Source organism: Mycobacterium sp. NPDC003449, from assembly GCF_053588415.1.
On record NZ_JBSFPX010000002.1, the window covers coordinates 55,515 to 109,618 of the forward strand.

Here is a 54,104-nt window from a genome sequence, read left to right on the forward strand (position 1 = left end):
AGCAGGCGGGCGAGGTAGTCGTCGAGCAGGCTGGCACCCCGGAATCGGATCCACCCCTCTGGCGCCAGGTCTTGCAGCCGCAGGGCGGCTCCGTCGGAGAGAAGCGGGTGCCCCTTCGGTAAGACGGCGACGTAGGCTTCCTCGCCCAGCCGGTGAACGTCGAACGTACACCCGACCGGGATACGGTGCACCAGAACCATATCCAGGGTTCCCTGACGGACCAGTCGCTCCATATCGGCGGGATCGGGCTCCTCGTGAAGGGTCACCTGTAGCTTCGGGTGGCGATTACGCAGCTGTCCCAATGCCTGGGGTAGTTGGCGTGCTCCCAGGCCCATGTGGACGGCGACGATGAGTTCGCCTGCCAGTTCCCCGTCGGCGGCGCGGGCGGCCGCGACGGCACGCCGGGATGCGGTCGTCGCGATCTTCGCCTCGGCGAGAAAAGCCCGCCCGGCCACGGTCACCGTCACCCCGTTCGGGGTGCGGGTGAACAGCTGGACCCCGAGGTGCTTCTCCAGGGCGCCGATCTGCTGCGACAGCGAGGGCTGGGTGACCCGCAGACGTTCTGCCGCCGCAGTCATGGAGCCCTCGTCGGCGACCGCCAGGGCGTACTCGTACTGGCGCAGGTTCATTCGAATCCACCTTCGAGGTGACATAGACATTGTCAATACAGAGCATACATTGCCACTATTTGCGTCTATATCTAGCTGGTTCTACCGTGGTCCACACCGGCGCCGATCGACGCCGAACGCGACCGGAACGCCCCAATCATCAACGGCGCCAACAAGAAGAGATGAGACACCAGATGAGTCGACCCCTACGCATCGGCGTGCAACTGTGGCCCGGCGGGGCACCGGACTACCAGACCTGGCGCAGCGCGGTCTTGCACGCCGAGGACCTCGGCACCGACGTGATCCTCGGCTACGACCACTTCCACAGACCCACGTTCACCGAGATCGTCGGCGGGATGCCCGTGCTCGACGAGGTCCAACCCGATGTGAACAACTTCGAGGGATGGACGGCGCTGGCCACGTGGGGTGAAATCACCAGCCGCGCCGAGATCGGGCTTCTGGTCAGCGGTATCGCGTACCGCAATCCTGACCTGCTGGCCGACATGGCCCGCACCGTCGATCACATCGGCGGCGGGCGACTGATCCTCGGGCTCGGCGCCGGCTGGTACGAAAAGGACTACGCCACATACGGTTACGACTTCGGCACGTTGAAGACCCGTTTCGACCTCTTCGACGCCGGATTGGACCGCATTGCGGCGCGTCTCGCGGTCCTCAAGCCCGCCCCGGTACGCAAGATCCCCATCCTGATCGGCGGATCCGGTTTCAAGCGCACGCTGCCCGCGGTAGCCCGACACGCCGACATCTGGCACACCTACATCGGTCTCGACAAGTTCCACGAAGCCAGCGCGCGCCTCGACGACCTCGCCGCCGCCGCAGGCCGCGCCGGCGCCGACATCGAGCGGTCGGTGGGGTGGGAAGATGCCATCAGCGCCAACGCCTTCCGCGATGCCGGTGCGACGATGTTCACCACCGAAATCCACCCTACCGATGAGGGCTACGACTTCTCCGTCCTCAACGAGATGCTCGCCTGGCGCAACGCGCAGCAATGATCGCGGTCACATCAACTCAAGGAGAAAGCATGCGTCTGGCGAACAAGGTTGCCCTCGTGACCGGTGGGAGTGCGGGGCTCGGTCTGGCGATCGCCCAGAGATTCGGGCGCGAAGGCGCCCACGTCTACATCACGGGGCGACGGAAGGAGGCGCTCGATAACGCGCAGGCATCCATTGCGGGACACGTCACCGCGGTCACCGCGGACGCCACGGTGTCGGGTGATCTCGACAATGTGGTCGAGGCCATCCGTCAGGACAGCGGGCATCTCGATGTGATCGTCGCGAACGCCGGAAGCATTGAGCGGGTGAACTTCGGGGACGTGACCGAGGAACACTTCGACCGCACCTTCGACCTCAACGCCCGCGGCACGCTGTTCACCGTGCAGAAGGCGCTGCCGCTGCTGCGACCGGGCGGCTCCATCGTGCTGTTGGGCTCGGTCACGGCAGTCAAGGGACTTGCCGGGTCGGGGACCTACAGCGCGGCCAAGGCTGCGGTGCGCTCCTATGCGCGGACCTGGGCGGCCGAGTTCGGTGATCGCGGTCTTCGGGTCAACGTGCTGAGCCCGGGACCGATCGACACACCCATCATCGACGGACAGGCCGAGTACTTCGGTCAAGATCCGGCAGCTGTCCGGACCCAGATGAGTACCCTGGTCCCGTTGGGCCGCCTTGGACTTCCCGAGGAGATCGCCAATGGCGCACTGTTTCTCGCCTCCGACGAAAGTAGCTTCATGACAGGCGCAGAACTCTGCATCGACGGCGGTATGGCTCAGGTATAGCCGCACGAAGTGGATGCCCGGACCGTCGGCCGTGTCGCGTTCAGTCGTGTTTGGCCCCGTAACGCAGCAGGACCGTGCCGCCCGGGAAGGTACGGTTCTCCAGCAGTCGCAGCGAGATCCATGACGGCAGTGTCGGAAAGAACGGTGTGCCGCCGCCAACGGCGGTGGGCGTGACCACGAGTCGGTACTCATCCACCAGCCCGGCCTGCACGATCGGTGCGGCCAGCGTCGCGCCGGCCACCTCGAGCGTGCCGTCGGTCTCGGCTTTCAGCTTCGTCACCACCTCGACCGGGTCGCCGCGTTCCAGGCGGGAGTTCCAGTCGACGGACTCCAGCGTCCGCGAGAACACGACCTTGGGCATATCGCGCCAGATGCTGGCGAAGTCCACGATCAACGGCGTGGCCTCGGGGGCCGTGTCGGCGGTCGGCCAGTAGGCGGACATCAGTTGGTAGAGCCGCCGCCCGTACAACGACAGTGCGGTCTGCCGCTCGAAGTCGTTCCAGTACTGATGTAGTTCTTCGCTCGGATCGGACCAGTCGATACTGCCTTGCGCGTCGGCGATGTAGCCGTCCACCGACACGTTGAAGCCATAGATGAGTTTGCCCATGCAGATCAGACTGCACCGACGGGCAAGATTCATCGCGACACGACCCGCAACGCCATTCACTCGTCGGAGCTAAGGCGTGAGGACGATGCGCCCGAATACCCGGCCCAGGTCCATCTGGCGGTGCGCTTCGGCGGCCAGTGCCAGGGGCAGGACCTCATGCACGACGGCATGCAGTTCGCCGCGCACGGCCGCGGCGAACTGCTCAGCCCGAACCGCAGCGGTGGCGGAGGCCGGGACCGTGTCGAGGCTGAACGTGGCGACCGAGCGGGACTGCTGGAACGAGGCCAGCCCGATGAGCCGCATGCCGAAGTCTGCCGGGGGGAGCCCGCCCACCACGCCGGCGAGGACCAGGCGCCCGTTCGGCGCGAGTCGATCGATGAACGTGGGCATGCCCGTCCCACCGACGATGTCGATGATCACGTCGAAGGACTTCGGTGCAGCAGGATCGCCGTCTCCGGCGCGGTCGAGCACGTGCGTCGCTCCCAGGTCGCGAAGTCGTGCGCCGCGCTCCGGCGATGACGTCGTCACCGCGACCGCGCTCGCCCCTCCGCGCGCCGCGAGTTCCACCGTCGCGATCCCGATGCTGCCCGCCGCGCCGCGCACGAGCACGGACTCACCAGGCGCGAAGTGCGCATGGGCCAGGGCGAAGTGCGCCACGGTCGCCGAACTGCCCAGCGTCACCGCATCTTCCGGCGATAAGCCGACCGGCAGCGCAACGATGTCGTCGATGCTCGCAACCGCCTGCTCGACGTAGCCGCCACCGGTACCGGTGAACGCCCACACGTGCCGGCCCAGCCACGACTGGTCGCCGCCGGGACCGACCGCTGTGACGACGCCCGCCACCTCGCTGCCGGGGATCAGTCCCTTGGCGAACCCGTAGCCGCCGAGCGTCCCGCGGCGGATCACGGCGTCGACGCCGCCGACTCCGATCGCCGCGGTCCTGATGACGACCTGCCCGGCTGCCGGTACGGGAGACGGTGCCTCGATCACCGCCATGCCGCTCGGGTCGCCGAATTCCCGGATCACCACTGCTCGCACCATCGCCTCCGTCTCGCCCCGTGTTGCTCGCGGTACCGTTGCGACGTTAACGGACGCCCGCGTCCACTTCCGCGAAGTGAGAACCATGACCGATCGAATGCCTCACATGCTCCGTTCCGACGCGCAGGACAACCGCGGCCGGATACTCAAGGTCGCTCGACAACTGTTCGCGGAGCGCGGAATGGACATCACCATGCGCGAGGTCGCGACCCGTGCCGGAGTCGGCCCCGCAACCCTGTATCGACGGTTCCCGACGAAGCAGATCTTGATCGACGCGGCATTCGCGGACGAAATGCGAACGTGTCAGGACATCGTGGACAACGGCTGCGCCGATCCTGACCCGTGGCGAGGGTTCTGCTCGGTGATCGAACGGATCAGCGTCCTCAACAGCCGGAACCAGGGCTTCGTCGATGCCTTCATGTCGACCAACCCGCAGATCGCCACGTTGGCCGCCCACCGCGCGTCGCTACTGCGGATGCTTGCACAGCTGGCCGAACGCGCCAAGGCGGCCGGCCAGCTGCGGCACGACTTCGTCATCGACGACCTCGTGCTGGTCCTGCTGGCCGGGCGCGGAGTGGCCTCGACGCCACGTTCTGACCGAGAGGCCGCGGCCCGGCGCTTCGCGGCCCTTGCCGTCGACGCATTCCGGCGGTCCGGCGCGGCCCGCGAATTGCCACCTTCCCCGGCGCTGATTTCGTTCGGGGTACGGGGATTTGGCTTCGCAGACCGTCCGCAGGGCCGCTGACACGCCGATGACCGAACTGTGAGAAGGGTTGCGCACCCGCTCAGGTCAGAGTGACGACGATCTTGCCGGCGCCGCTCTCGGCCAATCCGTGTGCCTCCCGAATCGAGGCAAGGGGCAAGACCCGGTCGACCCGAGGGGCGTACCGGCCGCGCCCACCAAGGCCGGCTGCGCGTTCGAGGAGCGCGGAATCATTGACGGCGTTCACGGTGCGGGCACCCAGGCGCCCGGCTCCCTCGGCGTCGACGACGGTCACCACGCGAGAGGCGTCGCCGACGATGCCCACCAGATCCGGTAGCGACGGGGACGGCGCCGCATGGAAGGCGGCATCGACGCCGTCGGGCGCCAGCGCGTTGACGCGTTCGGTCAGCCTCGGTCCGTAGGTCGTCGCCACGGCTCCGAGGTCGGTGAGGTACTGATGGTTCGCGGGTCGGGCCGTGCCGATCACCCGAGCCCCGGCGGCCAGTGCGAAAGATGCTGCGGCGGTTCCGACGGCGCCTGCAGCACCTTCGATCAACAGTGTCCGACCGGTCAGATCACCGAGCGCGTCGATCGCGCCTGCCGCAGTCGCGGAGGCAAGCCCCGCGGCGGCGGCCTGCTCTATGGACCACGTGGGAGGCACGGCGCTCCATGCCGTCAGCACCGCGAATTCCGCCGTGGTGTCACTGACGCCTCCGAGGCCGAACACCAGGTCGCCGACTCTCGCGTTCGACACACCCGGGCCGACTTCATCGATGACTCCGGCGGCGTCGCGTCCGGGTATCGCCGGGAGCTCCAGTGGAAGCACCTCCTGCAGGGCGCCGCCACGCAGTAGGTAGTCGATGGGGTTCACACTTGCCGCCCGCACCGTGATGCGAACTGAGTTCGCCGCGGCGTGAGGTTCGGCATCCTCCTCGACGATCAGCACGTCAGGGTCTCCGTATCGATGAAAGCGCGCAGCCCGCATCAGCACCTCCAGTCTCGTTGCGCACGGTATTGCCTTGCTGCGAAGGAACAGCGGCGGGCTTCATGCCTCACCCGTTGTCCCGCCAGGTGATCACCTGCTTGAGAGACGCGAGGTCGTAGCCGTTGTCGGCGGTGAGTTCGGTCTGGAACAACGTGACGCCCGCCTCGCGGAAGGCATCGGCGCTCTCGGCGTTCTCCCAGAGCGTCGAGCGTTCGATATCGGCCCCGTTGCGGCCAAATCCAGCTGCGAGCTCGTCGACCAGATCACTGGACTTGCGGAACGCGTCGAGGTCGGTGAACGCGTGCCAGATGTCGGCGTGCCGGGCAACGGCGGGAAGCGAGCGCTTGGGCCCTGTGCCGCCGATGAGGATCGGTAGCTTGCGCACCGGCGGCGGAATCAGTGTAGCGAGCCGGTTCTCGATGCGGAGCAGGCTCTCGTCGAACAGGTCGAAGCGGGAGCCGAAGGTGCCGAAGTCGTAACCGTAGGTGGTGTAGTCCTTTTCGTACCAGCCCGCGCCGAGGCCGAGGATCAGTCGGCCGCCGCTGATGTGGTCGACGGTGCGCGCCATGTCAGCGAGCAGGTCGGCGTTGCGGTAACCGACGCCGGTGACCAGGAGCCCGATCTCGGCGTGCGAGGTGATCTCGCCCCACGACGCGAGGGCGGTCCAGCCCTCGAAGTTGGCGACGTCGGGCTGCTCATCTAAAAGGATCGGCTTGCCGTCGACGATGGCCTCCACCGCCGGGCGGTGGAAGTGGTCGTAGCCGAGGATCACGTCGACGCCGAGGTCGTCTGCGGCGAGAACGGCGTCGCGCCACGTACGGTAGTCGGGCGTGCCGCCGGGCTGGATTTGTACGGCGACGCGGACGGGACGGGTCATGGCTGCTCCTGAGTCGGGAAAAGGGCGACCCTTGAGCCAAGTTCACCGGGGCCGGAGTTTATTCCGGATCGACACGTCGGTAGACGCAGATTAGGAACGGCAGGTTCTGAGGTAACTGAGGAACGAGGCCTGTAGGCCGGTGACGTGCGTTTCGTGCAGAATCTCGCTGGTGACCGCGTCGCCGCGTGAGGTGAGGCGGTGAAGAACGGTGGCCGCGTTCATCGCGAGGCTCTGGTAGACGGCCAGGTCTCCGAGAAGCTCTCGGTCGTTGAAGGTCAGGTGAAGCCTGCCGGCACGCCGGGCGTCACCCAGCCCGTCGAGCCGGGCGAATATCTGGCTGTCGGCGGCGATGACGCCGGGGCTGCCCGCTCCGATAGTCGCGAGCGGGCAGCCGGTGAGCCAGGCGTAGAGGCTGAAAAGTCCGCCGTAGGAGTAGCCGAAAAGGCCGTGACCGCTTGCGGCTGTGCCATATTGGCGTTCGATCCGTGGGTGCAGTTCGGCGGTAAGGAAGCTCAGGAATGCATCGGCGTGGGTGTCGCGCAGTTCGGCGAGGTAGGCGTCGGCTTCCTCGCGTGTCCTCGCGCCCGCTTCCAGTCCCATCTCCAGGGCATCGATGAGCTCCTTGGCGATGGGCTCGCCGGGCGGCACGAAGTCTCTGTTACGCAGTCGGTCCCAGTCCTGTGCCGCCTCGCCCGCGTAGCCAACGCTGACTTGGATGTAGGGCTGGATCGGTTGCATGGGGTCCATCTGGGTGACGATGAGCGGGGCTGTCAGGCCCACAGCCCAGTTTCCGTCGAGCACATACACGACGGGTGCCTGCGTCGTGGCGCGGTGGTAGCCCGGTGGCGTGGTAACCCAGACGCCGTAGTCGTGCCCACCGTGGGAACGCATCTCGAAATAGTCGGTGTCGGCGAGACAGCCCTGCCACATGGAGTTCATCGAAGGTCCTTCACAACTCGGCAGGCCGCACAGCACGGTGCCTCGGCGGTTCTTATCCATTGGATAATTGTTATCCAATGGATAAACTGCAGCAGTGATGTTGTCAAGCGCGGAACGCGGAGGCGACGCACGCGACCGTCTTCTCGCTCGGCTGTGCGACGCCTTCGAGGAGGGCATTCCCTCGCCGGAGGTATCGCTGCGTGAGGTCGCCGCCCGGGCCGGGACCAGCCACGCCCTGCTGCGGTACCACTTCGGGTCACTCTCGGGCGTCTTGGCGGCCGTGCTCACCGAGCAGCGATCTCGTGACAACGAGGCGCTTTTCGAGACCGCCCTACAGGGCAGCTTTGACGACCTCGCCCTGGCGATCTGGCGGACCTACACCCGCCCGGGGCAGCTGTCGCGTGTCCGCGGCTTCTTTCACGTCGTAGGACTCGCCGCCTACAGCCCGGGGGAGTTTCCTGAGTTCATCGACTCACTCGACGACCTGACCGCGATGCTGGTCTCGCTCGCCGAACGCGAAGGGCGCGACCCCAAGCAAGCGCAGAGCATGGCTACCGTCGCCATTGCCGCGATTCGCGGCCTGCTCCTGCAGGAAGTTCTGACTCCAGCAGGCCACTCGGAGGACGCGGTCGCCTTGATTCTGGGCGTGAGCAACGGCCGATCCGTTCCACGCGCACATCCGGAGCCTTGAGCTTTCGGGGTTCGGTCGCCACCTGCGGCTATCGCAGGATCGCCCGCGCCACGCGCTCGGCGATCAGCATGACCGGCGCGTTGGTGTTCCCGGAAGTGATGGTCGGCATCGCCGAAGCATCGGAGACGCGAAGCCCGGCGACCCGGTACACGCGACAGTCGGTGTCGAGCACCGTGGCGGCCGACTGCGGAAGACCCCGTGTGTCAAAGGCTCCCATCGCGCAGGTGCCGACCGGATGAAAGATGGTGGTACCGAGTTCACGGGCCGCCTGCTGTAGGTCCTCGTCGCTCACCACTTGCGGGCCGGGAAGCATTTCTTCCGGGCGGTAGCGGGCCAGCGACGGCGCCGCCATGATCTGGCGGGTCATCCGGAGGCCGCGCACGGCAGCTTGACGATCGGCATCGGTGGACAGGTAATTGCAGGAGATCTTCGGGTAGGTCAACGGATCCCCGCCGGCTATGCGCACATGACCGCGCGAGCTCGGTCGCAGATTGCAGACCGAGGGAGTGATCGCTCCGAAAGGGTGCAGCGGTTCGCCGAACTTGGGCAAAGACAGGGGCTGCACATGCCACTCCAAATCGGGACTGGCCAGCGCGGGGTCGCTCTTGGCGAAAGCTCCCAGCGTGGAGGGCGGCATGGTCATGGGTCCTGAGCGCAGCAGCAGGTACTGCAGGCCCATGCCTGCGCGGGTGATCCAATTCCGGTACAGCGAGTTGACGGTCCGGGCGCCCTGAATGCGGTAGACAGTTCGCAGCTGCAGGTGGTCCTGGAGGTTTTCACCCACGCCCGGCAGATCGACGGCCACCGGCACCTGATGCTGGGCGAGCAGTCCGGCCGGGCCCAGACCCGAGGCCTGCATCAGATGCGGCGACCCGATCGCGCCGGCGCTCAGGATCACCTCCCTGCGGGCTTGGACATCGACGATCTGGCCATCCTTGAGCAACCGCACACCGGTGACGCGGTGCGCAGCCGTCGTCCAGGCCCCGCGACGCTGACCCTCCTGGACCTGGTTGTCCAACAGCAGCCGTAAGGCCTGGGTCCGGGTGTATACGGTGAGATTGGGTCGGTGCGCGACAGGATGCAGGAAGGCATCGGCCATCGACCACCGGCGGCCACGCCGTTGGTTGACGTGAAAGTAGGCGCTGCCGGAGTTGTCGCCCCGGTTGAACTCGTCGATCGGGGAGATGCCGACTTGGGCAGCGGCGGTCTGCCAGGCGTCCAGGATCTTCCAGCGAACCCGCGGCCGCTCGACGCGGATCTCTCCGCCGGCGCCGTGCCAATCGTCGGGCCCACCGAAGTAGTCTTCCAACGCTTTGTAGATCGCCAGTGTCTCGCCAGGACCGTCCGGGCCACCCCACAGCCAGCGATCGTCACCGATGGCCCGTGCCCACAGGTCGTAATCGCTTGACTGTCCGCGCATGTGGATCATGGCGTTGATCGACGAGCAGCCGCCGACCACGCGGCCCCGCGCGTAGTGGATGCTGCGGCCGGCCAGACCTGGATCGGCCTCGGTCGTGAAGCACCAGTCGGTGCGGGGGTTGGCAATTGTGTACAGATAGCCCACCGGCACCTTGATCCAGAACCAGTTGTCCTCGCCGCCGGCCTCGATCAAGAGCACACGGTGATCAGGGTTGGCGCTCAGTCGATTGGCGAGCAGGCAGCCCGCACTCCCGGCGCCCACGATGATGAAGTCGAACTCGGCGACGGGACTCATCCCGGCATCATTCCTTCCATGGCTCGGTCGCGTGTCCCAGTGTGCTCGATGACCGCCCGGTAACCGCACGTTCCCGTGTTCATCGTGTCGTATCCGCCGGCAGAGACTATGGCTTCGTGGCGCGTAGTGCTCGCGAATTTGGACGCGTGATCGGCAAGCTCACAACTGGTCTTGTTGTCTCACGCCAGAAAGGACTGTGCGATATGAAGTACACGAATTCGATCGAGATCGCTCTGCCGCGGGGGAAGGTGGCCCAGTTGCTGGCCGACCCGGCACATTTACCCGAGTGGCTGCGAGGCATGGTGCTGCACGAGCCGGTGAGCGGGATACATGGGCAGCTCGGAACCAAATCGCGGGTTGTGATGCGGTCAGGGAAGCGGGAGATCGAGTGCACTGAGACGATCACGCGCCGGGATCCGGCAGATCTGAACGACATACCCAGAGAAGTCGTCGTTCACTTCGACCGAGAGGTCGTCGGCGCGGGCATGTCGAGCGTCGTGCGAGATCGGCTGATCGAAGCCGATCCGGAGACGACGCTGTGGGAGAGCGAGAGCGAATACCGGTTCGACAGCCTGCTGATGCGACTAGTGGGGCTTCTGATGCCAGGGGCCTTTCGCAAGCAGTCGCAGCAACATATGCAGGACTTTAAAGCATTCGCCGAGCAGGGCACGGATGTCCGCGAAGAACGCGACTGAGTGATCGGCGGCAGTAACGCGGATTCTATGGACGCCTTACCAAGGTCCTACATTGACGGCATGGCTGACACGATCACTTTCCGGCCGGCTGGAGGTCTTGACCAAAGACGGAACGGCTGTGTCAACGGCGCGGCTGGCGGTGTCGAGCGGTTGCACCGGGGGCAACGTTGATGTCGGGAAGGCGAACCGTGTGAGCCGGTGGTTCCAACGATCATCCAGACACAGCATGGCTTGTGGGGGAGGCGGCCAGCAGCTTCGGGCGGTGTCGTACTTGGTGGTGCCCCTCTGACGCTCGGAGGCGTTGTCGCACTGGGAATCTCCGTGGGGCAGAGCTTTCGATCTTAGAGGCAAGCGTGGCCTCATTGCTGGTGGCATCAGGGGCCTCGGAATTGGTACACAAACACCGACATACCGTTGTCGCAGCGGTGCCAGACGCTGATGTCATGAACAAGAACGCGGACATGGTGGATACAAACTGGGCTGCTGCGGATGCGGCGCTCGCGGTGTGGTTGGAGATGTGGAACACCGACAGTGAGATTGCCCGCCGGATCTGCAGTGAGGATTTCCGGATTCATTTCCTGAACTCCGAGACCGATGGGTCCAACCCGGGCGACGACGTGCTGGGCGCCCAGAGTTTCGCTCGGTTCCTGGACGTGTATCGCGAGCGGCATCCGGATGTGGTGTTCACCGAGGTGGCGCGAGCCATAGACGGCGCGCACGGGCGGATGCTGTGGAACATGCAGGCCGGCGATCTTGCCGCGGGCGGGATCGATGTCTTCGACTTCGCCGAGGATGGGCTGATCCGCGAGGTGTGGTCGGTGAACGGGACGCGCACGCACCTCACCTGAGACCGGGGGAGACTCACATTCATGAGGAGAGCCGAGCGGTTGTACGCGCTGGTCGATCTGCTGAGGGGATCGCGGCGGCCGTTGTCAGCCGCTCGGCTCTCGGAGGAGTTCGAGGTGTCGAAGCGCACCATTGAGCGTGACATCCAGTCGCTTCAGCTGGCGGGGGTCCCGATCTATGCCGACCACGGGGCGTCGGGCGGGTATTCGATCCTGCGGGAACACTCCCTGCCGCCGCTGAATCTCACGGTGCCGGAGTCGCTGGCGGTGCTCGCGGGCCTTGGCCTGCTGGAGACCTCACCATATGGTTCGGCGGCGCATCGGGCGCGGGCGAAGGTCCTTGCGATCAGCCGCGAGGATCAGCTCGCCCCAGTCGATGCGGCATTGGCGTCGATGTTCGTCATCGACGCCCGGTCGCCGTCCGAGGCGGCGATCGCACTGATTCCCGAGGCGATCGCCGCGCGCCGGGTCGTACGGTTGGACTACACCGCAGAGGACGGCGAGACTCACACCACCCGTGCCGTGGAGGCGATGGGTCTGTTGCGCGGAGGTGATGCTTGGCTGTTCGTGGGATGGTGTCGGCTGCGCGAAGGCATCCGCGGATTCCAGCTCCACCGCATCCGGCACCTGGAGATCACCGGAGAGGTGTTTCCCGAACGCGATCCTGCGGTGCTCGAGGCGGATCTGTCGCGCTGGCGCACTCGCCGGCTCCGGTAGGGCGGCTTGATGTGACGGCATCCGAGAACACCGGCGAGTTGCCGCGGTACGCGGCTAGCACCTCGGTCGCGAGGGCGGCCCGATCGATCCGCAGCGTGACTACCGGGACAAGGGAGGCTCTGCCAGTACCCCTATTACGGGGATCTCCCTGGCGTACGGAATGCCGCCTAACTTGCTAGGAGAAGTGACCGGCTGAACAGAAGGACGAAGCCTCGGATCTTGGGTTGCACTGCTTGCAACGCCCGGATTCCTTCGCCCCAGCTGAAATCGCCGAGCGGGTGCCGATCAAGGAGAGAGACGACACGTGGCAAACGGCAAATTCGCAACGCATGCAGAACTTTTCGACCTGAGCGGTAAACGCGGCCTGGTCACCGGTGGCAGCAGGGGCATCGGGATGATGATCGCGCGCGGGCTGCTGCAGGCGGGTGCCCGCGTGGTCATCAGCTCACGCAACGCGGAAGCGTGCGCTCAGGCGCAGGAACAGCTGGCCGAATTCGGCGAGGTCTGGGCGGTCCCCGCCGACCTGTCCCGGCACAAAGAGTGTGAGCGCCTCGCTCACCTCGTCACGGCCGACTCCGGGAGTCTCGACTTCCTCGTCAACAATGCGGGCGCAATGTGGGACGAGCCGTTGGAGACGTTCCCGGCAGAAGCCTGGGACACGGTCATCGACCTCAACCTGAAGTCCCCGTTCTGGCTGGTGCAGGCGCTCCTGCCGGCACTTCGTAGCGCTGGAACCGCCGACGATCCCGCGCGGATCATCAACATCGGCAGCATCGCCGCCATACACATCCCCGCGCGGCCCAACTACTCGTACTCCAGCAGCAAGGCCGCACTACATCAACTCACCAGAGTGCTCGCCAAAGAACTTGGCCCGCAGCACATCACGGTGAATGCGGTGGCGCCGGGACCGTTCCCGTCGGCAATGATGGCGGCAACCCTCGACGAGTTCGGTGAGGCGATCGCCGCGTCGGCCCCGCTGCGCCGGATCGGCCGCGACGACGACATGGCGGGTGTCGCGGTGTTCCTCGCCGGCCGGGCCGGCGCGTACCTGACGGGCACCATCATCCCCGTCGACGGGGGGATCGCCACGACTGCGTAGGCCGCCTGGGCGAGGCCATCGTTGACGACGCTCAGCCGTCGCGGCTGCACGGGTACCTGTCCTCGCGTGCAGTTCGGGCCTACGGTGGGTGGATGGCCGACACGCTTGACCTGCGCACCGAGATCCGAGAGTTTCTGAGGTCGCGTCGCGCCCGCATCTCGCCAGAGGCAGCCGGCCTACCCGCCTACGGCGGGAGACGTCGGGTCGGGGGGCTCCGCCGAGAGGAGGTAGCGCTACTCGCTGGAGTCTCGGTCGAGTATTACGTGCGCATTGAGCGCGGCAGGCTGGCCGGCACCTCAGAAGGCGTGCTTCACGCACTAGCCACGGCCCTACAGCTCGACGAGGCGGAGCGCGATCACCTGTTCCACCTCGCGCGGCGGTCCGGGGCGCCCGACGGCCAACGGCGCCATGAACCTCCCGCGACGGTGCGTCCGGCGCTGCAGGAGGTACTCGACGCCATGACCGGTGCGCCGGCGTGGATTCGCAATGGGCGTCTTGACGTGGTCGCGATGAATCAGCTGGGTCGCGCGCTGTATTCACCGGTGCTGGCCGACCCGCGACGGCCCGCCAACACGGCATGGTTCGTGTACTTGGATCCCGGCGAGGCCGAGGCGTTCTTCGTCGACTATGAGCAGGCGGCGCGAAATGCGGCCGGGATGCTGCGTCTGGAAGCGGGCCGTAATCCGCACGACGAGGAACTGGTCGCCCTGGTGCGCGAATTGTCAACGTCCAGTGAGCTGTTCCGGCAGCACTGGGCATCTCACGACGTGCGGCTGAAGGGATACGGGAGCAAACGTGTCAATCATCCGGTGGTGGGCCGGCTCGACCTGAACTTCGAGTCCATGGATCTGCCCACCGAACCTGGCCTGCAGTTGAATGTCTATACCGCACCCGCCGGAGGAGCGGCCGCAGACAATCTGGCCCGGTTGGCGTCGTGGGCCCGCGAACAGACGCTGGCGACCGAGCTTCATGCCGCCAGCAGATGACGCGGAGATGGGGTGGTTGCTCAGGCGACCGATGCCAGGTGTGCACTGAACTCTGCAGCAGGACTGGACAATTCCAGCCGATCGCGGTAACACAACAGCAGGTTGCGGTGCGCCCACGCGTTCGTCAGGCCGACGGTGCGTAGGTCTCCTGACGGCCACTGGGCGGCGGCCAAAGCTGGAACGACCGCGATGCCGACACCGGCCGCCACCGCGGCGCAGATCGCGTCGGTGGTGGGTAGACGCGCCCGGTAGTGGGGGCGAAGGCCGAGGGGCTCGGTTTGCCCATTCAGGTGTTCCTGCAAAGGATTTCCCTGGGTGAATCCCAGGAACGGGTAATCCAGACATGCGCTGAACGCAACTTGGTCGCGATCCGCCAGCGGATGGCTGGTTGGCACTATTACGACCAGCCGGTCTGGGCGCAGTGTCGTGCACTGCAACTGAGCCGAGTCCACGGTGTCGGCGATGATTCCGAGCTCGGCGCGTCCATCGGTGACAGCCGCGACGATCTCATGGCTCGGTCGCTCCTGTATGTCGATGTCGACGTCGGAATGGGTGGCCAAAAAGTCGGCCAGCCCAGTCGACACCAGTGTCTGGGTGGCCGACGTGTTCGCCAGGACCACCAAAATGGATTGCAGTCCGTCGGAGCAGCGAGCCAGTTCGCTGCGCATACGAGCAAGCTGGCCCACGATCGCTCGGGCGTGCGCCACCAACAACCACCCGGTCGGAGATGGAACCACACCCCGCCGATGGCGGTCCAGCAATTTGGCCCCGAGAGCCTTCTCCATCGCTGCGATCCTCGCACTGGCCGATGCCAACGACAGATGCGCGTGCTCTGCTCCTCGGGTGATGCTGCCCTGGTCGACGACCTGCAGGAAGAGTTCCAAATCGGTGAGGTCGTAGGCCATACAGTCACAGTAATCAAACCAACCACAAACGCGTCAGCCTTCGTCATGACCGAAGGCTGACGCATAAAAAGACTCATTGTGCGCACGGGTGCGGGCGTCCACGCTTGGGTTAATGCCGGATACCGGAAGGCAGGCACGACGGCTACCCGGAAGGTACTCAATGACAACGCACGCTGATCGCACCGCGATCTCCGATGACAGGATCGCCGCGGACTTCGCGCTGGGCGAGTGGGCGGACCGGCTGCTCGAACAAGCCGGGCTCGGGGTCACGATCGTCGACCGGCACGGCGTGGTGATGTACTACAACAAATGGGCGTCCGAGCACCTGGACCGCGACCCCAGCTATCTCGGCCACTCCGTGCACGAACGGCATCGCCGCAAGATCACCAACCCGCGGTTCGACGCCATGCTCAAACTGTTCGTTGACGGCCGGATCGAGCCGGTGCAATACGTAGCCCGGCCGTACGGGAGAACCACCATTCTGGTGACAGTTTCACCGATCCGGATCGACGGCGAACTTGTTGGCGTGTCACAGCTCGTGCTGCTGAAAGATGAAGTGCAGGAACTGCTTGCACGTTTCGACGCTACGGGTCGCGAGTCGTTCGAACGCGAGATGCTGCCCAACGGCGACCCGGACGCGTCACGGTCGTGATGAACAACAGATATCGAAGTCTTCCACGTCGCTAGTCAGATCGTCTGAAACGGGTCGAGCTATGGATCATATGGTCGGGATGTCGGCGGTTCTAGGAATCGCGGCCGTCGCGTTCGGGATAGTCCTCATTCCCGGACCCAACATGTTCTACCTGGCGTCCCGCTCGATCACCCAGGGGCGCGGCGCGGGACTGATCTCGTTGGCAGGGGTCGCCGTGGGCTTCGGGGTCTACCTGGTGGCGGCCGTGGCCGGACTCGCGGCAGTCTTCGCGGTGGTCCCGGTGGCGTACACGATGTTGAAAGTGGCGGGTGGCGTGTACCTCCTCTATCTAGCCTGGCAGGCGTTCCGCCCGGGCGGAACCTCTCCGTTCTCCCCGAGGGATCTGAAACCGGCGTCGCGGCGCAAACTGTTCACCATGGGGCTGGTCACCAACCTCCTCAATCCCAAGATCGCAGTGCTGTATGTGTCCCTGCTGCCGCAGTTCGTGAAGCCGGCTCACGGCTCGGTGGCGATCCAGAGCCTCGTATTGGGCGGGGTGCAGATTGCCATCGCGCTGGCCGTCAACGCGGCCATAGTCTGGAGCGCGTCGAGGTTGTCGGTGTTTCTGGCGGCCAAGCCTCGATGGATGGCGCTGCTGCGGCGGGTCATGGGCACGGTGCTCGCGGGCTTCGCGGTGAAACTCTTCTTGGACCCGTCGCGCGCGGTGGGCGCCGGTTGAGCCGGCACGAATCTCGCCGTATGCCCTCCCGATGAGCGTCTCGCGTTCTTCGAACAGCCGTAGTGCGGTCGCGCGCCGACCGATATCGCCCTGAGGCGACCTCGTTTTCGATATGTGTTCGCGGACATTCCAGAACGGCGACGCACCCTAGGGATGGGTCGTTGAGATGCCGCGTTTTTCAGTCGCGGGATGAGGTCGGTAGGTGGCCCTAGCGGTGATTCGGACGTGCTGGGGGGTCGGGTTGCTCCCCCCTTCGCAGGAATGTCGAGGCGACGCCGGCCGCTGACAGGCATGCACACAGAAAGGTGAAGGAACATGACCACAGCGCGCGATGTCGATGTCCACCACGGTCGTGCCTGGGTCGACTCTGAAAAGATGGTTTGTATCGGCTATACGGTTGTCACTCCACCTGAACCCACTAAGACCGTCGTGCTTCTCCACGGAGCTCCCCAAACGCGATATGAGTGGCGCAAGGTCATGATGCCGCTAGCCGCTGCCGGCTATCGGGTGATCATGCCCGACTACCGCGGCGCCGGCGCGTCTGACAAACCTCGTGACGGGTACGACAAGTGGACCATGGCCGGTGACATTCACCGTCTTGTGCGCGAGACCCTGAGCGTGGCGGAGCCCATCTCGCTTGTCGGCCATGATCTCGGATCGGCGCTGGCTCTGAGTTTCGCGTTGCGATACCGCGATGATGTCGTGAGCGCCACCTTCATGGAAGCTCCGCTGCCGGGCACTGCCTACTATGAATGGCGCGTGGCTCAGAAGTCGGCGTGGCAGTTCTCCTTTCATGCCAACCCGGACATCGCTGTGTACCTCACGCACGGACGTGAACGTTGGTACATCAACCGATTCTTCGACGAATTGACCTACCAGCCGGATGCGATCTCCAATGATGACCTCGATGTTTACGCCCGCGCGTTCGAAGCCCCAGGAGCCATGCGCGCACTGTGTGAGATCTACCGGGAACTCGACCGCGACGCCGACGACAATCGCACCGCGCTGCAACAACACGGCAAGCTCACCATCCCGGTGTTGGCTTCGGGCGGTGCTTGCGGGCCACTCGCCAGCAACTTCCGGGCGATGTGTGAAGAGGTCGCGGATTCGGTGACAGATCAGCTTGTCCCGGACTGCGGTCACTGGGTGGCTGAGGAGCAGCCCGAATACTTCACCAGGATGTTTTGTGAATTCGACGCGGCCGCCCGCGGCGTGACCATATGACACCGCCCCGGCGCCACAACGGGCCATCAACCACAATGGAAATAGATGAAATGGAGGTATTCGCAATGGCGAATGTGAACCCGCAGACGATCAGTATTGCTGGAAAGACAGTGTCGCGCTTGGGCTTCGGTTCGATGAGATTCACTGGCCGGGGGATCTGGGGTGAGCCCCAAGACCGGGACGAATGTATCGGCGTGGCCCGTCGGGCGGTCGACCTCGGCGTGCAGTTCATCGACACCGCCGACTCCTACGGTCCGCATGTCGCCGAACAGATTCTGTATGAGGCGCTGCATCCGTACCCCGATGACGTGATCATCGCGACGAAGGCGGGTTTGACCCGAAACGGACCGGATGTCATCGACACTCCTTCGGGGCCCAAGCGACTCGGCCCGGCGGCCTGGCCACCGGTCGGACGACCCGAATACCTGCGGCAGCAGGTGCTGATGAGCATGCGGCGCCTGGGGGTCGATCAGATCGATCTCTTGCAGCTGCACCGGGTGGATTCCAAAGTGCCGTTGGCAGACCAGATCGGTGAGCTCAAGGCGCTCCAGGACGAAGGCAAGATCCGAGAGATCGGCATGTCGCAATGCACAGTGGCGCAGCTCGACGAGGCACGACAGATCGCCGATATCGTCAGTGTCCAAAGCCGATTCAACGTCATCGACCGGGGCGCCAACGACATGTTGGAGGTGTGCGAACGCGACGGGCTCGCGTTCATTCCATGGGCGCCGGTCGCGCAGGGCGGGCTCGACGCGGCCCACCAAGCGCTCGCCGACATCGCCAGGGCGCACCAGTGCACTGTGGGCCAGGTGGCGATCGCCTGGTTGTTGCATCTCTCACCGGTGATGCTTCCCATCCCTGGCACCTCGCGCCGCACGCATCTGGAAGAGAATATGGCTGCCGCGGAAGTGAAGTTGACACCGGAACAGATCGACGTGCTCAGCGCGGCTGCCGGTTGATCGGTCATGGCGGCACACGGCGGCAGTGAACTCCGTGTGCCGCCATCAGGGCGCGGCTACGGCGACGCGGTCACCGTCGTGAGAGATTCCAGTAAGGCGACGGCGTCGGGAGACGGCCCGTTCTCGAGCGGACAGTAAACAAACAGCCGCTGGTCGGGCGCATCGGCTACCTCGAGCGCCACGAAGTGCAGGTGTAGCTCGCCGACTTGCGGATGATGGAACAGTTTGTCCTCACTGGTGCGCGGACGGACGTCGTGGGTGGCCCACAGTTCGGCGAACACCGAACTGCAGGAGGAGATCTCATCGACCACCTCGGCGACGCGGTCGTCATTCGGGAATCGGGTCAGGCCGGAACGGAGGTTGCCGACGACCTGAGTGGCCACATGGTGCCAATCGGGGTAGAAATCTCTGGCGGCAGGGTCGAGGAACACCATGCGGGCAAGGTTGTCAGTGGCGCCGAAGCCGCTGTACATCGCGCGACCAGCCGCGTTGATCGTCAGGATGTTGAGGCCGAGATCGACGACGAATGCCGGTACGCGCAAGCCGGAATCGAGGAGCAGCTGGATTCCCGCCGAGACCGTGGTCGAGTGAACGGGCATCGCCAGGGGGACGGGATGGACGAGCGAGATGAGGTACGCGGTCGCGTGCGCATCGAGCCGCAGCGCGCGTGCGAGCGCACGAAGCACTTGCAGCGACGGTCGGTGCTCCCGACCCTGTTCAAGTCGTCGGTAGTAGTCAGTGCTCAATCCGGCGAGGAGAGCCAGCTCTTCTCGCCGAAGGCCTTGAACCCGCCGACCGTCGCCGGGTACGAGGCCGACGTCCTGCGGCGTCACCGCTTCGCGCCTCGCTCGTAGAAACGAACTGAGCTCCGCCGGTCGATCTGCCATAGCCCTCTCCATAACGACCATCCCTGCATAACCGGCAAGGCCGCGGGTTCCGCAGACCTTTCGCCGGCTCCGCCACGCTCAGGCGAGCCAACGCCCGTTGACACGAACCAGGATGCGGTTTATAAACTAGCGCACGCCGCTGTGACGTGCGTGAACGCCTATTTTCCGGGCCCGTTACATGACGGCACGGCGGTGAGGGGCCGGGTCGGAGAGTACCGACGGCGGATGCGGGAGCGGGGCCTGCGACCGCGGCAGGTCTGGGTGCCCGACGTGCGCACCGCGAGTTTCGCCGCCGAGGCGCATCGTCAGGCTTCGCTGGTCGCACGAGCAGACGAAAGTTCCGATGACCAGGATTTCATTGAGGCCATTTCGGCGCCGTGGGAAGAGGAGTGAACCGGGGGAGATCTGGACGGTATCGGGAGGCGTATACGCAACTCAGCCGCGTCCTGCGGTGATTGTCCAGGATGACCTCTTTGACGCCACGAGTTCAGTGACGGTCGCCCCGATGTCCAGCACGCTGTTGGATGCACCATTGATGCGCATCCGGATTCCCGGCGGAGACGGCCGGTTATCTGGACTGGATCACGACAGTGACGTGATGATCGACAAGCTTACGATCGTGAGAAGATCGAATGTCCACGTCCGGGTTGGCCGACTGTCGGCGGAGCAAGTCGTCGAGGTCGAACGAGCGATGATGGCATTCCTCGGTCTTGCGCGATAGGCGAAAATCGTTGCACCACACAGTGATTCGGCGAAATGCACTGGAAACCCTGCAGGTTCGATTGCAGCAGCGTTGGATATGTGCTGATGTCTTCCTTGCGACCCTTGGACGGCCTCGGGTAGGCAGGAGGCATGGAATATCGGCTGCTCGGACGGTCCGGATTACGGGTGTCGGCACTCGCGCTGGGGACTGCGGCGTTCGGGAACAGCGAGCCCGATGGCTGGGGTGCGATTGACCTGAGCGAGGCTCGCCGCCAGGTGGATGCAAGTATCGACGCTGGTGTGAATCTTGTTGACACATCCAACTTTTATGCAGACGGCCGTTCCGAGGAGTTCATCGGGGAGACGCTCAAGGGTAGGCGAGAGTCGGTACTGCTATCGACCAAAGTGCGATTTCCGGTGGGGGATGGCCCGAACGACTCGGGCTTGTCGCGCCATCACATCCTTCGGGCGGTCGAGGACAGTCTGCGTCGGTTACGGACTGATCACATTGACATCTACCACGTGCACGAATGGGACGGACAGGTTCCGCTGGAGGAAACGCTTCATGCCCTCGACACCCTTGTTGGCGACGGGAAGGTGCGCTACTTAGGTGTCTCGAACTATGCAGCGTGGCAGATCATGAAGGCGCTCTCGATTTCTGACGCCCACGGGTATCAACGCTTCGTCAGCAATGAGATCTACTACTCACTCGAAAGTCGCGATGCCGAGTACGAACTGCTGCCCCTGTCCGTAGATCAAGGGCTGGGCGCGTTGGTGTGGAGTCCGCTGGCCGGCGGTCTCTTGACCGGGAAGTACCGACGCGACCAGGATCCCGAGCAGGGCCGCCACCTCAGCGGCTGGATTGAACCTCCCGTGCGGGATGTGAACCGGTTGTATGACACCGTCGAGGTCTTGATTCGGGTGGCCCAAGGGCGAGGGGCGACGCCGGCTCAGATTGCACTGGCGTACTTGCTGACGAAGCCCGCAGTCAGCAGCTTGATCGTCGGCGCCCGCCGTGTGGGTCAGCTTGAGGAAACACTGCGTGCGGTCGACATTGAACTCGCCGAGGATGAACTCAACCAACTCGATGCTGTCAGCGCACCGGCGCTCATCTACCCTCACTGGCATCAGGCCGCAATTCCGCCGGAGTTTCGCGGGGAGGCGGACAAAGTCCTGCACGGCCGATGAACATGGAGTACTGGTAACCCGCCATATTCGATTCCGCCGTATTCCTAAGGTGTGCGGCCTGCCCGGCGACGCTCCGGAGGACGGTGCTGGGCTCGCGAGGGTCTGCGGCCGATACGGCATCCGGCCGAGCGGATGTGTCTCACCGGTGATACTCTACGCATATGACTGAGGTGGTGACAGTTCGCGACCTGCGCAACCACGGTGGGGAAGTGCTGCGCAGAGTGGAGCGTGGTGAGCGGATCGTAGTGACGCGTGATGGTGCGGCGGTAGCCGAGCTGAGCCCGTTGCCGCGGCCTAGCGTGAGTCCCACTGAACTGATTCGCCGGCGCCGGAACCTGCCACGTGTGGACGTGGAGAAGTTGCGTTCGGACGTGGACGGCGTGGTGGATCCGTCACTGTGAAGGGATCCGCTGACCAGTCCAGAGGCATGCTCGACACGTCGACAGTGATTCTGCTTGGCCGGCTGGCGGATCCCGACGAGTTACCAAACGAGTCGGTAATAAGTGCGATAACTCTCGCTGAGCTGTCCGTGGGGCCGCACGTCGCCCAAGCCGACGTCGAACGCAGCGCACGTCAGCAACACCTACAGCAGGCGGAGGCGGATTTCGAAGTCCTTCCGTTCGACGCCGAAAGTGCGCGGGCGTTTGGGGGCGTCGCTGCCGCGCTGCGTACGTCGGGCCGCAAACCAGCCGCGCGAGCCTACGACGCGCTCATTGCGGCCAGTGCCGTCGCGCACGGTGTGCCGTTGTACACGTGCAATCCCAGTGACTTCGCTGGGATACCCCAGCTAGAACTGCGTGTGGTCACGCACCCGGATCACTGATTCAGTGTGCCATCTCGGACTTCGCGTACCGCCGATCGTCTTACACCACCAGGAGGCCGCTGAAAACCGTTGGGCGGCAGCGCAAAAGGCGTAATTTTCCGGTAACTCTGCGTGACAAAGCGCCTGATCGAACTCGACGACGACCTGCTGGGGCAGTGTTTTGGTGCTCGTCGTCCGTCACCCGCTTCGTCAGGGCTTCCGGGCAGCGCCGGGCGAACGGATGAAGGATTTCGATCGATGTCGGAAACTCAGCCGACCAACAATCCGCGAAAGACGTCGTGCCGGTACGGATTTACGGCATGTCAGCTGACAAAGATCGCCGGCCGGTTGTCTGCTTCCTGGAACGCGTCGCGGTGGGCCGACGTGCACCTCGACTCCATCCTCTGAGGTCGGGAATCGTGCGGGGCGACACGAGGTTGGTCAAGATTATGTCGAAGATGACCCGCGCAGAACGCGAGAATTATCTGGCCGATTTGCACGTTGGCGTAATTGCGGTCGAACGCCCTGGGCGCGCACCGCTGTCTGTACCGATCTGGTACGCCTACGAGCCCGGCGGCGAGGTTGTGGTCTCCAGCTTGGTGGGGTCGTTGAAAGCTCGCCTCATCACCGCTGCCGGGCGCTTCTCCATCACCGCGCAGGATGAGACCTTTCCCTACCGTTACGTCACTGCCGAGGGGTCGGTGACCTCGATCGAGACAGCCGACGACGCCACCATGGGCGCGATCGCCGTTCGCTATCTCGGCGAGGAAGGGGGCAAGGCGTTCACGGAGTCGTTCGCCAGGGACCATCCTGACACTGAGTCGCTCTTGTTCCGGATGCGACCTGAGCGTTGGCTCAGCGTCGACTACTCCAAGGAGTCCTGAGTACGGCTTGGCTCATTCGTCGAGTGGCGACGAGAGTGAGGAGTGTATTCACCGTGGTGAAGTCAATTCTTGCTGGTAAAGCGAGTGGGTCGAATACGACAGGGGAGACGGGTGCCGACTGCTGGCCAGATCGCCACCGGTAGCGCCAACGATCCGGTGCTCACGCCCGCCGCGTTGTGACGGTTCACGCGACACTGCTGACGATCGCGATAACCAACCCGCCCAGGGTCAGCACCCCGACCATCACCGCGGCGGCGAACGCCCGAGCCCGGCGGTGCCGACGTGCGTCGTAGATCGCCACCGCGATGCCGGCGAAGGTCAACGCTGCATAGGCTGCCAGCCCCACCGTCAGCGCCGCCGTTGACGCGGCGCTGGCCAGGGTCACGGTGTGCACGCGGTGAGCCTACGGCGCGAACGGGAGCATCGCGCCGTCGGTCAGTGCGGGTTGGCCGAATGACGGCAGCGCAACTCGTTGACCTCGAGCGGGCAATGAGGCATTCCTCGGCCTTGCTCGATGAATGAATGTGGGGCCGCGCTCCAAGGCCTACGCGCATCCCGATACGGCTGGGTCGGGTAGATTCTTCGAGAACGATCGAGCACCCACCGCAGCATTCGACGAAGGCCATTATGTCCGAGGATCAGAACACAGACATTCCACCGAATCACCTCTCCATCGATCCGCGTAGCGCCTTCTATAGCGAAGAGGTGCTTGGCCGCGGTGTGGGGATTCGCTTCAATGGCGCCGACAAAACCAATGTTCACGAATACGACGTGGCCGAGGGTTGGGTGCGTGTTGAAGTCCCTACCGCGAAGGATCGCCACGGAAATCCTATGGTCGTCAAGCTCAGTGGCACGGTTGAACCGTACTTCCGCTGAGCGGAATAGCGGACGTCTAGCGGTTACAACGAGTGATGGTTCGCGAAGGCCCAGTGGCTCTTAGCGCACCCGCGTGGCCGGCAGGGCATCCTGCCGGAATCGGGCTGCAGCAACGGATAGGTGTGTGTGGTTTCGGTCGTTGCGGCACCCGCTGCTGACGCTTACTGGACTCATCCACCTTCGCACAATCCGAGGGGTCGGGGGTTCAGGGTTGGGAGCGGAGCCCGTCTAGGAGGACATTCAGTAGGCGGCTTGTCCGGGCGTCGTGTTCGGGCGGCTTGGTCACGGTGAAGATCCCGATGAGGTTAGCCGCGATGTCTTCGGCGCTGATATCGGCGCGCAGTTCACCTGTGGCGCGCCCGGCGTCGAGGATGTCGTCGATGGCTGCCAGCAGTTCGATCCGGGTTCGGGCGTGGGCGATCTCGCCGGATTCGACCATGGCAACCAGTGTGTCGAGCATGCCGTTCTTGGTTGCGATCCAGTCGCCGAACAGGTCCATCCAGCGTCGCAGCGCCTCCGGCGGGGGGAGCTGTGCGAGCAGGTCGCGGGCGCCGATGGTGAGCCGCGTGACCTGATCGCGGTAGACCGCGTCGACCAAGGATTCGCGATTGGGAAAGTGCCGGTAGAGGGTGGCGATGCCGACCCCGGCTTCGCGTGCGATAGCGCGCATCGAGGGCTCGGTGTCGGCGGACGCGAACACGCGTGTCGCCACGTCGAGGAGTTGGTCGCGGTTGCGAGTCGCGTCCGCTCGCGGCCGACGATCTTCCGGGTCAGTCAAAACGGATCACGCTCCGGTTGTGTTACGGTCGGCTTCGGAAACGGAGCATAGTACGTTTTCCGCTTCACTCACCCCGCGGAGGAGATCAGGTGGACATGCAGCAACAGCGCCCCGACACGTCTCTGGCCACCGGCAGAGCAGTTCTGCTCGAGTCGTTCGGCGGCCCGGAGGTGCTGACCGTCGGCCAGGTGTCGGCACCAAAGGCCAGCACCGGACAGATCCGCGTGCGGGTGAGAGCCGCGGGACTAAACCCGATGGACTGGTTCATGACCTCCGCCGCGGACACCGCGGCCCGGTTCGGATTGAACCTGCCGTGCGGATTCGGTACCGACTACGCCGGCGTCATCGACCAGGTCGGTGACGGTGTAGCCGGCTTCGCCGTCGGCGACCGCGTTTTCGGCGGCGCCCTCTCCCGTGCGGTCGCCGACTACGTCATCATCGACGTGACCGGAACCGTCGCGGACGGTGGCGCCGCCCACCACACCCCAGACGGCCTCGACGACCGCACCGCCGCCACCCTCGCCATCGCAGGGTCCACCGCCGCCGCCGCGCTCGCCGTAATCAACCCCCGCCCGGGCGACACCCTGCTCATCGGCGGCGCGGGAGGCGGAGTCGGGGTATTCGCCGTCCAGCTCGCACGCATCGCCGGCGCGCGGGTGATCGGGACGGGATCGGCGTCGTCGGCGGACAACCTGTACGCCCTCGGCGCCGAGCCGGTCACCTACGGCGACGGCCTGGTCGCACGGGTCCGCGCCTCGGCTCCCGCCGGCGTCACCGCAGCGATCGACCTGCATGGAACGGAGACGGTGCACGCGGCGCGGGACCTCGGGGTGCCCGACGAGCGGATCACCACCATCGCTGCGCAGGTCGACGGCATCACGCCCGCCAACGGCGCCAACGCCGCACCCGGCGCGATCGAGGAGATCGCCCGCCTCGTCGCGTCGGGTCGGCTTCGGGTGCCCATCGCGGCGAGCTTCCCGATGGAGCGGGTTCGCACCGCGGTCGAGCTTCAAGCCGGCCGGCATGTGCACGGCAAAGTCGTCATCGACATCTAGTCACCGCGAGGCTGCCGTACCCGATACCAGAAGGAGCTGACACCATGATCGACGTTCTGATCGCCGGGGCCGGGCCCAACGGCCTCATGCTCGCCTGCGAACTTGCCCTTCACGGGGTCCGGCCCGTGGTGCTCGACCCGACATCGGGGCCCAACCTGCAGCCGAGAGCGGCTGGCGTTTCCGGTCAAGGACCCCGCCTGCTCGACCACCGGGGGCTCTACGAGAAACTCTCGGGCAGCTCCGATCGCCCCCGGCCGATTGAGGGCTTTTCGTTCGGTGCACTGCCAGTGGATTTCGGTGCGGTTGCGGACTCACGGATGTACCTGCTCGCCGCGCCGCAGGCTGAGCTGGCCCAACAGTTGGCGCGAGAAGCAGACGAGCGCGGGCTCGACCTGCGGTGGGGGCACCGTCTCACCGGCTTCGCCCAACACGAGGGCCTCGTCACCGCTCAGGCAGAGGGACCGGATGGCCGGTATGAGCTGACCGCCCGTTACCTGGTCGGCGCGGACGGCGGGCACAGTGTGACCCGCAAGCTGGCCGGGATCGATTTTCCCGGGATGTCCTCCCAAGACGTGGTCACCCGCCTGGCGTTCGGAGTACTGCCACCCCAAGACCGGACGGACGACATCGGCGGCCCCCTGCCATTCCGGCGCGGTCTGCGCGGCTTGTACTTCTGGGGGCAGCCGCCGGGCAAGCCGCCCATACTCGGCACCTTGGAACTCGATCCCACGGCCCGAGACGATCGCCCCTCCGAAGACGGGGTCGAGCCGATGGCTCTCACAGAACTACAAGAAAGCCTTGAACGCGTCACCGGCGGAACGTTCCCCGTGCGGCTCGCCGGGCCGGAAGACGATGTGGAGTTCCGCCGTTTCATCGGTGTCAACTCGCGCATCGCCGCCCACTACCGTACCGGGAACGTTTTCCTCGTCGGCGACGCCGCCCACGTCCACTTCACCATGGGCGGGCCTGGGCTCAACCTAGGCCTGCAGGACGCCGCCAACCTGGGCTGGAAACTCGCCAAAGTGGTTCGCGGCCAAGCGGACCCGACCCTGCTCGACACCTACGAGGAAGAACGCAAGCCGGTGGCGCTGCGTGTGCTCACCAGCAGCCGGGCGCAGCTCGCGCTCATCCGGCCCGGGCCCGAGACGACCGCACTGCGAGAGATTTTCAGCGAACTGCTCGCCGATCCACAAACCGCCGGCCGCATCAGCGACCTGCTTTCCGGAGCCGACGTCCGTTATCCCGCGCCGGACGGTGCTCACCAACTCGTCGGTCGGTGGGCCCCCGACCTGACGATCGAGACCCGATACGGACGCAGACGGCTCGCCGAATTGGCCCGCGACGGCAAGCCGCTCTTGCTTGATTTCACCGGCGGCGTTTCCGACTTCCGCGGCAACCCCATCGAAGGCGTGACAGTCGTCGTCGGCAGTCCGGTCGAGCCCGTCGCCGCCAGCCGGATGCTGATCCGGCCAGACGGTTTCGTCGCGTGGGCAGACACAACCGAGCGACCCGACCACCACGGCCTCGAGCACGCCCTGCGGCACTGGTTCGGCGTGACCTCACAACAGATTCACCAGCCGCTCGCCGGGCGTGCGGCTGACTATATTCTTCGGAGCTCAAAGAGCGGGATGATCCGGTCCGGCTTTGGATAGGTCTCTATGCGGGGCCTCGGCGAAATAACGACTCCGCGCACCCCTGTGGATGTCTTACAAAACGTCCTACGCTGGGTTCCATGGCTGACACGATTACCTTCCGGCCGGACGAAGACACATCCAAGGCCCTGGAGGTCTTGACCAGAGACGGCACGGCTGTATCGGTAGCTGTTCGTACTGCTCTGATCGACGCCGCGCGACGGAAAGCTGGCGCGGCGATTCGTGCCGAGGCGGAACGGCTTGCTGATGACGAGTCGGACCGCGCTGAGGCTATGCAGGTGCTGCGCGATATGGAGACACTGCGTGCGTGGTGAGGTCCTTCAGTTGCATGCTCCGCGGGGGAGTCGCGGCCACGAGCAGTCCGGTTCTCGCTATGCCGTCGTCGTCCAGTCGGACCAACTGCCGCTGTCGACTTGGCTGGTGGCTCCCACGTCGGCGTCGGCTCGTGCCGCTAGCTTTCGTCCCGAGGTTGAAATTGGCGGCGTGAACACGCGGGTACTTGCCGAGCAGGCGGCGGCGGTCGACCCGGGTCGGCTCGGCAAGAGTGTCGGGTTCCTCAGCTTCGACGAGATGCGGCGCGTTGATGCCGCACTGCGCGTCGTCCTCGATCTCTAAGCGCGCCGCCGTCATTATTCGATCGCACGGAGCAGTCATCTACCGAAACTGCGGCCATCCATGATGTTTGGCGATACCAATCTGGAGCCGCAGGTACGGGTCATCGTCATCAACTCAAGATGTCCGCGATTCATCAGATGAAAACGGCGATTACCGGAAACACGCCATATTCGATTGCTGCATTTCTCCGTTCACGGCTGGTGCGGCCACCGACGGCAGTCGCGTATATACTCAAACAAGAATTCGTATATACGTGGGGTGGCGAGATGACAAAGCGCTTGATTGACCTCGACGATGACCTGTTACTGGCCGCGCAGAAGGAACTTAAGACGTCCGGCGTGTCAGATACCGTCCGCATCGCGTTGCGGCAGGCTGCAGCGGCATCTGCTCGCGCTCGCCAGATCGCATGGTTGAAGTCCGGCGGTCTGGGGGAGATGTCTGACCCTGGTCAACGAGGTGATGTGTGGCGCTAGTAGCGCGGTATCTCATCGACACGAGTGCTGCGGCACGCATGACACACCCCGAGGTCGCCGACCGACTTGCTCCGCTTATTGAGGCCGGACTGGTCGCAACCACCGCTCAGCTCGATGCCGAGGCGCTCTACAGCGCCGGCACCGCCGCGGACTATGCGCAGCTATGGTCGGATCGCCGCCTCGCGTATGAGTACCTGCCGACCAACGATGAACACTGGCAGGCGGCATTGGCTGCGCAGCAGTCGCTGGCGGGCACCGGTCGCCATCGTGCCGTCGGTATGGCCGACTTGCTGATCGCCACCCTTGCCAACGCCCACGATGTGACACTGCTCCACTACAACGCTGATTTCGAGATCGCTGCCGAGGTATTGCCTTTCCGGCATCGGTGGGCGTTGGAACGGGGCAGTATCAGTTAGGTCAGGTCAGGGTGTGGGGTTGAATCCCATTGGTGCGCAGTGCGATATGCGCTGGTTTACTGGTCACCCGCCATATTCGGTTCCGCCGTATTCCTGCCGATCGGCCGCAGCGCGTCAGTCGAGATGCGCCACGGACAAGGCGCTATTGACGGCGCTCATCGAAAATCCCCGGCTGTGCTCGCCGAAATTCCTCACCTGTGAGCAGCGGTCAGTGTAGTTGTTGGCGGGTGCCGGTGGTGGTTCGGCGCAGGGTTTCGGCGGCGGCGTGGTGGTCGCGTAGGCGGTAGGACTCGCCGTCGAGGTTGATGACCACGGAACGGTGCAGCAGGCGGTCGAGCATGGCGGCGGCGACGGTGGTGTCGCCGAGGATCTCGCCCCACGCGCCGACGCCGCGGTTGGTGGTGATGACGATGCTGGTCTTTAAATATCGTTGGGAGACAACCTGAAACAACGCCGAAGCGGCTTCGGCGGGCAGCGGTAAGTATCCCAGTTCATCGATCACCAGGAGTGTCGGTCCGGCGTAGAACCGCATTGTTGTGGCCCAGCGGCCTTCGATCGCGGCGCGGTGACATCGTGCAGCCAGATCAGCGGCGGTGGTGAAGTAGGTGCGGTAGCCGGCGTGTGCGGCAGCGCGTGCCAGTCCGACCGACAGGTGGGTCTTGCCGGTGCCTGGTGGCCCGATGAGCAGGATGTTGGTCGCTGATTCGAGGTAGCGGCAGGTGCCGAGTTCGTCGATGAGCTTGCGGTCGATTCCGGCGGCGGCATCGACGTCGAAGTCGGTCAGGGTGGCCGGGGTGGGCAGGCACGCGAACCGCAGCCGGCCGGCCAGTCGGCGGGCGGTGCTGGCCTCGACTTCGACGGCCAGCAGCCGTTCCAACGCGACGGTCAGTGACAGCCCTTCGGCGGCGGCCGCGTCGAGCACCGCCGGTAGGGCCTCGGCGGCCGCGGCCAGTTTGAGCTCGGCCAGGTGCGAGCGCAGCTGCTGGTAGCGGCTTGCCGCCGCTGACGGCGATTCCTCGGTCCTGTTGGTGGTATTGGGAGTGCCTGAGGTGGGGGTCATTGGATGGTCCTGTTCTGGGCGGCCCGCTCGTAGACGGACAGGTCGATGACGGTGGAATCGGTTGATGACGTTGATGACTCGTTGGTGATGGCATTGGCGCCTTTGAGTCGGATGAGTTGTGCGGCAGCGGCTTTGGCGGCCGGCCCGGGTGGGATGCGTTCCTTGCGCCGGTGCGGGCGTCCGGTCGCCGCGGTGGCCATCGCCACGGCGTCCAGGGCGATGACATGACCGCTGTCACGCACCATCACCCCAAGCCCATCAGCGGCCAACCGGTGCCGAGCGATCACGATCCCGCTCGTGGTGGCGATGTCGACGAAATCGCCGCCGACCGGATGAGACACCACCACGCTGGCGGCGGCCAGTTCCGGGGGCACCGAGTACCGGTTACCGCGGTAGGACACCATCGCTTGGCGCGAGGCGGTGCGGGACTCGGCCACGATCACCGGATACGCCTGCGCCGGCGTCGGCTGCAGTGGTTCGGCCTTGGCCACCACGGCGACCGAGGAGCGGCCATCAGCGGTGGCCCGCAGCCGGGTGTCCCCGCGCACCCGGGCGAAGCGATCCACGCTCACCTGAGCCTGCTCAACGGTGGTGTCGTCGGCCAGGGTGCGCCACCAGCGTTGCGCGGCGGTGTGATTGACCTTCTCCACCACGCCCTTGCGGTTGCCGCGCCGCGGCGGGCAGATCGCCACCGCCACGCCGTAGTGCTTGGCCACCCCGGCGAACGACGCGGTCACCCGACCCGAGCCGGGATCACACACCGTGGCCATCCGGTCGAACCGCCACACCCGCGTGACGCCGCCCAGGCCGCGGGTGACGCGGTCGAGACCGGCGACCAGGTGCGGCTGGTCCTCGCTCGGCGCCAGGTAGCCGCGCCACTTACCCGAATGCGCCAGTGAGCCGACCAGCAGGTGCGCGGTCTTGCCCCAGCCCCACGATGCCGGTGGGTCGGGCAATTCCAGCCAGTCCCATTGGGTTTCATCGCCGGGGGCATGCGGGATCACCGCGTTCGGCCGCTGGGTGGCCGTGCGGCACGCCTGGCACACCGGGCGCAGATTCCGTGCGCGGATGTTGCGGGTCAGACTCTGATACGACAGCCCGAACCCCAGGTCCCCGAGTTCGTCGTAGAGGGTGCGGGCCCACAGGTGCGGGTCCTCGGTCAGCCGCGCGACGACGTAGTCGACGAACGGATCGAACGGATCCGGGTCGGGGCGGGCACGCACCCCCGGTTGGCCGTCACCGGCCAGGTACTTGCGGACCGTCTTGCGGTCGAACCCGGTGTGGCGGGCGATCGCCGAGATCGACCAACCACGTTTGCGTAGGGCATGTACTTCCACATCGTCCTCCCATGTGAGCATGAGAAAGCGGGCCTCCTTCGATGGAGCAACTGGCGTCAGACACCAGCAGCTTCGAGGGAGGCCCGCCCTTCTCGGCGGAGCCACACGGGTGGGGAATTTCGATGAGCGTCAGTGGGGAATTTCAGTGAGCGCGGTCACCGGCGATCATTATGGCTGGCGCATCCTGCGTGCATCCAGGCCGCCGAGAACCACAGCCGCCTTTAGGCCCAATGCCGCGCAGTTAACGGTGGAGTGAGGTTGTCAACTGTCGAGGATGTTGATGGTGATGGTGGTTGTGTGGTTGGTGCGGTCGATGGGGCCTTTGGCTCGGTGTTTGGATATCGCGCGTTTGACTACTCGTGGGCAGCTGCGTGATCGTCGGGTTGGTAGGGGTTGGTTGAGGGCGGCAGTTCCGATACGGCCGATGAGGTCGATGGCGGTCTCGGTGATCGCTGTGGCGGCGTGAATGACTTGGTCTCGGGCGGCGTGCAGAGCGATGGTGAACTGAGTCGGTTTGCGCAGATGTCGGGGCGGGCCCGTGCGGTGTCGGCCAGGGCTGTGCGTAGTGCCTGGTAGGTGATCAGCAGTGCGTAGACCTCTTGGGTGATTCCGGTCGGTGTAGCCGCGCGTAGCACTCGCCCGTCGAGGATGGTCGATTTCAGTTCCAGGTAGCTGGTCTCGATTTCCCATCGCTGGTGGTAGAGATCAACGAGTTCGCGTGCCGGGTAGCGCTTTTCGTCAGTCAAGGTGGTGACCAGGCGGTAGTGGCCAACTCGGGTTGTTGTGGCGTCTAAGCGCACGGTGATCGAGGCGTCAATCACCCGCACGGTGACTGATCCCATGCGTGCCAGCCAGCTGCGGTCGTCCAGTGTGGTGATGGCCGGCAGCACACGGGCGTCTTTGCAGCGGATCAGCAAGTCGGCTCGGGTGTCAGCGATCTGTTCAATCAGGGTGGTGACTGCGAAGTTGCGGTCAGCCAGCAGCAGCATGCCCGGCTTCAAGCACTGTAGAAGTTTTGGTGTGTACGTGGTTTCGCCGACACGGTAGGAACCGAACACTGCATCAACGATGGTGCGGGTGCCGCACGCCACGATGGTGAGCAGGCGCAGCATCGGGTATCCGGACTCGGCGTCAGGACGCCCGGTTTGGCGCCCGAACGCCGTGGCGTTGGCCGCACTGTTGGGCACGAACATCGAGGTGCCATCGATCGCGCAGACCAGCAAGCCTCGCCAGCGGACCGCACCGGCGGCCGGGCCGGCCAGCAGGCCGAACAATTCACGTAGCGGCGCGACCCCGACCCGGCGCATTGCTTGGGACAGTGCCGAGGAACCAGGGGTGGCCACGGCGGCCGGGTCCAGGCCCGCGATCAGCCGCGCCCAGACCCCGCGGTAGCCGACCTCGGAGAACAGTGCCCCGGCCAGCAGCAGATACACCACCACTCGCGAGGGCAGTATCCGAACCCGGCGTTGCACGCGGCCGGTGTTCTGCAGGGCGGCATCGACAAGGTCAGGGGACACGATCCTGGTCAACTCACCCAGATGACCAGGACCGAAAGGCCCCTCGCTCGTCGACGCGACAGGACAGATGACAGACTGAACAGACAGCGGAACTCCCAGCTGAGAAGGATGTCTTGCGAGGACACTCCATCGATACCTGAGAGTTCCGCTGTCCTATCTGCACTCCACCCGGCGTGTCACACTTACCACACCAGCCACATCGCTAACTGCGCGGCATTGCCTTTAGGCCGGAGGAAACGGCTTCCAGGCCCACCCGTCGGCGCGACTCCAGGTGAGCACCTGCCGGTAGCCTGCGGTGAGCCATAGGTGTGTTGCGGCGAAGCCCTCCCCTGGCTCGTACTTGGGGACATAGCCGCTCGGCGAAAGCAATTGGTCGAACAGGTCAAACCCCGGTCCGTGGTGGTGCACGCCGACCGCGAGGTGCCGTTCCGTGACGCCCTGGTGGTCGCGCAGCTTGTCCAGCTTCGACGCGATACCGGCTCCGGTGAGCATCCGCTCTAGGTCGCTGTCCAGATTCTCATCGCGGGGCCAGCCCACTGTCGGCGGCATGCGCACGACCACTGTGCCGGGGGCTGACATCGCGCTCAGCGACAGGGCCAGGTCCGCCGCCGCGAACCATTGAATATCTGCGCCGTCCTCGCTGATTGGTAGTCGCATCGGGGCATCGACGCCGTGGCGGTCACACGCGGCGATGACCGTGGGTAACCGCTTTCGCAGCTGGTCGATTCTCGTGCCGAGTCCAACGCTGACCACCCAACCGCGAGGACTATCGACGGTGACCGTCTCACCGTCGGCTTTCAGCTTGGATTCCATCTCCGCTGCCCGCCCGTCGCGGTAGGTGGTCATTTCCACAGCCCCCGTTACCGCCTCGGGTGACGCGAACACGTAATCGACTGCACGCTGGCGTCCGTCGCGGTCGAACTGTTCTAGCTCGACGCCATGCAGAAGCTCGATGACGGCGCGCAAGTAGACCTCAGGGTTCCGTTCGTCGCTCACCGATGCACCGTAGCGAACGGGTAGGCGATGCCGCCTCCACGCGGCCCGCTCTCAGGCGGCGGGCAGACCGGCGGTCTTGGCAGTCCAGAGGTCGGCGCGCTGCCAGGTGTGCCCGCAGCTGCCGCAGCGGTACCGGCACAGCGCCCACCGCCCACGCCCGGCGGTCACCTCGGTCGGCGCGGTCATGGTGGCCAGCCTCACGTCGCGGTCGGCTAGGTGGCCGAGCGGGTTGCACACCGGGCAGTAGTCCACCGCCCAGCGGTCGGCTGTGGTGGTCGTCGTCATGTCGGTCTCCTCGGTGGTGTCGTTGAGTGTCGTCGGTGGTGCTCCGGTCACCGCTCCGCCGAGGCTCGGCGCGATGCCGGTTGGAACGTCAGGCGGGTGCGGCTTGCTTGGCGGTGGTGCGGACCAGCGGCGGCACCGAGCGCAGACCGGCGCGCAGGTTGGCGAGCTGGGCGCTGCCCGGCCCGCCGCCGTCATCGACGCCCAGCGCCGCACAGACGTCGGTCACGGTGGACCAGGCGTGCGATGCGTGGCTGGCCGGTCGGCGCGGCATCCGGCGGGTCACCACCTACTCGTACGAAATGGACCTGAAACCGGTCCGGCGCTACCTCGGTACTCGCAAGCTCCAGCAGCTGACCAAGGCCGACGGCGACGCGCTGGTCAAGTGGATGCTTACCGAGGCCCGCACCGATCACCGCCACTATCGGGCCGAGAGCCTTGCGGGCCAGGTGGTCGCGCTGGTGGCCGAGCACCCCGAGGGCGTCACCGCCGCCGAGCTTGCCGCCTCCCTGCCCGGCGATGTCCATACGGCGCTGTCGGCGCTGCTGCGGGCTGGCCGCGTCACGCGCCTGCGCCGGGGGGGCTACGCGCCCGCCGCCGAGCCCGAGACCGCCGCCGAGAAACGCGGATTGAGCCCGCAGACGGTTCGGTCGACGCTGACCACGTTCGGCGCGGTCGTGCAGTCCTACACCGATCAGGGCGTGCTGGCGCGCAACGTGATTGCGTTGGTTGAGCGCCCCAAGGATGCCGACCCCGACGAGCGCACCCCTGCCGCCGACGGCCAGGCCGACGACAGCGACGCCGATACCGAGGCCACCGCCAAGTCGTGGACCCTGGCCGAGGTCGTCACGTTCCGCGAGGCGGTGCGCGATCACCGGTTGTTCGCGTGCTGGCTGCTCAGTTGCTACGGCATGCGGCGCAGTGAAGTGCTCGGGTTGCGTTGGTCGGCGGTCGATCTGGACACCGGCACGCTGTCGGTACGGCGTGGCCGGGTGGCCGTCGGCAGCGACACCGTTGAGGGCGGGCCGAAGTCGCGCCGCAGCCGCCGCGATCTGCCGTTACCGGCCGACGTGACCGAGGCGCTGCGGGCGCTCAAGGCGGCCCAGAAGCGCGAGGCCCTGGCGCTCGGCGTCGCGTGGTCCGAGGACCGCCTGGTGGCCGTGTGCCAGGACGGCGAGCCGCTGCGGCCCGAGTCCTACACCGACAAGTTCCAGCGGTTGCGCTCACGCGCCGGGCTGCACCGGATCAAGCTGCACGGCCTGCGCAACACCAGCGTCAGCCTGATGCTCGACCAGGGCCACCCGCCGCACATCGTCGCGGCCTGGCACGGTCACGACCCGGCGGTGGCGCTGTCGATCTACGCCGACGTGAAAGCCGACGAGCTGCGCGCGGTGGGCGCGTCACTGTTCGGCTGACTGTGAGGTCATGCAGATTGCAGGAGCGCGCCATTTTCGAGCGTGGCGTGGCAGATCTACGCTGTCGGTTGCGGACCACACCACGCGGCGCAAGGGAATTGCAAATTGACGCTGAACATCACCACAGTGGCGGCATGGCTGATGTCCCAGACTTCTGATTTCCGAACCACGCACCGCGACAGCAAAAACAAATCAGTCGTCGTGGAAAGTCACACCGCACAAAAGCAATTCGTGTTGCTCTACCCGACGTGGTCGGGACTGCTCTGCTATACCGGCGTGGCCGCAGCCCGAGGCACTGGATTCGCAACACCGCACGACACAGCGGAGTGGTTGGAGAAGCTGTTGGAGCATCCGTACGAGCGACCGCAGTCCCCGCGAGACATCGCGAACCTGATAATGAGCGAAGGTGACACCTGGCTGCCCAAGGTGCCGGAGAAAGATCGACGCACCACCTTCACGATGATCGCCTACGAGCGCGCCATTCCGCGACTCTGGATGATCAGCAACTTCGAGCGCCCAGGCCAGCCCCCGCAGCCGGTCGGAGACGACAAACTCTTTCTCTCCACCTTCAGAGTGCGAAAACCGAAATGCATCGTCACCGGCTGGACACCGGCGGTCTCAGCCGACCAACAGAAATCGCTACTCGACCTCATTGCCTTCAAGCCCGACCCCGACAAGCTGGCCGACGCGGTTGCCATCATCAACCGTGATGCTGCCCCGACGTCAAAAGAATCCCCCAGCGACGAGGCAGGGGTAAGCGAAGAATGCGTCGTCGCCACGCTGTCCCCCGATGGGGCGGGGCAAATACTTGTCTACGGCGACCTTCCCAACGAATTCATACCTCGTGTAGTCATAAGTGGGAGAAATCTCGACCTGTCCGCTTTGCAGCAGCAGCACGGTACGGGGGGCAGGCAACTCGATTCGATTTCCTGGCCTGACCGGGCACAGACCCTAGTCGTCGGAATACACACCGCACCCTGCATCCGCATCCGAGACCCTTGGGGTTTCAAATGGCCGGACGATCCGACCGCCGGGCCTCCCAGGAAAGTCCCCGTCGAAATCACCATGGGCCCCGCCGACGACGCTCCGCCCGGCACTAAACCCGTAACGGTCACATGGATGCATCGAGAGAACGGCTAGCCGGGTCGGATCGCTAAGCCCCCTCCACCATTGGCAACCTGGTGGCAACTTGGCCCGCAATCAGGTGCTCGGCACTGTCTCCAGTCGCCGCCAACTATGGCCTTGACCTGCAATAACTTTGGTGGGCGCGGACGGTATCGAACCGCCGACCGCTGGTGTGTAAAACCAGAGCTCTACCACTGAGCTACGCGCCCCGTCGCAGGCACGGTACACGGATTCTGCGGGCGACCGGAAATCCGGATCACGCGTTCAGGGCCGCAAGCGCGTGCGCCCACACCTTCTGATCGCGCGCCTGGCCCGGTTCGAGCATCTCGGCGAACCGGATGGTTCCGGTCCGGTCGACGACGAAGGTACCCCGGTTGGGGTAGCCGGTGTCTGCGTTTAACACGCCGTACTCCTGCGCCACCGCCCCGTGCGGCCAGAAATCGGACAGGATCGGGAAGGTGAAGCCGCTTTGGGCGGACCAGATCTTGTGGGTGGGCGGCGGACCCACCGAGACGGCGAGCGCGGCCGTGCCTGCGGTGTCGTAGACGCCCGGATGGTCGCGGATCTCCCCGAGTTCGGCCTCACAGATCCCGGTGAACGCGAGCGGGAAGAACACCAGCAGCACATCCCTGGCGCCCCGGTACGAGCCGAGGGTGACGGGCCTGCCGTTCTGATCGGCGAGGGTGAAGTCGGGAGCCGGCGTGCCGACCGACAGCACCTGCGTCAGGTCCGTTTTCCGGCCGCCTTCGACTTCGGCTGCACCAGGCGACTGGCCGTCCAGTCCCCCAGCTTGGCCGACGAGGTCTGCATCAGCCCGGCCGTCGGCGCCGATTCGGCGATCTCGGCCGGCTGAACGTGCCCGGATTTGCCCGTCTTCGGGGTCACCACCCAGATCACGCCGTCCTCGGCGAGTGGGGTGATGGCATCCATCAGCCGGTCGACGAGATCGCCGTCGCCGTCGCGCCACCAGAGCAATACGACGTCGACCACGTCGTCCGCATCCTCATCGAGCAGCTCCGAACCGCACGCGTCCTCGATATCGGCCCGGATGTCGTCGTCGGTATCCTCATCCCAGCCCAACTCCTGGACGATCTGCCCCTTGCTGATGCCCAGCCCTTGGGCGTAGTTCGGGTCAGAATCCTTCCCCGCCGCCGCGACCACCCTCGGTCCTCCTTAGCTTTCGACGCTTTGTGAAGCTCTGTCCGCAGCCCGGTGCTGCCGATGCCTGGCCCTATCGTCGCACGCCGGGGTGCAAGTGCGGGCGCCCGGCGGGCCAGTTTGTCGATCCGGCGTCAATACGCAGCATCACACCGGTCCAATGCGTTCTCCCGTGCGGTGTTGGACCGGTTCGACGCGGAGTTGAACGCATCGGGCCCGGAATCGGCCGACATGGTCGCCGCGAGCGCCTTCACCGAGTCCACCCATTCGGTCAGCGCTCCCCGCAGATCGGGCGTGAGCGCGTCGGACAAACCGGCGCTGACCAGTTCGGCGCTGCGGTTGAGGGCGTCGATGGCCGGCCCGGCCTTGGCCTTCGCGTCACCGGTGTTGTTGTTGACGGCCTCGATGTAGACGTTCACCGCGTCGACCGCGTCCACCGCCGAGGTGCTCAGGTCCTCGCACACGGTGTGGACGGCCTTGGTGGTCAGCGAGGCCTGCCGCTCGGACTCCCTGGCGACCGAACTCGACATGGACACGTCGATCGACGCCGAGATGGACGCCCGGTACACCGGTGCCGCCTCGCGATCGACCTGTGCGGTACCGCCGGTAACCGAGGTGCAGCCGACCACCACCATGGCGGCGGCCGCGGCGCCGCCGAGCCCGAGCGCGGCGATCCTGCACCTCGCCCCACGGCCTGCCACACCTGGCCAACCCATCCCCACGATCTGCAGACGTTACCGGTTCGTCCCGGTTCCGACGGGTTCATTGCACTCGCCACCCCGGCCGAGCGAATGCGGCAGGATGAGTGGACGATGGAAGGCGCCACAAGCGCAGAAGTAGTTACCGCCTAACAAGGAGCGGAAGTTGACCACCGAGTTCGTGCGCCAGGACCTGGCTCAAAACTCCAGCAGCACACCAGAACCCGACCGTGTCCGGGTGATTCGTGAGGGCGTCGCCTCGTATCTGCCCGATATCGACACCGATGAGACCGGGGAATGGCTGGAATCGTTCGACGAGTTGCTCGAGCGTTCCGGCCCGGCCAGGGCGCGCTATCTGATGTTGCGGTTGCTGGAACGGTCTCGGGAGAAGCGGGTCGCCATTCCCGCGTTGACCTCGACGGACTACGTCAACACCATTCCCACCGAGTTGGAGCCGTGGTTCCCCGGTGATGAGGATGTCGAGCGGCGCTTTCGCGCCTGGATCCGGTGGAACGCCGCCATCATGGTGCACCGCGCGCAGCGTCCGGGAGTCGGTGTGGGCGGCCATATTTCCACCTACGCCTCCTCCGCATCGCTCTACGAGGTCGGGTTCAACCACTTCTTCCGCGGCAAGTCCCATCCGGGCGGCGGCGATCAGGTCTTCATCCAGGGCCACGCCTCGCCGGGCATCTACGCCCGCGCGTTCCTCGAGGGCAGGCTGACCACCGACCAACTGGATGGTTTCCGCCAGGAGCACTCGCACAAGGGCGGCGGGCTGCCGTCCTACCCGCACCCCCGGCTGATGCCCGACTTCTGGGAGTTCCCCACGGTCTCGATGGGTCTGGGCCCGATGAACGCGATCTATCAGGCCAGGTTCAACCACTACCTGCACGACCGCGGCATCAAGGACACCTCCGATCAGCACGTCTGGGCGTTCCTGGGCGACGGCGAGATGGACGAGCCCGAGAGCCGCGGCCTGATCCAGGTGGCCGCCAACGAGGCGCTCGACAACCTGACCTTCGTGGTCAACTGCAACCTGCAGCGCCTCGACGGCCCGGTGCGCGGCAACGGCAAGATCATCCAGGAACTCGAATCGTTCTTCCGCGGCGCCGGGTGGAACGTCATCAAGGTGGTCTGGGGCCGCGAATGGGACGCCCTGCTGCACGCCGACCGGGACGGCGCCCTGGTCAACCTGATGAACACCACCCCCGACGGGGACTACCAGACCTACAAGGCCAACGACGGCGCCTACGTCCGCGACCACTTCTTCGGCCGCGACCCGCGCACCAAGGCCCTGGTCGAACCGATGACCGACCAGGAGATCTGGAACCTCAAACGCGGCGGCCACGATTACCGCAAGGTCTACGCCGCCTACCGTGCCGCGACCGAGCACAAGGGCCAGCCCACCATCATCCTGGCCAAGACTATCAAGGGCTACACGCTGGGCAGCCATTTCGAGGGCCGCAATGCCACGCACCAGATGAAAAAGCTTGCGCTGCAAGACCTCAAGGACTTCCGCGACGTCACCCGGGTGCCGATCAGCGATGACCAGCTCGAGGCCGATCCCTACCTGCCGCCGTACTACCATCCGGGACCGGAGGCACCCGAGATCCGCTACCTGCTGGAACGTCGTCGCGCCCTCGGTGGCTTTGTGCCGTCGCGGCGCAACAAGCCCACCGCGCTGCCGCTGCCCGGCTCCGGCACCTACGCGGCACTCAAGAAGGGTTCGGGCAACCAGGCCGTGGCCACCACGATGGCCACTGTGCGCACCTTCAAGGAGCTGTTGCGGGACAAGAACATCGGGCCGCGCCTGGTCCCGATCATCCCCGACGAGGCCCGCACCTTCGGGATGGACTCGTGGTTCCCGAGCCTGAAGATCTACAACCGCAACGGACAGCTCTACACCTCGGTGGACTCGGCACTGATGCTGGCCTACAAGGAGAGTGAGGTCGGCCAGATCCTGCACGAGGGCATCAACGAGGCCGGGTCCACCTCCTCGTTCAGCGCCGTTGGCACGTCGTACTCCACCCACGACGAGCCGATGATCCCGATCTACATCTTCTATTCGATGTTCGGGTTCCAGCGCACCGGCGACGGACTGTGGGCCGCGGCCGATCAGATGGCCAAGGGGTTCGTGCTCGGCGCCACCGCGGGCCGCACCACGCTGACCGGTGAGGGACTGCAGCACGCCGACGGGCACTCATTGTTGTTGGCGTCGACCAATCCGGCCGCGGTGACCTACGACCCGGCGTTCGCCTACGAGATCGCCCACATCATCGAGAGCGGCCTGGCCCGGATGTACGGCGAGCACCCGGAGAACGTCTTCTTCTACATCACCATCTACAACGAGCCCTATGTGCAGCCCGCGCAGCCCGACGATCTCGATCCCGAGGCGCTGCTGCGCGGCATGTACCGGTACCGGCGGGCCACCGAGAAACGCTCCAACACCGCCCAGATCCTCGCGTCGGGTGTGTCGATGCCCGAGGCGTTGCGGGCCGCGGACCTGTTGACCGCGGAATGGGATGTGGCCGCCGACGTGTGGTCGGTGACCAGCTGGGGTGAACTCAACCGGGAAGGTGTCGAGATCGAGCGGCACCGGTTGCGCCACCCGGACGAGCCCGCCAGGACCCCGCACGTGACCAGTGCGCTGGCCGACGCGGCCGGCCCGGTGGTGGCGGTCTCGGACTGGATGCGGGCGGTGCCCGAGCAGATCCGGGCCTGGGTGCCGGGCACTTACATCACGCTCGGGACCGACGGATTCGGCTTCTCCGACACCCGGCCCGCCGCCCGGCGGTACTTCAACACCGACGCCGAGTCGGTGGTGGTGGCAGTGCTGGAGGGGTTGGCCCGCGACGGCGAGATCGACCCGTCGGTGGCGATCGCCGCGGCCAAGCAGTACCAGATCGACGACGTGTTCGCCGCCGCGGTGTCCTACGTCGACACGGGCAGCGCCTGACGTCCTCCGCGCGAGCAGACGCGCCGGTACCCGCAATCGCGTGGTTTCGGGTACGCCCGCGTCTGCTCGCCGAGTGACGTTTGGAGGAATCCACCAGAAAGTTGGCGTAGCTTTTAGGGATGCCCGACAATCGGTTCGTTCCGCCGAAATCCACCGTCGAGGTGCTCGAGAGCGTGCCCGATTCGGTGTTGCGCCGGCTGAAGCAGTATTCGGGCCGGCTGGCCACCGAGGCGGTACACGCCATGGAGGAACGGCTGACGTTCTTCTCCGACCTCGACGCATCCCAGCGCGCCAGCGTGCAGCTCGTGGTGCAGACCGCGGTGGTCAATTTCGTCGAGTGGATGCGCAACCCGGCCAGCGACGTCAGTTACACCGCGCAGGCCTTCGAGGTGGTGCCGCAGGATCTGCGGCGCCGGGTCGCGCTGCGGCAGTCGGTGGAGATGGTGCGCACCTCGATGGAGTTCTTCGAGGAGGTGGTGCCGCTGCTGGCCCGCAGCGAGGAACAGCTCACCGCGCTGACCGCGGGCATCCTGCGCTACAGCCGCGACCTGGCGTTCGCGGCGGCCAGCGCCTACGCCGATCAGGCCGAGGCCCGCGGTGCCTGGGACATCCGGATGGAGGCCAATATCGTCGATGCGGTGGTGCGCGGCGACACCGGCACCGAACTGCAGTCCCAGGCCGCGGCGCTGAACTGGGATGCCACCGCCCCCGCCACGGTGATCGTGGGCCTGCCGCGCCCGGACCGCATCGACCTGGTCCGCGACGACGTCCGCGATGTGGTGCAGCGCAACAACCGCGCCGCACTGTGCGACGTCCACGGCACCTGGCTGGTGGCGATCGTGTCGGGACCGTTGTCGCCGACCGAGCGGTTCCTGACCGAACTGCTCAGCGTGTTCGCCGACGGCCCGGTGGTGATCGGCCCGACGGCCACGACGCTGACGGCGGCGCACCTCAGCGCGACCGAGGCGATCTCCGGGATGAACGCGGTGATCGGCTGGACCGGGGCGCCCCGCCCGGTACCTGCGCGCGAACTGCTGCCCGAGCGGGCGCTGCTGGGTGACACGACCGCGATCGCGGCGCTGGACGCCGAGGTCATGCGGCCGCTGGCCGATGCCGGACCGGCGCTCACCGAGACTCTCGACGCCTATCTGGATTCCGGCGGGGCGATCGAGGCCTGCGCGCGCAAGTTGTTCGTTCATCCAAACACCGTGCGCTACCGGCTGAAACGAATCGCCGACTTCACCGGGCGCGATCCCGCCCTGCCGCGCGATGCCTACGTGTTGCGCGTCGCCGCCACCGTCGGCAGGCTCAGCAAACACCCTTACCAGACCAGCACGCCAAACAGCGGATTCACCACCGTCCGGGCGAGTCGCGAGCCCAGCGCGGGCGCACCGCAGCCCCGATAGAACAGCCGCGCCGATGGCCGCAGATCGCGCAAAGATATCGGCCACGTCGCATCACATGCAGTTTTGTGGAGAACCTACAAAAACATAAGACAAGGTTCATAATCTCTTACACCGCGCAAACCCGTCTTCACAGTGTTCTCTTAATGAGTGCCTCAAGGACCCGTGCTCGCATTGCTTGCCCCAGGACAGGGCTCGCAGACACCCGGCATGCTCACCGCATGGTTGGAGCTGTCCGGCGCTGCCGATCGTCTCGCGACGTGGTCGCAGATCAGTGGCCTGGACCTGACCCGGCTGGGCACCACCGCCACCGCCGAGGAGATCACCGACACCGCGGTCACCCAGCCGCTCGTGGTCGCCGCGACGCTGCTGGCGCACGAGGAGCTCGTCAAGCGCGGTGCACCCGAGACCACCGAGATCATCGCCGCGGGCCATTCGGTCGGTGAGATCGCCGCCTACGCGATCGCCGGCGTCATCTCCTCCGACGATGCGGTCAAGCTGGCCGCCACCCGCGGCGCCGAGATGGCCAAGGCCTGCGCGGTCGAGCCGACCGGCATGTCGGCGGTCCTCGGGGGCGACGAGGCCGAGGTTCTGGCCCGCCTGGAGTCACTCGACCTGGTGCCCGCCAACCGCAACGCCGCGGGCCAGATCGTGGCGGCCGGTGCGATCGCGGCGCTAGAGAAGCTCGCCGAGGATCCGCCGGCCAGGGCCCGGGTCCGTCAACTCGCCACCGCGGGCGCCTTCCACACCCGTTATATGGCCTCGGCGCTGGACGGCTACGCCGCCGCGGCGGCGTCGGTAACGACCGAAGAGCCCACCGCGACACTTCTGTCGAACGCGGACGGGCAGCCGGTCGCCTCGGCCGCCGACGCGATGGACAAGCTGGTCGCCCAGCTGACCAAACCGGTCCGCTGGGACCTCTGCAACGCCACCCTGCGCGAACGTGGCGTCACGGGAATCGTCGAATTCCCGCCGGCCGGAACGCTGGTCGGGATCGCCAAACGCGAGCTGAAGGGCACCCCGACGCGAGCCGTCAAGTCGCCAGGGGATCTGGACGGCCTGGGCGAACTCTGAGCCCCGGCGACAACCGCATACCGCCAAACCGCACAACCGATACGTCAGGAATAGCGCCCTCCGCATCCGGAGGGTGTCTCAACAAGAAGAAGGAGCCATAGTGGCCGCCAGTCAGGAAGAAATCATCGCCGGTCTCGCCGAGATCATCGAAGAGGTCACGGGCATCGAGCCGTCCGAGGTGACCCCGGAGAAGTCCTTCGTGGACGACCTGGACATCGACTCGCTGTCGATGGTGGAGATCGCAGTGCAGACCGAGGACAAGTACGGCGTGAAGATCCCCGACGAGGATCTGGCCGGCCTGCGCACCGTCGGCGACGTCGTCGCCTACATCCAGAAGCTTGAGGAAGAGAACCCCGAGGCCGCCGCCGCCCTGCGTGAGAAGTTCTCGGCAGACCAGTGACCAGGCCTTCCACTGCCAACGGTGGTTACCCCAATGTCGTGGTAACCGCCGTCACGGCGACGACTGCGCTCGCGTCGGACATCGAGAGCACGTGGAAGGGCCTGCTGGCAGGCGAGAGCGGCATCCGCGTCCTCGAGGACGACTTCGTCACCAAATGGGATCTGCCGGTTCGCATCGGCGGACACCTGGTGGACTCCATCGACGACCACATGACCCGGCTGGATATGCGGCGCATGTCGTATGTGCAGCGCATGTCGAAGTTCCTGAGCAAGCAGCTTTGGGACAACGCCGGAACCCCCGAGGTCGATCCCGACCGCTTCGCCGTCGTGATCGGTACCGGCCTCGGCGGTGGCGAGAAGATCGTCGAGACCTACGACGCGATGAACGAGGGCGGTCCCCGCAAGGTGAGCCCGCTGGCCGTTCAGATGATCATGCCCAACGGTGCGGCCGCGGTCGCCGGACTCGAACTCGGCGCCCGCGCCGGTGTCATCACCCCGGTGTCGGCCTGTTCGTCGGGTTCTGAGGCCATCGCACATGCGTGGCGCCAGATCGTGATGGGCGACGCCGATTTCGCGGTGTGCGGTGGTGTCGAAGGCGGTATCGAGGCGCTGCCGATCGCGGCGTTCTCGATGATGCGCGCGATGAGCACCCGCAACGACGAACCGGCCGCCGCGTCGCGTCCGTTCGACAAGGACCGCGACGGCTTCGTGTTCGGCGAGGCCGGGGCGATGATGATCATCGAGACCGAGGAGCACGCCAAGGCCCGTGGCGCCAAGCCGCTGGCCCGGCTCATGGGTGCCGGTATCACCTCGGACGCGTTCCACATGGTGGCTCCGGCCTCCGACGGTCTGCGGGCCGGCCACGCGATGAAGCGTGCGCTGGAGACCTCCGGTCTGGACGCCAAGGACATCGACCACGTCAACGCGCACGCCACCGCGACGCCGATCGGCGACACCGCGGAGGCCAACGCGATCCGGGTTGCCGGGGTCGAGCAGGCCGCGGTGTACGCGCCGAAGTCCGCGCTCGGCCATTCGATCGGTGCGGTCGGTGCGCTGGAGTCGATCCTGACCGTGCTGGCACTGCGCGACGGCGTCATCCCCCCGACGCTGAACTACGAGACGCCTGATCCCGAAATCGATCTCGATATCGTTGCGGGCGAGCCTCGGTATGGCGAATACCAGTACGCCATCAACAACTCGTTCGGGTTCGGTGGACACAATGTGGCCCTGGCCTTCGGACGGTACTGAGGCCTGCACTTCAGCCTCGCAAGGGTAAGCACGGAAGGAAAGAACGCAGCAAATATGGCGGGATTGTCCACCGGGAATGGTCTTCCCAATGTGGTTGTCACCGGCGTAGCAATGTCGACGGCGCTGGCAACCGATGCTGAAAGCACCTGGAAGAAGCTGCTCGACGGCCAGAGCGGCATCCGCGAGCTGACCGATTCGTTTGTCGAGGAGTATGACCTGCCGGTTCGTATCGGCGGGCATCTCCTGGAGGATTTCGAACATGACCTGACGCGGGTCGAGCTGCGCCGGTTGTCATATTTGCAGAAGATGTCGACGGTGCTCGGCCGCCGAGTCTGGGACCACGCCGGGTCCCCGGAGGTCGATGCCCGTCGGCTGATGGTCTCGATGGGTACCGGCCTCGGCTCCGCCGAGGAACTCGTCTGGGCCTACGACGGTATGCGGGCCAAGGGCCTGCGTGCGGTGTCCCCGCTGGTCGTGCAGATGTACATGCCTAACGGCGCGGCGGCGGCGATCGGTCTGGAGCGCAAGGCCAAGGCGGGCGTCTGCACCTCGATCTCGGCCTGCGCGTCGGGGTCAGAGGCGATCGCCAACGCCTGGCGCCAGATCGTGCTCGGCGAGGCCGACATCGCGATCTGCGGTGGGGTGGAAACCAAGATCGAGGCGGTGCCGATCGCCGGTTTCGCCCAGATGCGCATCGTGCTGTCCAACACCAACGACGATCCGGCCGGCGCCTGCAGGCCCTTCGACAAGGACCGCAACGGGTTCGTGTTCGGCGAGGGCGGTGCCCTCATGGTGATCGAGACCGAGGAGCACGCCAAGGCCCGCGGCGCCAACATCCTGGCCCGCATCATGGGTGCCAGCGTGACCTCGGACGGCTACCACATCGTGGCGCCGGATCCCAACGGCGAGCAGGCCGGCTACGCCATGACGCGGGCCATCCAGCTGGCTGGTCTGGCGCCCACCGACATCGACCACGTCAACGCGCACGCCACCGGCACCAGCGTCGGCGATGTGGCCGAGGGTATGGCGATCAACAATGCGATGGGCGGGCACCGGCCCGCGGTCTACGCGCCGAAGTCGGCCCTGGGCCACTCGGTCGGCGCGGTCGGCGCGGTCGAGTCCATCCTGACGGTCCTGGCGTTGCGGGACGGCATCATCCCGCCGACGCTCAACCTGCGCAATCTCGATCCGGAGATCGATCTGGACGTGGTCGCCGGTGAGCCGCGGCAAGGCGATTTCAAGTTTGCGATCAACAACTCGTTCGGATTCGGTGGGCACAACGTCGCGCTCGCCTTCGGGAAGTACTGACACCCGCGTTCCCGTAGGCGCAAGCCGGCATCCGACAGCTACAGGAGGTTTGTATGACGATCATGGCCCCCGAGGCGGCTGCCGAATCACTCGATCCGCGCGATCCGCTGTTGCGCCTGAGCACGTTCTTCGATGACGGCAGCGTCGAGCTGCTGCACGAGCGGGACCGTTCCGGTGTGCTGGCCGCGGCCGGCACCGTCAACGGTGTCCGCACGGTCGCCTTCTGCACCGACGGCACCGTGATGGGCGGCGCCATGGGCATCGAGGGCTGCGCCCACATCGTCAACGCCTACGACACCGCGATCGAGGAGCAGAGCCCGATCGTGGGCATCTGGCACTCCGGGGGCGCGCGCCTGGCCGAGGGGGTCAAGGCCCTGCACGCGGTGGGCCTGGTCTTCGAGGCGATGATCCGGGCATCGGGGTACATCCCGCAGATCTCAGTGGTCGTCGGTTTCGCCGCGGGCGGCGCCGCCTACGGGCCCGCCCTCACCGACGTCATCGTGATGGCCCCGGACAGCAAGGTCTTCGTCACCGGCCCGGACGTGGTGCGCAGTGTCACCGGCGAGGACGTCGACATGGTCTCGCTCGGCGGGCCCGACGCCCACCACAAGAAGTCCGGGGTGTGCCACATCGTCGCCGACGATGAGCTCGACGCCTATGAGCGCGGCCGTCGCCTGGTCGGATTGTTCTGCCAGCAGGGCCATTTCGACCGCAGCAAGGCCGAGGCCGGCGATACCGACCTGCACGCGCTGCTGCCGCAGTCGGCCCGCCGCGCCTACGATGTGCACCCGCTGCTGACCGCACTGCTCGATGACGGGGTGCCGTTCGAGGAGTTCCAGGGCAAGTGGGCCCCGTCGATCGTGGTGGGCCTCGGCCGGCTGGCCGGCCGCACCGTCGGGGTGATCGCCAACAACCCGCTGCGCCTGGGCGGCTGCCTGAACTCCGAGAGTGCCGAGAAGTCGGCACGTTTCGTGCGGCTGTGCGATGCGTTCGGCATCCCGTTGGTCGTCGTGGTCGACGTGCCCGGCTACCTGCCCGGGGTAGACCAGGAATGGGGCGGGGTGGTGCGCCGCGGCGCCAAACTGCTGCACGCCTTCGGCGAGTCGACGGTCCCCCGCGTCACGCTGGTGACCCGCAAGATCTACGGCGGGGCCTACATCGCGATGAACTCGCGGTCGCTGAACGCCACCAAGGTGTTCGCCTGGCCGGACGCCGAGGTCGCGGTGATGGGCGCCAAGGCCGCCGTCGGCATCCTGCACAAGAAGAAGCTGGCCGCCGTTTCCGATCCCGCGGAGCGCGACGCGCTGCACGAGGAGCTGGCGATCGAGCACGAACGGATTGCCGGCGGTGTGGATTCGGCGATCGAGATCGGTGTGGTCGACGAGAAGATCGATCCGTCACACACCCGCAGCAAGCTGACGCAGGCGCTGGCCGAGGCCCCGCACCGCCGCGGCCGCCACAAGAACATCCCGCTGTAGGCTCTCAGCCGGCGCACTTTTCCCTCGCGAGCAGACGTAAAACTGCCCCTTTCCACGTGGAAAGAGGCAGTTTTACGTCTGCTCGGCCTACATCGGTCAGGTATGTGGATGGGTGGCCCGCGGCACCCGGACGATGTGCTCGCGCGACAACTCCCCCTTGCCGTTCGTTTCGGCCGGCAACTCGACCGCGCTGGGCGAACGCTCACCGATGAGCTCGATGATGTAGTGCGTCACCGGATAGTCCTCCAGGTTCTTCAGCCTGTGTGTCTTCAATCCTTTTGTGTGGCCGACGGTTTTGAAGAACGCGAAGTTCTTCTCGGCGTTCTGGACGTGCATCCAGTCTTCCTCGTCATCGATGTCCTGGGATCGGGCCCGGCCCGCCGTCGGCCACAGGATCAGGTGATCGTGCTGATGCGAGTGGTAGAAGATCGCCTCGCCGGGACCGAGGTTCATGGCCCACACCCGAATTCGATCATTCTCGAAGACGAGTTCGTCGCCAGGGTCGGTCGGGTACTCGCCCGCGGTCCCATTCGCCGGATTGTCAGCCATCTTCTCTCCTCACACTGGAATTTCAGTTGACGGGTACAGCGCGGTCGTCGAGGCGCTCAGGGTCGTCACCGACATCGGTCGGCCCGCCGATGCTGTCGAACGGCGCGCCGAGGGTTATCGCGCTGGCCTCGTCGAGGCGCTCGACGATCTCGGCCGACAGATCCAACTCTATGGCTCGCAGATAGTCATCGAGCTGGTCGGCCGTTCGAGGGCCGGCGATGGTCACCAGGGTCGACGCCGAGCGCCGGTTCATCTGCCGCTGCCAGGCGATCGCCAGCTGCCCCGGTGACACGCCCAGCCCGGCCGCGATCTCAAGGACCGTGTCCAGGGTCCCGGTGCGGCGTTCGGCGTCGTCGGCATAGACGAGAACGCCGCGCCCGGACCCACCCGTCCGGTACTTGCCGGTCAGGTATCCGCCGCCGAGCGGTGAGTACAGCGCCGCGCCCAGCCCGAATGCCTCTGCCATCGGCAACAATTCACGCTCCGCGGTGCGCTCCACCAGGCTGTGCTCGACCTGGATCCCCACTATCGGTGCGAATCCACGCAGCTCGGCGAGGGTTTGTCCGCGGGCAACCCGCCAGGCCGGGAAATTGGAGAGGCCACCGTAGAGGATCTTGCCCGACCTGACCAGATTGTCGAAGCCCAAGACGATTTCGTCGATGGGTGTCACGCGATCGTCGTAGTGCGCCCAATACACGTCCAGGTAGTCGGTTTTCAGGCGCCGCAACGAGCGTTCAACCGATCGAGCCATGCTGCGTCGGCTGTTGCCCGCGAGCAGACGATCCTCCGGCCGTCCAGATCCGCGACTGTACTTGCTGGCCAGGACGAACTGCTCGCGTTGTGCCCCGAGAAGCTTCCCGACGAACTCTTCGGAGTCTCCGTCCTGATAATTGCTCGCCGTATCGATGAAGGTTCCACCGGATCCGGCGTAGCGGTCGACGATGCGACGCGCCTCCTCGAGGGTGGCCCCTTGGCGCGTCCTCGATCCGAATGTCCCGGTGCCCAGGCATAATTCGGAGATACGCAGGCCGTTGTTGCGGCCGAATGTCAGTTGTTTCACCGATGAACTCCTGTGTGGCGGTCAGCGAGACCGGTCCGGCGGCTGGACCGTGGGCTCCAGCGCGGCCTGGCCGCGGTCTTTCAGCATGAGCGTGGCGACCAGGGTGATCAACCCCATCGCCACCATGTACACCGAGATGGGCCATGAGCTGCCACCCGACCAGGCCACCAGCGCCGTGGCGATCATCGGGGCGATGCCGCCACCGAGGATTCCGGCGCAGTGATAGCTCAGCGACGTGCCGCTGTAGCGGACCCGGGTCGGGAACATCTCGGCGTAGATGGTTCCCTGCACGGCGTAGGGAACCATTCCGGCGAAGGTGTACATCACGACGACCGCCAGCACGATCGCGGCGAAGCGGTTGGTGTCGATCAGCCAGAAGAACGGAAACGCGAACACGATTCCCAGGATCGTGCCCGCGAGATAGGTCCGCTTTCGGCTGACCCGATCCGACAGGTATCCGGCGACGGGCACAGCTACGACCGACGTCAGGGCCGCGACGGTCACCGCCGCCGTGGCGCGCGATCCGTCGCTGCCCAGTTGGTTGACGATGTAGGAGACCGAGAACGCGGTCACCATATAGCCCTGCACGTCTCCGGCCAGCCGCAGCGAGATCGCCTGGACAAGCTGGCGCCAATGGTTCCTGAGCAGGTCCACGATCGGGATACGCTCGGCCTCAGTCTCTTTCATCTTCTCATGCGCCGCGACGAACGCCGGCGTCTCGCTGATCTGCAACCGGACATAGAGCGCCACGACCAGCAGCAGGGCACTGGCGAGGAAGGGCACGCGCCAGCCCCACGCCAGCAGGGCTTCTTCGGGCAGCAGCTCGATGAGTGCGAAGGCCCCGGTCGCCAGGAGCAACCCCAGCGCCAAACCGGTCTGCGGAAAACTGCCGAAGAGACCCCGCTTTCGCGCCGGCGCGTGCTCGACGGCGATCAGCACGGCACCACCCCACTCCCCCGAGACCCCGAGCCCCTGGGCCACCCTGAGCAGGACGAGCAGTACCGGAGCCCACGAGCCGATGGCGGCCGGGGTCGGCACCAGCCCGATCAGAAACGTACTGCCACCGGTGATCAGCAGACTGACCACCAACAGCTTCTTCCGGCCGACCCGGTCGCCGAAGTGGCCGAAGATGACGGCGCCGATCGGCCTGACCACGAAAGCCACGGCGAGGATCGCGAAGGACGCCAGCGCGCCCGCCGTCGGCGACAACGCGGGGAAGAAGACCTTGCCGAAGACCAGCGCCGAGGCGGTGCCGAACAGAAAGTAGTCGTACCACTCGATCGTCGTGCCGACCAGGCTCGCGACCGCCACTTTGCGCAACTGACTGTCACCGCCCCGCGCTGTGGGCTGGGCATCGGCGATGGGCTGCGTTTGCATGCTGTGAACCTTCCGGACTGGCGGGTACCGAGGAAGTTGTCGATGGCGCGGGTGACTAACACCCTCCAAGTCGGATGCTAGATTGTCAATATAGCATCCAATTTATCTCCACCGGATATTCAGCGGTCGCCGCTCACCACGTCGAAAGGCCACCCTTTGACTCAACCCTTCCTCGCCCGTCCGAATGTGGTCGGCTCGTTCGGGGCAAGTGCATGTACCCACTGGGTGGCGGCCGGCGTCGCGCAGGCCGTACTGGAACGCGGGGGCAATGCCTTCGACGCCGCCACGGCCGCCGGTTTCGTCCTGCACATCGTGGAACCTCATCTCAACGGCCCCGGCGGCGACCTTGTCGGCATCGTCGCCCCGGCCGGTTCCAGTCCCATGGTCCTGTGCGGACAGGGGCCGGCCCCCGCCAAGGCCACCATCGGGCATTTCGCCGCAGAAGGCCTCGACGCCGTTCCGGGCTCCGGTGCGCTGGCCGCCGCCATCCCTGGCGCGGTCGATGCCTGGCTGCTACTGCTGCGTGATCACGGAACCTGGGAGCTCGACGAGGTTCTCGGCTACGCCATTCACTACGCCACGGTCGGCCAACCCCTGCACCCCCACGCCGCGGCCGCCATCGCCGGTGTCCGCGACCTCTTCGACCGGCACTGGCCGACATCGGCCACGCAGTGGTTGCGCGACGGCGAGGCACCGCCCGCGGGCACAGTGGTCGGCAACCACACCTATGCCGCGACATTGCGCCGGCTGTGCCGAGAAGCCCGAACCGGCGCCGGGCCCGACGCGAGCCGGGTCGCGATCATCGACCATGCTCGCACCGTGTGGGCGAATGGCTTTGTCGCACAGGCAATCGAAGAATTCTGCTGCTCGACACCGCACCTGCACTCCACCGGCACGATTCATCGCGGCGTCATCGAACGCAACGATCTCACCACTTTTCGGGCCGGCTGGGAGGCTCCGGTCGTCGTCGACTTCCGCGGGTCACGCATCTACAAGGGCGGTGCCTGGGGGCAGGGTCCGCTTCTGCTGCAATGCCTCACGATCTTGGCGGGCTTCGACGACGACCAATTGGACCTGGCCTCCCCCATCGGTATTCACAACGTCGTCGAGACACTGAAACTCGCGCTGGCCGACCGCGAAGCGTACTTCGGCGACGGTCTTGCGTCCGCCGCGCTGGCGGAGTTGCTGTCGAACTCATACGCCGCGACCCGGCGGGCGCTGATCGACGAGTCGGCCTCCGCCCGGTTTCGGCCGGGCCGCGGCGACCGGCTGCCCGAGCCGTTCCATCCGGTCCTGCGCACGGCGTCGGCCGAACACACCGGGGCCGCGGGTGAGCCCACCGTCACGCTCACCGGAGCGGTGCGTGGCGACACCTGCCATATCGATGTCATCGACCAATACGGCAATGCCGTCTCGGTCACGCCGTCCGGCGGCTGGCTGCAGTCCTCACCGACCATCCCCGAACTCGGGTTCGCCCTCGGCACGCGCCTGCAGATGTGCCACCTCGATCCGGCCAGCCCGTCGGCACTCCGTCCCGGCCGTCGACCGCGCACCACGCTCAGCCCGACGCTGGTGACCACGGGTGAGCAGACCACCGTCATGGGCACCCCTGGCGGTGATCAGCAGGACCAGTGGCAACTGCTGTACCTGTTGCGCACCCTGATCTTCGGTCACTCGCCACAGGAGGCCATCGAATCCCCCATGTTCCACACGACCAGCTACCCGTCGAGCTTCTGGCCGCGCACGTGGGAACCTGCGGGCCTTGTGGTCGAGGGACGCCTGGACGCGTCCATCGTGGAGCGGCTGCGCAGCGCGGGCCACGTGGTCCGGGAAACCGCCGACTGGTCGTTGGGCCGCCTGACCAGTGTCACCCTGGACCGGTCGACCGGTTTGATCACCGCCGCCGCCAACCCTCGCGGTGCCCAGAACTACGCGGTGGGGCGCTGATGGCGGATCCGCCCGCCACCTGGGGAATGCTCGCCACACCGTTCACCGACGACCTCGAGCTCGACAAACCGTCCATGCGCGGATACGCCCGAACCCTGGTCGATCGCGGGTGTGGTGGGTTGGTCGCGCTGGGGGTGATCGCGGAACCGGGTTCCCTCAGCCTGGCCGAGCAACTCGGTTGCATCGAATGCGCGCTGGCCGCCGGTGTCCCGCTGATCGCCGGCGTGATGACGACCGACCCCGAGTGGATCCGCAAGGCAGCCAGCGCTTTCGGCGTCGAGTACGGCGACGACCTCGCCGCCCTGATGCTCCCCGTCCGGTCGGCCGACGCCAAGGAGGTGATACACCACGTACGTGAGGTACAGGACGCATCCGGGCTCCAGGTCGCACTGCAGGACTATCCCGCATCGTCGGGTGTGCGAATCGAAACCGATGCCCTGCTGGAGGTTGCGGCCGCCACCGGGGTGACGCTCATCAAGTGCGAATCGCAGCCGACGTTTCACCGCATCCGCCAACTCAAGGACGCGGCGCCGGAGTTGACACTGATGTCGGGTCTGGGCGGCGCAGGGCTCATCGAGGACCTCGCGAGCGGGGCGACCGCCGTCGCGATCGGCATCACCCGACCCGAGATCATCTCT

The 54,104-nt window shown here is 65.9% G+C and carries 61 protein-coding genes and 1 tRNA gene (2 of these 62 cut by a window edge); 38 read left to right on the forward strand and 24 right to left on the reverse strand.

Annotated features, from left to right (window positions below):
- A protein-coding gene (locus tag ACWDTP_RS01050) for a LysR family transcriptional regulator (protein WP_450015672.1) crosses the window boundary here: on the reverse strand, window positions 1–629 show its 5' portion. The gene continues 280 nt to the left of window position 1, outside the view; the window shows 629 of its 909 coding nt (coding positions 1–629); the start codon lies at window positions 627–629; its stop codon lies beyond the left edge, outside the window.
- A gap of 173 nt (window positions 630–802) precedes the next feature.
- Between ACWDTP_RS01050 and ACWDTP_RS01055 the strand changes: the two genes are divergently transcribed.
- On the forward strand, window positions 803–1,618 hold the full coding sequence (locus tag ACWDTP_RS01055) for an LLM class F420-dependent oxidoreductase (RefSeq protein ID WP_450015674.1): 816 nt from the start codon (window positions 803–805) through the stop codon (window positions 1,616–1,618).
- A gap of 29 nt (window positions 1,619–1,647) precedes the next feature.
- A complete protein-coding gene (locus ACWDTP_RS01060) occupies window positions 1,648–2,397 on the forward strand; it encodes an SDR family NAD(P)-dependent oxidoreductase (RefSeq protein WP_450015675.1) in 750 nt (249 codons plus the stop codon).
- A gap of 40 nt (window positions 2,398–2,437) precedes the next feature.
- Here the strand turns inward: ACWDTP_RS01060 and ACWDTP_RS01065 are convergent, their stop codons facing one another.
- Both ACWDTP_RS01065 and ACWDTP_RS01070 read right to left on the reverse strand, forming a co-directional pair.
- Complete coding sequence (locus ACWDTP_RS01065) at window positions 2,438–3,004, reverse strand: dihydrofolate reductase family protein (protein ID WP_450015677.1); 567 nt, start codon at window positions 3,002–3,004, stop codon at window positions 2,438–2,440.
- A 69-nt stretch (window positions 3,005–3,073) separates the two neighbouring features.
- Window positions 3,074–4,045, reverse strand: a complete 972-nt coding sequence (locus tag ACWDTP_RS01070) for a zinc-binding dehydrogenase (RefSeq protein WP_450015679.1) — start codon at window positions 4,043–4,045, stop codon at window positions 3,074–3,076.
- Between the two features lie 103 nt (window positions 4,046–4,148).
- Between ACWDTP_RS01070 and ACWDTP_RS01075 the strand changes: the two genes are divergently transcribed.
- The gene (locus tag ACWDTP_RS01075) at window positions 4,149–4,787 is read left to right on the forward strand and encodes a TetR/AcrR family transcriptional regulator (protein WP_450015681.1); all 639 of its coding nucleotides are present in this window, start codon (window positions 4,149–4,151) and stop codon (window positions 4,785–4,787) included.
- Window positions 4,788–4,827: 40 nt separating this feature from the next.
- On the opposite strand, the gene ACWDTP_RS01080 is transcribed toward ACWDTP_RS01075, so the two are convergent.
- From ACWDTP_RS01080 to ACWDTP_RS01090, 3 genes are all read right to left on the reverse strand, one after another.
- Window positions 4,828–5,730 carry an NADP-dependent oxidoreductase gene (locus ACWDTP_RS01080; protein ID WP_450015683.1) on the reverse strand — a complete coding sequence of 301 codons (903 nt, stop codon included), beginning with the start codon at window positions 5,728–5,730 and terminating at the stop codon, window positions 4,828–4,830.
- 67 nt (window positions 5,731–5,797) lie between these two features.
- Window positions 5,798–6,607: an LLM class F420-dependent oxidoreductase gene (locus ACWDTP_RS01085; protein WP_450015685.1), complete on the reverse strand. Its 810-nt coding sequence runs from the start codon at window positions 6,605–6,607 to the stop codon at window positions 5,798–5,800.
- 90 nt (window positions 6,608–6,697) lie between these two features.
- Entirely contained in the window at window positions 6,698–7,546 is an 849-nt protein-coding gene (locus ACWDTP_RS01090) for an alpha/beta hydrolase (protein ID WP_450015687.1), read from the reverse strand.
- A gap of 97 nt (window positions 7,547–7,643) precedes the next feature.
- Between ACWDTP_RS01090 and ACWDTP_RS01095 the strand changes: the two genes are divergently transcribed.
- Complete coding sequence (locus ACWDTP_RS01095; RefSeq protein ID WP_450015689.1) at window positions 7,644–8,237, forward strand: TetR/AcrR family transcriptional regulator; 594 nt, start codon at window positions 7,644–7,646, stop codon at window positions 8,235–8,237.
- Between the two features lie 28 nt (window positions 8,238–8,265).
- Here ACWDTP_RS01095 and ACWDTP_RS01100 read toward each other — a convergent pair whose 3' ends face one another.
- A complete protein-coding gene (locus ACWDTP_RS01100; RefSeq protein WP_450015691.1) occupies window positions 8,266–9,951 on the reverse strand; it encodes a GMC family oxidoreductase in 1,686 nt (561 codons plus the stop codon).
- A 203-nt stretch (window positions 9,952–10,154) separates the two neighbouring features.
- Here ACWDTP_RS01100 and ACWDTP_RS01105 point away from each other — a divergent pair, with 203 nt between their 5' ends.
- The 5 genes from ACWDTP_RS01105 (at window position 10,155) to ACWDTP_RS01125 (ending at window position 14,293) form a co-directional block, all read left to right on the forward strand.
- Window positions 10,155–10,646 (forward strand): SRPBCC family protein, encoded by a 492-nt coding sequence (locus tag ACWDTP_RS01105; protein WP_450015849.1) that lies wholly within the window; start codon window positions 10,155–10,157, stop codon window positions 10,644–10,646.
- 443 nt (window positions 10,647–11,089) lie between these two features.
- A complete protein-coding gene (locus ACWDTP_RS01110) occupies window positions 11,090–11,494 on the forward strand; it encodes a nuclear transport factor 2 family protein (RefSeq protein WP_450015693.1) in 405 nt (134 codons plus the stop codon).
- Window positions 11,495–11,515: 21 nt separating this feature from the next.
- Window positions 11,516–12,208 carry a helix-turn-helix transcriptional regulator gene (locus tag ACWDTP_RS01115; protein ID WP_450015695.1) on the forward strand — a complete coding sequence of 231 codons (693 nt, stop codon included), beginning with the start codon at window positions 11,516–11,518 and terminating at the stop codon, window positions 12,206–12,208.
- Between the two features lie 304 nt (window positions 12,209–12,512).
- On the forward strand, window positions 12,513–13,307 hold the full coding sequence (locus ACWDTP_RS01120; RefSeq protein ID WP_450015697.1) for an SDR family oxidoreductase: 795 nt from the start codon (window positions 12,513–12,515) through the stop codon (window positions 13,305–13,307).
- 92 nt (window positions 13,308–13,399) lie between these two features.
- A complete protein-coding gene (locus ACWDTP_RS01125) occupies window positions 13,400–14,293 on the forward strand; it encodes a helix-turn-helix transcriptional regulator (RefSeq protein WP_450015699.1) in 894 nt (297 codons plus the stop codon).
- Between the two features lie 20 nt (window positions 14,294–14,313).
- On the opposite strand, the gene ACWDTP_RS01130 is transcribed toward ACWDTP_RS01125, so the two are convergent.
- Window positions 14,314–15,198: a LysR family transcriptional regulator gene (locus ACWDTP_RS01130; protein ID WP_450015701.1), complete on the reverse strand. Its 885-nt coding sequence runs from the start codon at window positions 15,196–15,198 to the stop codon at window positions 14,314–14,316.
- A gap of 160 nt (window positions 15,199–15,358) precedes the next feature.
- Here ACWDTP_RS01130 and ACWDTP_RS01135 point away from each other — a divergent pair, with 160 nt between their 5' ends.
- From ACWDTP_RS01135 to ACWDTP_RS01150, 4 genes are all read left to right on the forward strand, one after another.
- Entirely contained in the window at window positions 15,359–15,850 is a 492-nt protein-coding gene (locus ACWDTP_RS01135; RefSeq protein WP_450015703.1) for a PAS domain-containing protein, read from the forward strand.
- A gap of 70 nt (window positions 15,851–15,920) precedes the next feature.
- Window positions 15,921–16,568, forward strand: coding sequence for a LysE family translocator (locus ACWDTP_RS01140; protein ID WP_450015851.1), 648 nt, complete (start codon window positions 15,921–15,923; stop codon window positions 16,566–16,568).
- 315 nt (window positions 16,569–16,883) lie between these two features.
- Window positions 16,884–17,792: an alpha/beta fold hydrolase gene (locus ACWDTP_RS01145; protein WP_450015705.1), complete on the forward strand. Its 909-nt coding sequence runs from the start codon at window positions 16,884–16,886 to the stop codon at window positions 17,790–17,792.
- A 50-nt stretch (window positions 17,793–17,842) separates the two neighbouring features.
- Window positions 17,843–18,751 (forward strand): aldo/keto reductase, encoded by a 909-nt coding sequence (locus ACWDTP_RS01150; protein ID WP_450015853.1) that lies wholly within the window; start codon window positions 17,843–17,845, stop codon window positions 18,749–18,751.
- A gap of 56 nt (window positions 18,752–18,807) precedes the next feature.
- Here ACWDTP_RS01150 and ACWDTP_RS01155 read toward each other — a convergent pair whose 3' ends face one another.
- On the reverse strand, window positions 18,808–19,659 hold the full coding sequence (locus tag ACWDTP_RS01155; RefSeq protein WP_450015707.1) for a helix-turn-helix domain-containing protein: 852 nt from the start codon (window positions 19,657–19,659) through the stop codon (window positions 18,808–18,810).
- A gap of 204 nt (window positions 19,660–19,863) precedes the next feature.
- Here ACWDTP_RS01155 and ACWDTP_RS01160 point away from each other — a divergent pair, with 204 nt between their 5' ends.
- The 7 genes from ACWDTP_RS01160 (at window position 19,864) to ACWDTP_RS01190 (ending at window position 23,214) form a co-directional block, all read left to right on the forward strand.
- Window positions 19,864–20,031 (forward strand): antitoxin MazE-like protein, encoded by a 168-nt coding sequence (locus ACWDTP_RS01160; protein WP_450015709.1) that lies wholly within the window; start codon window positions 19,864–19,866, stop codon window positions 20,029–20,031.
- Window positions 19,982–20,359 carry a type II toxin-antitoxin system PemK/MazF family toxin gene (locus ACWDTP_RS01165; RefSeq protein ID WP_450015711.1) on the forward strand — a complete coding sequence of 126 codons (378 nt, stop codon included), beginning with the start codon at window positions 19,982–19,984 and terminating at the stop codon, window positions 20,357–20,359. The genes ACWDTP_RS01160 and ACWDTP_RS01165 overlap by 50 nt, the downstream gene beginning before the upstream one ends.
- Window positions 20,360–20,490: 131 nt before the next feature.
- The gene (locus tag ACWDTP_RS01170) at window positions 20,491–21,528 is read left to right on the forward strand and encodes an aldo/keto reductase (protein WP_450015713.1); all 1,038 of its coding nucleotides are present in this window, start codon (window positions 20,491–20,493) and stop codon (window positions 21,526–21,528) included.
- Between the two features lie 161 nt (window positions 21,529–21,689).
- Window positions 21,690–21,929, forward strand: coding sequence for a type II toxin-antitoxin system Phd/YefM family antitoxin (locus ACWDTP_RS01175; protein ID WP_450015715.1), 240 nt, complete (start codon window positions 21,690–21,692; stop codon window positions 21,927–21,929).
- Between the two features lie 26 nt (window positions 21,930–21,955).
- A complete protein-coding gene (locus ACWDTP_RS01180) occupies window positions 21,956–22,351 on the forward strand; it encodes a PIN domain-containing protein (protein WP_450015717.1) in 396 nt (131 codons plus the stop codon).
- A gap of 111 nt (window positions 22,352–22,462) precedes the next feature.
- A complete protein-coding gene (locus ACWDTP_RS01185) occupies window positions 22,463–22,738 on the forward strand; it encodes a hypothetical protein (RefSeq protein WP_450015719.1) in 276 nt (91 codons plus the stop codon).
- A 41-nt stretch (window positions 22,739–22,779) separates the two neighbouring features.
- Window positions 22,780–23,214, forward strand: coding sequence for a pyridoxamine 5'-phosphate oxidase (locus tag ACWDTP_RS01190; RefSeq protein WP_450015721.1), 435 nt, complete (start codon window positions 22,780–22,782; stop codon window positions 23,212–23,214).
- Window positions 23,215–23,398: 184 nt separating this feature from the next.
- Here ACWDTP_RS01190 and ACWDTP_RS01195 read toward each other — a convergent pair whose 3' ends face one another.
- Window positions 23,399–23,608 carry a hypothetical protein gene (locus tag ACWDTP_RS01195; RefSeq protein ID WP_450015723.1) on the reverse strand — a complete coding sequence of 70 codons (210 nt, stop codon included), beginning with the start codon at window positions 23,606–23,608 and terminating at the stop codon, window positions 23,399–23,401.
- Between the two features lie 233 nt (window positions 23,609–23,841).
- Here ACWDTP_RS01195 and ACWDTP_RS01200 point away from each other — a divergent pair, with 233 nt between their 5' ends.
- Entirely contained in the window at window positions 23,842–24,090 is a 249-nt protein-coding gene (locus tag ACWDTP_RS01200; protein WP_450015725.1) for a DUF3297 family protein, read from the forward strand.
- A gap of 205 nt (window positions 24,091–24,295) precedes the next feature.
- On the opposite strand, the gene ACWDTP_RS01205 is transcribed toward ACWDTP_RS01200, so the two are convergent.
- Window positions 24,296–24,868 carry a TetR/AcrR family transcriptional regulator gene (locus ACWDTP_RS01205; RefSeq protein WP_450015727.1) on the reverse strand — a complete coding sequence of 191 codons (573 nt, stop codon included), beginning with the start codon at window positions 24,866–24,868 and terminating at the stop codon, window positions 24,296–24,298.
- A gap of 95 nt (window positions 24,869–24,963) precedes the next feature.
- On the opposite strand from ACWDTP_RS01205, the gene ACWDTP_RS01210 reads away from it, so the two are divergent.
- The 6 genes from ACWDTP_RS01210 to ACWDTP_RS01235 all read left to right on the forward strand — a co-directional run bounded on the left by ACWDTP_RS01210 (window position 24,964) and on the right by ACWDTP_RS01235 (window position 29,079).
- Window positions 24,964–25,923 (forward strand): NADP-dependent oxidoreductase, encoded by a 960-nt coding sequence (locus ACWDTP_RS01210; protein WP_450015855.1) that lies wholly within the window; start codon window positions 24,964–24,966, stop codon window positions 25,921–25,923.
- Between the two features lie 44 nt (window positions 25,924–25,967).
- On the forward strand, window positions 25,968–27,575 hold the full coding sequence (locus ACWDTP_RS01215; protein WP_450015729.1) for an FAD-dependent monooxygenase: 1,608 nt from the start codon (window positions 25,968–25,970) through the stop codon (window positions 27,573–27,575).
- A gap of 80 nt (window positions 27,576–27,655) precedes the next feature.
- Complete coding sequence (locus tag ACWDTP_RS01220; protein WP_450015731.1) at window positions 27,656–27,889, forward strand: hypothetical protein; 234 nt, start codon at window positions 27,656–27,658, stop codon at window positions 27,887–27,889.
- Window positions 27,822–28,190 (forward strand): type II toxin-antitoxin system PemK/MazF family toxin, encoded by a 369-nt coding sequence (locus ACWDTP_RS01225; protein WP_450015857.1) that lies wholly within the window; start codon window positions 27,822–27,824, stop codon window positions 28,188–28,190. The genes ACWDTP_RS01220 and ACWDTP_RS01225 overlap by 68 nt, the downstream gene beginning before the upstream one ends.
- Window positions 28,191–28,309: 119 nt before the next feature.
- Window positions 28,310–28,663 (forward strand): hypothetical protein, encoded by a 354-nt coding sequence (locus ACWDTP_RS01230; protein WP_450015733.1) that lies wholly within the window; start codon window positions 28,310–28,312, stop codon window positions 28,661–28,663.
- On the forward strand, window positions 28,654–29,079 hold the full coding sequence (locus ACWDTP_RS01235) for a PIN domain-containing protein (RefSeq protein WP_450015735.1): 426 nt from the start codon (window positions 28,654–28,656) through the stop codon (window positions 29,077–29,079). Before ACWDTP_RS01230 ends, ACWDTP_RS01235 begins: the two co-directional genes overlap by 10 nt.
- A 208-nt stretch (window positions 29,080–29,287) precedes the next feature.
- On the opposite strand, the gene istB is transcribed toward ACWDTP_RS01235, so the two are convergent.
- The 6 genes from istB to ACWDTP_RS01265 form a co-directional block, all read right to left on the reverse strand.
- Window positions 29,288–30,139 carry an IS21-like element helper ATPase IstB gene (gene istB, locus ACWDTP_RS01240; RefSeq protein ID WP_450015737.1) on the reverse strand — a complete coding sequence of 284 codons (852 nt, stop codon included), beginning with the start codon at window positions 30,137–30,139 and terminating at the stop codon, window positions 29,288–29,290.
- Complete coding sequence (locus ACWDTP_RS01245) at window positions 30,136–31,497, reverse strand: IS21/IS408/IS1162 family transposase (RefSeq protein ID WP_450015739.1); 1,362 nt, start codon at window positions 31,495–31,497, stop codon at window positions 30,136–30,138. Before ACWDTP_RS01245 ends, istB begins: the two co-directional genes overlap by 4 nt.
- Window positions 31,498–31,829: 332 nt before the next feature.
- On the reverse strand, window positions 31,830–33,092 hold the full coding sequence (locus ACWDTP_RS01250) for an IS4 family transposase (RefSeq protein WP_450015859.1): 1,263 nt from the start codon (window positions 33,090–33,092) through the stop codon (window positions 31,830–31,832).
- Window positions 33,093–33,215: 123 nt separating this feature from the next.
- Window positions 33,216–33,989, reverse strand: a complete 774-nt coding sequence (locus ACWDTP_RS01255; protein WP_450015741.1) for a hypothetical protein — start codon at window positions 33,987–33,989, stop codon at window positions 33,216–33,218.
- A 51-nt stretch (window positions 33,990–34,040) separates the two neighbouring features.
- The gene (locus tag ACWDTP_RS01260; protein ID WP_450015743.1) at window positions 34,041–34,325 is read right to left on the reverse strand and encodes a hypothetical protein; all 285 of its coding nucleotides are present in this window, start codon (window positions 34,323–34,325) and stop codon (window positions 34,041–34,043) included.
- A 37-nt stretch (window positions 34,326–34,362) separates the two neighbouring features.
- Window positions 34,363–34,557 carry a hypothetical protein gene (locus ACWDTP_RS01265; protein WP_450015745.1) on the reverse strand — a complete coding sequence of 65 codons (195 nt, stop codon included), beginning with the start codon at window positions 34,555–34,557 and terminating at the stop codon, window positions 34,363–34,365.
- A gap of 16 nt (window positions 34,558–34,573) precedes the next feature.
- Here ACWDTP_RS01265 and ACWDTP_RS01270 point away from each other — a divergent pair, with 16 nt between their 5' ends.
- Window positions 34,574–35,686: a site-specific integrase gene (locus ACWDTP_RS01270; RefSeq protein ID WP_450015747.1), complete on the forward strand. Its 1,113-nt coding sequence runs from the start codon at window positions 34,574–34,576 to the stop codon at window positions 35,684–35,686.
- 105 nt (window positions 35,687–35,791) lie between these two features.
- Window positions 35,792–36,826, forward strand: coding sequence for a hypothetical protein (locus ACWDTP_RS01275; RefSeq protein WP_450015749.1), 1,035 nt, complete (start codon window positions 35,792–35,794; stop codon window positions 36,824–36,826).
- A 119-nt stretch (window positions 36,827–36,945) separates the two neighbouring features.
- Here ACWDTP_RS01275 and ACWDTP_RS01280 read toward each other — a convergent pair.
- From ACWDTP_RS01280 to ACWDTP_RS01295, 4 genes are all read right to left on the reverse strand, one after another.
- Window positions 36,946–37,020: transfer RNA gene (locus ACWDTP_RS01280), tRNA-Val, on the reverse strand.
- 47 nt (window positions 37,021–37,067) lie between these two features.
- Window positions 37,068–37,529 (reverse strand): peroxiredoxin, encoded by a 462-nt coding sequence (locus ACWDTP_RS01285; protein WP_450015751.1) that lies wholly within the window; start codon window positions 37,527–37,529, stop codon window positions 37,068–37,070.
- A gap of 5 nt (window positions 37,530–37,534) precedes the next feature.
- Complete coding sequence (locus tag ACWDTP_RS01290; protein ID WP_450015753.1) at window positions 37,535–37,972, reverse strand: DUF3052 domain-containing protein; 438 nt, start codon at window positions 37,970–37,972, stop codon at window positions 37,535–37,537.
- A gap of 131 nt (window positions 37,973–38,103) precedes the next feature.
- Window positions 38,104–38,685, reverse strand: coding sequence for a hypothetical protein (locus tag ACWDTP_RS01295; RefSeq protein ID WP_450015755.1), 582 nt, complete (start codon window positions 38,683–38,685; stop codon window positions 38,104–38,106).
- A 148-nt stretch (window positions 38,686–38,833) separates the two neighbouring features.
- Between ACWDTP_RS01295 and aceE the strand changes: the two genes are divergently transcribed.
- The 7 genes from aceE to ACWDTP_RS01330 all read left to right on the forward strand — a co-directional run bounded on the left by aceE (window position 38,834) and on the right by ACWDTP_RS01330 (window position 48,533).
- Window positions 38,834–41,623, forward strand: a complete 2,790-nt coding sequence (aceE, locus tag ACWDTP_RS01300; protein WP_450015757.1) for a pyruvate dehydrogenase (acetyl-transferring), homodimeric type — start codon at window positions 38,834–38,836, stop codon at window positions 41,621–41,623.
- Window positions 41,624–41,742: 119 nt separating this feature from the next.
- Window positions 41,743–43,029 carry a PucR family transcriptional regulator gene (locus ACWDTP_RS01305; RefSeq protein ID WP_450015759.1) on the forward strand — a complete coding sequence of 429 codons (1,287 nt, stop codon included), beginning with the start codon at window positions 41,743–41,745 and terminating at the stop codon, window positions 43,027–43,029.
- Between the two features lie 162 nt (window positions 43,030–43,191).
- Window positions 43,192–44,100 (forward strand): ACP S-malonyltransferase, encoded by a 909-nt coding sequence (locus ACWDTP_RS01310; protein WP_450015761.1) that lies wholly within the window; start codon window positions 43,192–43,194, stop codon window positions 44,098–44,100.
- Between the two features lie 100 nt (window positions 44,101–44,200).
- Window positions 44,201–44,500, forward strand: a complete 300-nt coding sequence (acpM, locus tag ACWDTP_RS01315) for a meromycolate extension acyl carrier protein AcpM (protein WP_018599434.1) — start codon at window positions 44,201–44,203, stop codon at window positions 44,498–44,500.
- Complete coding sequence (gene kasA / locus ACWDTP_RS01320) at window positions 44,497–45,747, forward strand: 3-oxoacyl-ACP synthase KasA (RefSeq protein WP_450015764.1); 1,251 nt, start codon at window positions 44,497–44,499, stop codon at window positions 45,745–45,747. Before acpM ends, kasA begins: the two co-directional genes overlap by 4 nt.
- A 54-nt stretch (window positions 45,748–45,801) precedes the next feature.
- Complete coding sequence (gene kasB / locus ACWDTP_RS01325) at window positions 45,802–47,055, forward strand: 3-oxoacyl-ACP synthase KasB (protein WP_450015766.1); 1,254 nt, start codon at window positions 45,802–45,804, stop codon at window positions 47,053–47,055.
- Between the two features lie 53 nt (window positions 47,056–47,108).
- Window positions 47,109–48,533: an acyl-CoA carboxylase subunit beta gene (locus ACWDTP_RS01330; protein WP_450015768.1), complete on the forward strand. Its 1,425-nt coding sequence runs from the start codon at window positions 47,109–47,111 to the stop codon at window positions 48,531–48,533.
- 96 nt (window positions 48,534–48,629) lie between these two features.
- Here the strand turns inward: ACWDTP_RS01330 and ACWDTP_RS01335 are convergent, their stop codons facing one another.
- The 3 genes from ACWDTP_RS01335 to ACWDTP_RS01345 are packed head-to-tail and all read right to left on the reverse strand — an operon-like array spanning window position 48,630 to window position 51,519.
- Complete coding sequence (locus ACWDTP_RS01335) at window positions 48,630–49,082, reverse strand: hypothetical protein (RefSeq protein WP_450015770.1); 453 nt, start codon at window positions 49,080–49,082, stop codon at window positions 48,630–48,632.
- Window positions 49,083–49,104: 22 nt separating this feature from the next.
- Window positions 49,105–50,142: an aldo/keto reductase gene (locus ACWDTP_RS01340; protein WP_450015772.1), complete on the reverse strand. Its 1,038-nt coding sequence runs from the start codon at window positions 50,140–50,142 to the stop codon at window positions 49,105–49,107.
- 21 nt (window positions 50,143–50,163) lie between these two features.
- Window positions 50,164–51,519: an MFS transporter gene (locus ACWDTP_RS01345; protein WP_450015774.1), complete on the reverse strand. Its 1,356-nt coding sequence runs from the start codon at window positions 51,517–51,519 to the stop codon at window positions 50,164–50,166.
- Window positions 51,520–51,675: 156 nt separating this feature from the next.
- Between ACWDTP_RS01345 and ACWDTP_RS01350 the strand changes: the two genes are divergently transcribed.
- Both ACWDTP_RS01350 and ACWDTP_RS01355 read left to right on the forward strand, forming a co-directional pair.
- Window positions 51,676–53,466, forward strand: a complete 1,791-nt coding sequence (locus ACWDTP_RS01350) for a gamma-glutamyltransferase family protein (protein ID WP_450015776.1) — start codon at window positions 51,676–51,678, stop codon at window positions 53,464–53,466.
- Window positions 53,466–54,104, forward strand: partial view of a dihydrodipicolinate synthase family protein gene (locus ACWDTP_RS01355; protein WP_450015778.1) — the 5' portion only. The gene runs 222 nt beyond the window's last position; 639 of the gene's 861 nt are visible here — the first part of the coding sequence; the start codon lies at window positions 53,466–53,468; the stop codon falls past the right edge of the window. Before ACWDTP_RS01350 ends, ACWDTP_RS01355 begins: the two co-directional genes overlap by 1 nt.

What these genes read in the sequence shown, in the direction of transcription:
- ACWDTP_RS01055 (WP_450015674.1), top strand. Translation starts at nt 803, where the DNA reads ATGAGTCGACCCCTACGCATCGGCGTGCAACTGTGGCCCGGCGGGGCA.
- ACWDTP_RS01060 (WP_450015675.1), top strand. Translation starts at nt 1,648, where the DNA reads ATGCGTCTGGCGAACAAGGTTGCCCTCGTGACCGGTGGGAGTGCGGGG.
- ACWDTP_RS01065 (WP_450015677.1), bottom strand. Translation starts at nt 3,004, where the DNA reads ATGGGCAAACTCATCTATGGCTTCAACGTGTCGGTGGACGGCTACATC.
- ACWDTP_RS01070 (WP_450015679.1), bottom strand. Translation starts at nt 4,045, where the DNA reads ATGGTGCGAGCAGTGGTGATCCGGGAATTCGGCGACCCGAGCGGCATG.
- ACWDTP_RS01075 (WP_450015681.1), top strand. Translation starts at nt 4,149, where the DNA reads ATGCTCCGTTCCGACGCGCAGGACAACCGCGGCCGGATACTCAAGGTC.
- ACWDTP_RS01080 (WP_450015683.1), bottom strand. Translation starts at nt 5,730, where the DNA reads ATGCGGGCTGCGCGCTTTCATCGATACGGAGACCCTGACGTGCTGATC.
- ACWDTP_RS01085 (WP_450015685.1), bottom strand. Translation starts at nt 6,607, where the DNA reads ATGACCCGTCCCGTCCGCGTCGCCGTACAAATCCAGCCCGGCGGCACG.
- ACWDTP_RS01090 (WP_450015687.1), bottom strand. Translation starts at nt 7,546, where the DNA reads ATGAACTCCATGTGGCAGGGCTGTCTCGCCGACACCGACTATTTCGAG.
- ACWDTP_RS01095 (WP_450015689.1), top strand. Translation starts at nt 7,644, where the DNA reads ATGTTGTCAAGCGCGGAACGCGGAGGCGACGCACGCGACCGTCTTCTC.
- ACWDTP_RS01100 (WP_450015691.1), bottom strand. Translation starts at nt 9,951, where the DNA reads ATGAGTCCCGTCGCCGAGTTCGACTTCATCATCGTGGGCGCCGGGAGT.
- ACWDTP_RS01105 (WP_450015849.1), top strand. Translation starts at nt 10,155, where the DNA reads ATGAAGTACACGAATTCGATCGAGATCGCTCTGCCGCGGGGGAAGGTG.
- ACWDTP_RS01110 (WP_450015693.1), top strand. Translation starts at nt 11,090, where the DNA reads ATGAACAAGAACGCGGACATGGTGGATACAAACTGGGCTGCTGCGGAT.
- ACWDTP_RS01115 (WP_450015695.1), top strand. Translation starts at nt 11,516, where the DNA reads ATGAGGAGAGCCGAGCGGTTGTACGCGCTGGTCGATCTGCTGAGGGGA.
- ACWDTP_RS01125 (WP_450015699.1), top strand. Translation starts at nt 13,400, where the DNA reads ATGGCCGACACGCTTGACCTGCGCACCGAGATCCGAGAGTTTCTGAGG.
- ACWDTP_RS01130 (WP_450015701.1), bottom strand. Translation starts at nt 15,198, where the DNA reads ATGGCCTACGACCTCACCGATTTGGAACTCTTCCTGCAGGTCGTCGAC.
- ACWDTP_RS01135 (WP_450015703.1), top strand. Translation starts at nt 15,359, where the DNA reads ATGACAACGCACGCTGATCGCACCGCGATCTCCGATGACAGGATCGCC.
- ACWDTP_RS01140 (WP_450015851.1), top strand. Translation starts at nt 15,921, where the DNA reads ATGGTCGGGATGTCGGCGGTTCTAGGAATCGCGGCCGTCGCGTTCGGG.
- ACWDTP_RS01145 (WP_450015705.1), top strand. Translation starts at nt 16,884, where the DNA reads ATGACCACAGCGCGCGATGTCGATGTCCACCACGGTCGTGCCTGGGTC.
- ACWDTP_RS01150 (WP_450015853.1), top strand. Translation starts at nt 17,843, where the DNA reads ATGGAGGTATTCGCAATGGCGAATGTGAACCCGCAGACGATCAGTATT.
- ACWDTP_RS01155 (WP_450015707.1), bottom strand. Translation starts at nt 19,659, where the DNA reads ATGGTCGTTATGGAGAGGGCTATGGCAGATCGACCGGCGGAGCTCAGT.
- ACWDTP_RS01160 (WP_450015709.1), top strand. Translation starts at nt 19,864, where the DNA reads ATGCGGGAGCGGGGCCTGCGACCGCGGCAGGTCTGGGTGCCCGACGTG.
- ACWDTP_RS01165 (WP_450015711.1), top strand. Translation starts at nt 19,982, where the DNA reads ATGACCAGGATTTCATTGAGGCCATTTCGGCGCCGTGGGAAGAGGAGT.
- ACWDTP_RS01170 (WP_450015713.1), top strand. Translation starts at nt 20,491, where the DNA reads ATGGAATATCGGCTGCTCGGACGGTCCGGATTACGGGTGTCGGCACTC.
- ACWDTP_RS01175 (WP_450015715.1), top strand. Translation starts at nt 21,690, where the DNA reads ATGACTGAGGTGGTGACAGTTCGCGACCTGCGCAACCACGGTGGGGAA.
- ACWDTP_RS01180 (WP_450015717.1), top strand. Translation starts at nt 21,956, where the DNA reads ATGCTCGACACGTCGACAGTGATTCTGCTTGGCCGGCTGGCGGATCCC.
- ACWDTP_RS01190 (WP_450015721.1), top strand. Translation starts at nt 22,780, where the DNA reads ATGTCGAAGATGACCCGCGCAGAACGCGAGAATTATCTGGCCGATTTG.
- ACWDTP_RS01200 (WP_450015725.1), top strand. Translation starts at nt 23,842, where the DNA reads ATGTCCGAGGATCAGAACACAGACATTCCACCGAATCACCTCTCCATC.
- ACWDTP_RS01210 (WP_450015855.1), top strand. Translation starts at nt 24,964, where the DNA reads ATGCAGCAACAGCGCCCCGACACGTCTCTGGCCACCGGCAGAGCAGTT.
- ACWDTP_RS01215 (WP_450015729.1), top strand. Translation starts at nt 25,968, where the DNA reads ATGATCGACGTTCTGATCGCCGGGGCCGGGCCCAACGGCCTCATGCTC.
- ACWDTP_RS01220 (WP_450015731.1), top strand. Translation starts at nt 27,656, where the DNA reads ATGGCTGACACGATTACCTTCCGGCCGGACGAAGACACATCCAAGGCC.
- ACWDTP_RS01225 (WP_450015857.1), top strand. Translation starts at nt 27,822, where the DNA reads ATGACGAGTCGGACCGCGCTGAGGCTATGCAGGTGCTGCGCGATATGG.
- ACWDTP_RS01230 (WP_450015733.1), top strand. Translation starts at nt 28,310, where the DNA reads ATGTCCGCGATTCATCAGATGAAAACGGCGATTACCGGAAACACGCCA.
- istB (WP_450015737.1), bottom strand. Translation starts at nt 30,139, where the DNA reads ATGACCCCCACCTCAGGCACTCCCAATACCACCAACAGGACCGAGGAA.
- ACWDTP_RS01245 (WP_450015739.1), bottom strand. Translation starts at nt 31,497, where the DNA reads ATGCTCACATGGGAGGACGATGTGGAAGTACATGCCCTACGCAAACGT.
- ACWDTP_RS01270 (WP_450015747.1), top strand. Translation starts at nt 34,574, where the DNA reads ATGGACCTGAAACCGGTCCGGCGCTACCTCGGTACTCGCAAGCTCCAG.
- ACWDTP_RS01295 (WP_450015755.1), bottom strand. Translation starts at nt 38,685, where the DNA reads ATGGGTTGGCCAGGTGTGGCAGGCCGTGGGGCGAGGTGCAGGATCGCC.
- ACWDTP_RS01305 (WP_450015759.1), top strand. Translation starts at nt 41,743, where the DNA reads ATGCCCGACAATCGGTTCGTTCCGCCGAAATCCACCGTCGAGGTGCTC.
- kasB (WP_450015766.1), top strand. Translation starts at nt 45,802, where the DNA reads ATGGCGGGATTGTCCACCGGGAATGGTCTTCCCAATGTGGTTGTCACC.
- ACWDTP_RS01330 (WP_450015768.1), top strand. Translation starts at nt 47,109, where the DNA reads ATGACGATCATGGCCCCCGAGGCGGCTGCCGAATCACTCGATCCGCGC.
- ACWDTP_RS01335 (WP_450015770.1), bottom strand. Translation starts at nt 49,082, where the DNA reads ATGGCTGACAATCCGGCGAATGGGACCGCGGGCGAGTACCCGACCGAC.
- ACWDTP_RS01345 (WP_450015774.1), bottom strand. Translation starts at nt 51,519, where the DNA reads ATGCAAACGCAGCCCATCGCCGATGCCCAGCCCACAGCGCGGGGCGGT.